This window comes from Burkholderia sp. BCC1644 (assembly GCF_902833225.1).
In the GTDB taxonomy this organism is placed as follows: domain Bacteria; phylum Pseudomonadota; class Gammaproteobacteria; order Burkholderiales; family Burkholderiaceae; genus Burkholderia.
On sequence record NZ_CADFEI010000008.1, the window covers coordinates 342,172 to 390,260 of the forward strand.

General features: G+C 65.9%; 36 protein-coding genes and 1 pseudogene (1 of these 37 running past the window's edge). 15 read left to right on the forward strand and 22 right to left on the reverse strand.

Annotated elements, in window-relative coordinates; genetic code table 11:
• Both HWX87_RS18715 and HWX87_RS18720 read right to left on the reverse strand, forming a co-directional pair.
• Positions 1-83 carry the start of a GFA family protein gene (locus HWX87_RS18715; RefSeq protein ID WP_176048499.1) on the reverse strand. The gene continues 349 nt to the left of window position 1, outside the view, so only the first 83 of its 432 coding nucleotides appear in the window; its start codon is at positions 81-83; the stop codon falls past the left edge of the window.
• 93 nt (positions 84-176) lie between these two features.
• Positions 177-1,370 (reverse strand): porin, encoded by a 1,194-nt coding sequence (locus tag HWX87_RS18720; RefSeq protein ID WP_176048500.1) that lies wholly within the window; start codon positions 1,368-1,370, stop codon positions 177-179.
• Between the two features lie 305 nt (positions 1,371-1,675).
• Here HWX87_RS18720 and HWX87_RS18725 point away from each other — a divergent pair, with 305 nt between their 5' ends.
• The 3 genes from HWX87_RS18725 (at position 1,676) to HWX87_RS18735 (ending at position 3,689) form a co-directional block, all read left to right on the forward strand.
• Positions 1,676-2,308 carry a LysE family translocator gene (locus tag HWX87_RS18725; protein ID WP_176048501.1) on the forward strand — a complete coding sequence of 211 codons (633 nt, stop codon included), beginning with the start codon at positions 1,676-1,678 and terminating at the stop codon, positions 2,306-2,308.
• A gap of 12 nt (positions 2,309-2,320) precedes the next feature.
• Positions 2,321-2,857 (forward strand): GNAT family protein, encoded by a 537-nt coding sequence (locus tag HWX87_RS18730; protein WP_176048502.1) that lies wholly within the window; start codon positions 2,321-2,323, stop codon positions 2,855-2,857.
• Positions 2,858-2,954: 97 nt separating this feature from the next.
• Positions 2,955-3,689 carry a metallophosphoesterase family protein gene (locus tag HWX87_RS18735; RefSeq protein WP_176048503.1) on the forward strand — a complete coding sequence of 245 codons (735 nt, stop codon included), beginning with the start codon at positions 2,955-2,957 and terminating at the stop codon, positions 3,687-3,689.
• A 69-nt stretch (positions 3,690-3,758) separates the two neighbouring features.
• Here the strand turns inward: HWX87_RS18735 and HWX87_RS18740 are convergent, their stop codons facing one another.
• On the reverse strand, positions 3,759-5,081 hold the full coding sequence (locus HWX87_RS18740; protein ID WP_176048504.1) for an ATP-binding protein: 1,323 nt from the start codon (positions 5,079-5,081) through the stop codon (positions 3,759-3,761).
• Positions 5,078-5,818 (reverse strand): response regulator, encoded by a 741-nt coding sequence (locus HWX87_RS18745; RefSeq protein ID WP_176048505.1) that lies wholly within the window; start codon positions 5,816-5,818, stop codon positions 5,078-5,080. Before HWX87_RS18745 ends, HWX87_RS18740 begins: the two co-directional genes overlap by 4 nt.
• A gap of 223 nt (positions 5,819-6,041) precedes the next feature.
• Between HWX87_RS18745 and HWX87_RS18750 the strand changes: the two genes are divergently transcribed.
• Positions 6,042-6,623 carry a thioredoxin family protein gene (locus tag HWX87_RS18750; protein ID WP_176048506.1) on the forward strand — a complete coding sequence of 194 codons (582 nt, stop codon included), beginning with the start codon at positions 6,042-6,044 and terminating at the stop codon, positions 6,621-6,623.
• A gap of 60 nt (positions 6,624-6,683) precedes the next feature.
• Here the strand turns inward: HWX87_RS18750 and HWX87_RS18755 are convergent, their stop codons facing one another.
• Positions 6,684-7,322, reverse strand: a complete 639-nt coding sequence (locus HWX87_RS18755; RefSeq protein WP_176048507.1) for an FMN-binding negative transcriptional regulator — start codon at positions 7,320-7,322, stop codon at positions 6,684-6,686.
• Between the two features lie 123 nt (positions 7,323-7,445).
• Here HWX87_RS18755 and HWX87_RS18760 point away from each other — a divergent pair, with 123 nt between their 5' ends.
• Positions 7,446-8,981 carry a PLP-dependent aminotransferase family protein gene (locus HWX87_RS18760; RefSeq protein ID WP_176048508.1) on the forward strand — a complete coding sequence of 512 codons (1,536 nt, stop codon included), beginning with the start codon at positions 7,446-7,448 and terminating at the stop codon, positions 8,979-8,981.
• 97 nt (positions 8,982-9,078) lie between these two features.
• Entirely contained in the window at positions 9,079-11,310 is a 2,232-nt protein-coding gene (locus HWX87_RS18765) for a transglycosylase domain-containing protein (protein ID WP_176048509.1), read from the forward strand.
• A gap of 34 nt (positions 11,311-11,344) precedes the next feature.
• On the opposite strand, the gene HWX87_RS18770 is transcribed toward HWX87_RS18765, so the two are convergent.
• Both HWX87_RS18770 and HWX87_RS38050 read right to left on the reverse strand, forming a co-directional pair.
• Positions 11,345-11,509, reverse strand: coding sequence for a hypothetical protein (locus tag HWX87_RS18770; RefSeq protein ID WP_244137702.1), 165 nt, complete (start codon positions 11,507-11,509; stop codon positions 11,345-11,347).
• Between the two features lie 193 nt (positions 11,510-11,702).
• On the reverse strand, positions 11,703-12,965 hold the full coding sequence (locus HWX87_RS38050; RefSeq protein WP_244137703.1) for a hypothetical protein: 1,263 nt from the start codon (positions 12,963-12,965) through the stop codon (positions 11,703-11,705).
• A gap of 256 nt (positions 12,966-13,221) precedes the next feature.
• On the opposite strand from HWX87_RS38050, the gene HWX87_RS18780 reads away from it, so the two are divergent.
• Positions 13,222-13,674: a nuclear transport factor 2 family protein gene (locus HWX87_RS18780; protein WP_176048510.1), complete on the forward strand. Its 453-nt coding sequence runs from the start codon at positions 13,222-13,224 to the stop codon at positions 13,672-13,674.
• A gap of 30 nt (positions 13,675-13,704) precedes the next feature.
• Here the strand turns inward: HWX87_RS18780 and add are convergent, their stop codons facing one another.
• On the reverse strand, positions 13,705-14,805 hold the full coding sequence (add, locus tag HWX87_RS18785; RefSeq protein WP_176048511.1) for an adenosine deaminase: 1,101 nt from the start codon (positions 14,803-14,805) through the stop codon (positions 13,705-13,707).
• A gap of 46 nt (positions 14,806-14,851) precedes the next feature.
• The gene (locus HWX87_RS18790) at positions 14,852-16,201 is read right to left on the reverse strand and encodes an NCS2 family permease (protein WP_176048512.1); all 1,350 of its coding nucleotides are present in this window, start codon (positions 16,199-16,201) and stop codon (positions 14,852-14,854) included.
• A gap of 93 nt (positions 16,202-16,294) precedes the next feature.
• Between HWX87_RS18790 and HWX87_RS18795 the strand changes: the two genes are divergently transcribed.
• Positions 16,295-17,206, forward strand: a complete 912-nt coding sequence (locus HWX87_RS18795; protein WP_176048513.1) for a LysR family transcriptional regulator — start codon at positions 16,295-16,297, stop codon at positions 17,204-17,206.
• 40 nt (positions 17,207-17,246) lie between these two features.
• Here HWX87_RS18795 and HWX87_RS18800 read toward each other — a convergent pair whose 3' ends face one another.
• From HWX87_RS18800 to HWX87_RS18815, 4 genes are all read right to left on the reverse strand, one after another.
• A complete protein-coding gene (locus tag HWX87_RS18800) occupies positions 17,247-18,299 on the reverse strand; it encodes a nucleoside hydrolase (protein ID WP_176048514.1) in 1,053 nt (350 codons plus the stop codon).
• Positions 18,300-18,309: 10 nt separating this feature from the next.
• A complete protein-coding gene (locus HWX87_RS18805; protein ID WP_176048515.1) occupies positions 18,310-19,422 on the reverse strand; it encodes a porin in 1,113 nt (370 codons plus the stop codon).
• A gap of 161 nt (positions 19,423-19,583) precedes the next feature.
• Positions 19,584-20,870 (reverse strand): hypothetical protein, encoded by a 1,287-nt coding sequence (locus HWX87_RS18810; protein WP_176048516.1) that lies wholly within the window; start codon positions 20,868-20,870, stop codon positions 19,584-19,586.
• 387 nt (positions 20,871-21,257) lie between these two features.
• The gene (locus HWX87_RS18815; RefSeq protein ID WP_176048517.1) at positions 21,258-22,676 is read right to left on the reverse strand and encodes an MFS transporter; all 1,419 of its coding nucleotides are present in this window, start codon (positions 22,674-22,676) and stop codon (positions 21,258-21,260) included.
• A 428-nt stretch (positions 22,677-23,104) separates the two neighbouring features.
• Between HWX87_RS18815 and HWX87_RS18820 the strand changes: the two genes are divergently transcribed.
• Entirely contained in the window at positions 23,105-25,549 is a 2,445-nt protein-coding gene (locus tag HWX87_RS18820; RefSeq protein ID WP_176048518.1) for a DUF3772 domain-containing protein, read from the forward strand.
• A 51-nt stretch (positions 25,550-25,600) separates the two neighbouring features.
• On the opposite strand, the gene HWX87_RS18825 is transcribed toward HWX87_RS18820, so the two are convergent.
• The 6 genes from HWX87_RS18825 to HWX87_RS18850 form a co-directional block, all read right to left on the reverse strand.
• The gene (locus HWX87_RS18825; RefSeq protein WP_176048519.1) at positions 25,601-27,058 is read right to left on the reverse strand and encodes a TolC family protein; all 1,458 of its coding nucleotides are present in this window, start codon (positions 27,056-27,058) and stop codon (positions 25,601-25,603) included.
• Positions 27,030-28,373 (reverse strand): HlyD family type I secretion periplasmic adaptor subunit, encoded by a 1,344-nt coding sequence (locus HWX87_RS18830; RefSeq protein WP_176048520.1) that lies wholly within the window; start codon positions 28,371-28,373, stop codon positions 27,030-27,032. Before HWX87_RS18830 ends, HWX87_RS18825 begins: the two co-directional genes overlap by 29 nt.
• On the reverse strand, positions 28,370-30,556 hold the full coding sequence (locus HWX87_RS18835; protein WP_176048521.1) for a type I secretion system permease/ATPase: 2,187 nt from the start codon (positions 30,554-30,556) through the stop codon (positions 28,370-28,372). The genes HWX87_RS18830 and HWX87_RS18835 overlap by 4 nt, the downstream gene beginning before the upstream one ends.
• Before the next feature lie 102 nt (positions 30,557-30,658).
• Positions 30,659-35,260, reverse strand: a complete 4,602-nt coding sequence (locus tag HWX87_RS18840) for a calcium-binding protein (protein WP_176048522.1) — start codon at positions 35,258-35,260, stop codon at positions 30,659-30,661.
• 4 nt (positions 35,261-35,264) lie between these two features.
• The gene (locus tag HWX87_RS18845; RefSeq protein WP_176048523.1) at positions 35,265-35,822 is read right to left on the reverse strand and encodes a hypothetical protein; all 558 of its coding nucleotides are present in this window, start codon (positions 35,820-35,822) and stop codon (positions 35,265-35,267) included.
• 309 nt (positions 35,823-36,131) lie between these two features.
• Positions 36,132-36,587, reverse strand: a complete 456-nt coding sequence (locus tag HWX87_RS18850; protein WP_176048524.1) for a hypothetical protein — start codon at positions 36,585-36,587, stop codon at positions 36,132-36,134.
• A gap of 556 nt (positions 36,588-37,143) precedes the next feature.
• Between HWX87_RS18850 and HWX87_RS18855 the strand changes: the two are divergent.
• Positions 37,144-37,648 (forward strand): annotated as a pseudogene (locus tag HWX87_RS18855) (transposase); the annotation flags it as partial.
• 148 nt (positions 37,649-37,796) lie between these two features.
• Here the strand turns inward: HWX87_RS18855 and HWX87_RS18860 are convergent.
• The gene (locus tag HWX87_RS18860) at positions 37,797-39,308 is read right to left on the reverse strand and encodes an aldehyde dehydrogenase family protein (RefSeq protein WP_176048525.1); all 1,512 of its coding nucleotides are present in this window, start codon (positions 39,306-39,308) and stop codon (positions 37,797-37,799) included.
• 729 nt (positions 39,309-40,037) lie between these two features.
• Between HWX87_RS18860 and HWX87_RS18865 the strand changes: the two genes are divergently transcribed.
• From HWX87_RS18865 to HWX87_RS18875, 3 genes are all read left to right on the forward strand, one after another.
• Positions 40,038-41,522, forward strand: a complete 1,485-nt coding sequence (locus tag HWX87_RS18865; RefSeq protein WP_347880180.1) for an amino acid permease — start codon at positions 40,038-40,040, stop codon at positions 41,520-41,522.
• Positions 41,523-41,667: 145 nt separating this feature from the next.
• Complete coding sequence (locus HWX87_RS18870) at positions 41,668-42,936, forward strand: FAD-binding oxidoreductase (RefSeq protein WP_176048527.1); 1,269 nt, start codon at positions 41,668-41,670, stop codon at positions 42,934-42,936.
• A 128-nt stretch (positions 42,937-43,064) separates the two neighbouring features.
• Positions 43,065-43,739 (forward strand): TetR family transcriptional regulator, encoded by a 675-nt coding sequence (locus HWX87_RS18875; protein ID WP_176048528.1) that lies wholly within the window; start codon positions 43,065-43,067, stop codon positions 43,737-43,739.
• Positions 43,740-43,804: 65 nt separating this feature from the next.
• Here the strand turns inward: HWX87_RS18875 and HWX87_RS18880 are convergent, their stop codons facing one another.
• Both HWX87_RS18880 and HWX87_RS18885 read right to left on the reverse strand, forming a co-directional pair.
• Positions 43,805-45,598 (reverse strand): phospholipase D-like domain-containing protein, encoded by a 1,794-nt coding sequence (locus tag HWX87_RS18880; protein ID WP_176048529.1) that lies wholly within the window; start codon positions 45,596-45,598, stop codon positions 43,805-43,807.
• A 105-nt stretch (positions 45,599-45,703) separates the two neighbouring features.
• Entirely contained in the window at positions 45,704-46,462 is a 759-nt protein-coding gene (locus HWX87_RS18885; RefSeq protein ID WP_059238924.1) for a DeoR/GlpR family DNA-binding transcription regulator, read from the reverse strand.
• Positions 46,463-46,669: 207 nt separating this feature from the next.
• On the opposite strand from HWX87_RS18885, the gene HWX87_RS18890 reads away from it, so the two are divergent.
• Both HWX87_RS18890 and HWX87_RS18895 read left to right on the forward strand, forming a co-directional pair.
• A complete protein-coding gene (locus HWX87_RS18890; RefSeq protein WP_006480515.1) occupies positions 46,670-46,855 on the forward strand; it encodes a hypothetical protein in 186 nt (61 codons plus the stop codon).
• Between the two features lie 212 nt (positions 46,856-47,067).
• The gene (locus tag HWX87_RS18895; protein WP_176048530.1) at positions 47,068-47,937 is read left to right on the forward strand and encodes a DMT family transporter; all 870 of its coding nucleotides are present in this window, start codon (positions 47,068-47,070) and stop codon (positions 47,935-47,937) included.
• The last annotated feature ends 152 nt before the right edge of the window (positions 47,938-48,089 follow it).

Consider the following 48,089-nt stretch of genomic DNA (forward strand, 5'->3'; position numbering starts at 1 on the left):
CAGTTCGCGCGCGCCGCCGGTTCGCCACGCAGCGTGACGGTCACGGCACCGCACCGGCAGCGCGCGGAAAGCGTTCGGGTCATGTCGTCTCCTCTGAAAGGGAGGCGACAGTATAGGAGCATGCATCGAGGCCCGCATCGACCGCGGGCCCCGTTGCGCGTGCAACGACCGCTGCGTCAGAACTTCTGGCGCAGCCCGAGGCTGACGATCGCCTGCGACCGCGAGTCGGACGAGTGGCCGTTCGCCTTGTCGGACACCGACGCGGTCGCGGCCACCGGACGGCCGAGCGCGTCGAGCGTCATGCCCGATGCATGCTGGTACGCGCCGAGCAGGTACACACTGGTGCGCTTCGACAGGTCGTACACGGCACCGAGCGTGACGTTGTGATACTGCGCGCGATCGTCGACACCATCGACATCGCTGCCGCGCGTGTAGCTGTAGCCCGCGAACAGTTGCGTCTGCGGCTGCACGTTCCAGCGCGTGAACACGCCTGCGACGTTGAACGTCGCGTGACCGGTGAACAACGACTGGCCGCCGCTGCGGTACTGCACGTTGCTGTAGTTCACGCCGACGACGGCCGGGCCGAAGTCGTACGTCGCGCCCGTCGCGATCACCTGCTGCGATTGCGCGCTCGCATAACCTTCGTTGATCGACGAGTTGAAGAGGCCGTCATCGGTGCTCTGCCACTTGCCGGCCGTCGGGTCGGTCGCGCCGGTCTTGCTGTTGTCCGAGCGCTCGTAGCCGACGCCGACGCGCAGCGGGCCCGCCGCGTACGCCGCGCCGACGCTCCACGTATTGCGCTGCTTCATGCTGCCCGGCTGGCTGCCGAAGCCGTACAGCGCGCCGAACGTGAAGCCCGAGTAGTTCGCGCTCGTGTACTTGATCGAGCTGTCGACACGGGCGGTCTGGTCGAGATCGTCGATGTCGCCCGGGTGTGCGCCGAAGCCGCCGATGAACGACGACGGGCCGACCGGGCTCACGAAGTCGTCGAGCGACGTGTACTGGCGGCCGAGCGTGACCGTGCCGTAGCGGTCGCTGCCGACGCCGACGAACGCCTGGCGGCCGAACTGGCGGCCGCCCTGGCCCGACGTGCCGTTCGTGATGTCGAAGCCGTTCTCGAGGACGAACAGCGCGCGCATCCCGCCGCCGAGATCCTCGGAACCCTTGATGCCCCAGCGGCTGCCCGACAGGTTGCCGGTCGTGAGCCCGACGCTCGAATGCCCGGTGTATGCGCCCGGCGAGCCGACCCGCTCGTTGCTGCGGTAGGTCACGCCCGCGTCGACGATGCCGTACAGCGTGACGGAGCTTTGCGCGGCGGCGATACCCGCGAGCGAGAGCAGCAGCGGGGCTGCGATCAGTTGCTTGTTCATGGTTTCATGTCTCCGGGCGGTGAACCCGTTGTTCTGGCGTGCTGTTGCGAGTAGCGCGCGCGGGCGCCGAGAACCGCCGGCGGTCCGAGGCCGGCAGCGTCCGCGCGCGACGACGCGGCGGGCATGCCCGCTGCGGCCGCCATGGTAGATGGAACCGGTTCCGTTCCAAAGCGGAATAATGACAACAGCTTTTTGCCAAAATCGAGATAGTCGGGGCACGACCATCGTCGACGGCTGCCGCGCCTGTACAGCACGGGCGGGCGCACCCGATAATCGAGCGCGCCCCTTCCCTCGGGAGTTCCGTCATGCATGAAACGACCTTGCTGATCTTCGCCGCCGTCGCGTTCGTCGGCATCGCGACACCCGGCCCGACCGTGCTGCTCGCGCTGACCAACGGCTCGCGCTACGGCGTGCGCCGCGCGGCCTACGGTTTCGCGGGCGCGATGCTGTCCGACTTCGTGCTGATCGTCGCGGTCGCGCTCGGCCTCGGCGCGCTGCTGATGGCGTCGGCGTTCTGGTTCTCGGTGGTGAAGTGGCTCGGCGCCGCCTACCTCGCGTACGTCGGCATCCGGCTGCTGATGTCGAAGGGTTCGCTCGATGTCGCCGCCGCGCAAAACGGCATGGCAGCCGAGCGCAATGCGTCGATCTTCGCGAAGAGCTTCCTGACCGCGGTCACGAACCCGAAGGGCTATCTGTTCTTCTCCGCGTTCCTGCCGCAGTTCCTGGATCCGTCCGCGCCGCTCGCGCCGCAGTACGTCGCGCTCGCGGTCACGTTTGCGCTGCTCGATGGCGCGGTGATGTTCGGCTACGCGCTGCTCGGCGCACGCGCGATGCGGCTGCTGAAACGCTCGGGCGCGCTGTGGCTCGAACGCACGTGTGGCGCGATGCTGCTCGCGCTCGCCGGTTCGCTGGCGCTGTACCGGCGCCATGCGGCGTAGGAGCCCGTTCCGATGAAAATCGCCGCACCGCCCCGCTCCGGCTTTCCCGGCCTGTCGCTCAGGCAACTCGACCGCGCGGACCTCGACGCGTGGTACGCGTACCTGTCGAACCCCGACGTCTTCCACCACACGAGCTGGAACCTGCGCACACCCGACGATCTGCTGCCGCTGTTCGACAATATCGAATCGGCCGATCCGGATTCGATCCGGCGTCTCGCGATCGTCGATACCGCAACGGGCATGCTCGCGGGGACGATCGGGCTGCACACGGTGTCCACCGTGAACCGCTCGGCGGAAATTGCGTACGACCTCGCGCCGTCGCACTGGGGGCGCGGCATCGCGAGCGCCGTGTGCGAAGCCGTCACCGCGTGGGCGTTCACGAACGGCGGCTTCATGCGCATGCAGGCCGTCGTGCTGACCAGCAACGCGGGTTCCGCGCGCGTGCTGCAGAAGTGCGGCTACCGCTACGAAGGGCTGTTGCGCGCCTACAAGATGGTGCGCGGCACGCCGGGCGATTTCGCGATGTACGCGCGCCTCGCGACCGACTGACGCGCAGCATGCGGCATCGCGCGCCGATGCCGTGAAGCGATTGGACGACCCGTGCCGAATTGGCGACAATCGCCGTTCCCCTCATCGACGCTCCGCCATGAAAATCGCCGCGCTTTCCGACATCCACGGCAACCTCGCCGCACTCGACGCGGTGCTCGACGACGTCCGCCGCCGCGGCGCCGACGTGATCGTCAATCTCGGCGACATCGTGTCGGGCGCGCTCCATCCGGCCGAAACGGCCGACCGCCTGATCGCGCTCGATTTGCCGACCATCAAGGGCAATCACGAGCGGCAGTTGCTTACCTGCGATCGCGAAGCGATGCGGCTGTCCGATCGCTGGGCGCACGACACGCTGCGCGACGACCAGCGCGACTGGATCGCCGCGCTGCCCGAACGCGTGACGCTCGACGACGACGTATTGATGGTGCACGGCACGCCGGCCAGCGATCTCGTCTACTTCCTCGAAACGGTCACGCCCGACGGCTGCCGCGCGGCCACGCCCGATGAAATCGCGCAGCGCGCGGGCAACGAAACAGCCTCGCTGATCCTGTGCGGCCACACGCACGTGCCGCGCACCGCGAAGCTCGACGACGGCCGGCTGATCGTCAATCCGGGCAGCGTCGGGCTGCAGGCGTACGAGGACGACCTGCCGCATCCGCACCGCATCGAGACGGGCTCGCCGCATGCGCGCTACGCGATGGTGTCGCGCACGGCGGCCGGCTGGAACGTCGAATTCCATGCGGTCGAATACGACTGGCACACGGCCGCCGTGACCGCGGCCTCGCGCGGGCGCGACGACTGGACCGTCGCGCTGCGCACCGGCCGCTGCTGACACTCGCGCGCGCCGGCTTCGACTTCACGGCACGCACCTGACACCGCGGCGCTCGCGCGCCGCGTCGCCTCACCCCGCATTCCTCAGCGTGAGCCGCGCTTCGAGCCCGCCGCCATCGGGCCGGTTGTTCAGCGTCAGCGTGCCGCCCATCGCGAGCGCGAGTTGCCGCGCGATCGCCAGGCCGAGCCCGGTGCCGCCCGTGTCGCGGTTGCGCGACGTCTCCACGCGCCGGAACGGCTCGAACACCGCGTCGAGCTGATCGGCCGGAATGCCGGGCCCGCGGTCGAGCACGGCAATCACCGCGCCGCCGTCCGGCACGGCCTGCACGTCGATCTCGGCCGCGCCCGCGAACTTCAGCGCGTTGTCGACGAGGTTGCCGACAATGCGGCGCAGCGCCTTCGGCCGCGTGACGAGCGCGAGCGGCGCGCGGCTGTGCAGCGCGACGTCCTGCCCCGCATCCGCGTAGTCGCACACGATGCTGTCGAGCAGCGCGTCGAGGTCGATGCGGCGCGCGGCTTCCTCGGTGCCGTGCAGCGTCCGTGCGTACGCGACGCCCTCCTTCACCAGATGTTCCATCTCGATCAGGTCCTGGCGCAACTTCGCACCCTGCGTGTCGTCCTCCATCATGTCGACGCGCAGCCGCATCCGCGTGATCGGCGTCTGCAGGTCGTGCGAGATCGACGCGAGGATCTGCATGCGTTCGGCCATGTACTGCGCGATGCGGTCCTGCATCGCGTTGAACGCCCGTGCGGCACGCGCGACTTCCGACGGCCCGCCTTCGTTCAGCCGCTCGCCCTTCAGGTCGGGGCCGAGCGCGTCGGCAGCCTGCGCGAGCTGCTTGAGCGGCCGCGTCGCGAGCCGCACCGCGAGCCAGCAGCACGCGGCCAGCACCGCGAGCTGCAGCGCGAGCACGACCGGCAGCCAGCCCGACAGCGGCACCGTCGACATCGGATGGATGTCGATCGTCAGCGGCGACCCGTCGGTCAGCCGCAGATGCACCTGCAGATGTTCGCGGTCGCCGGGGATCGCGTTCGCGGTCAGCGGGTAGTCGCCGCCGATGCCGTCCGAGATCGAGCGCTCGACGCGCGCCGACAGCCGTGCTTCCGGCGGCGTGCCGGTCTCGCCGGGCCCGAGGATGAACGCATAGCTGCGCCGCGCGAGACGCGGCAGCCACGCGGCGCGCTCGGCCGGCGGCAGATGGTCGAGCAGCGCGACCGAGCTCGCGACCTCGCGCTCGATGTAGCCCATCATCAGGTTGGTGGTCGCCTGGTCGCGCTCGGTCACGGTGAGCCAGAACGACAGCGTCTGCGCGAGCGCGAGGCCCACGCACAGGATCAGCGCGAGCCGCGCGAACAGCGAGCGCGGCCAGTGCCACGGCATGCGCGCGCTCATGGCGTACCGTCGACGGCGGTCACGGCCGACGAGAACACGTAGCCCTCGTTGCGCAGCGTCTTGATGTAGCGCGGTTCGCGCGCGCCGTCGCGCAGGCGCTGGCGCAGCCGGCTCACGAGCAGGTCGATCGAGCGGTCGAACGGGTCGGACTGGCGCCCCTGCGTGAGGTTGAGCAGCTGGTCGCGCGTCAGCACGCGCTGCGGGTTGTCGAGGAACACGCGCAGCAGCCGGTATTCGGCGCCGCTCAGCGCGACCAGCGTGCCTTCGGCGTCGAGCAGGTGGCGCCCGGTCGTGTCGAGCCGCCATTCGCCGAACGCGAGCATCTCGGCCGATTCGGTCACCTGCATGCCGGGCGGCAGCATGCGCGCACGGCGCAGCACCGAGCGGATCCGCGCGAGCAGCTCGCGCACCGCGAACGGCTTGGCCAGGTAGTCGTCGGCCCCCATCTCGAGGCCGATGATGCGGTCGGTTTCCTCGCCGCGTGCGGTCAGCATCAGCACGGGCACCGTGCGGAACTTGCCGGCGCGCAGGTCGCGGCACAGCGTGAGGCCGTCCTCGCCCGGCATCATCAGGTCGAGCACGATCAGGTCGGGCGCGCCGTCGTCCAGCACGTTGCGCATCTCGCGGCCGTTCGCGGCCAGCGACACGCGCATGCCGTTCTTTTCCAGGTAGTCCGCGATCAGTTCGCGAATCGCGCGATCGTCGTCGACGATCAGCACGTGGTCGATCTTGTCCATGAATCGTTGTCGGTGTCGTAGTTCGGGCAGGCGATGTCCGCTGTTATACCGCAAGGCAGGCACGCGTTTGTATCCCAATGTATCGCGCCGCCGTGACGACACACAACATTGCACACGCGCGGCTGGCCGGACACATCGCAGATACGTCGGCGCCGCCTAATGGGGCCTGTCGAAACCCGTCCGGCCGCGCCCCGAGCAGCGGCCCACCGATCAGGAGAACGCCATGCTGCCCCGACTCAAGACCGCCGCCATCGTCATCGCCCTCGCCGCCACGGCCGGGCTCGCCGCCTTTGCCGGCACCCGCGACGAAGCGGGCAGGCAGGCCGCGCAGGCCGGCACGCCGGCGCCCGATTTCACCGGCATCGACCGCTGGCACAACAGCGCGCCGCTGACGCTCGGCCAGCTGCACGGCAAGGTCGTGCTCGTCGATTTCTGGACGTACTCGTGCATCAACTGCATTCATACGATTCCGTACGTGAAGGAGTGGGACCGGAAGTATCGCGACCAGGGGCTCGTGGTGGTCGGCGTGCATACGCCCGAGTACCCGTTCGAGCGGGACGCGGGCAACGTCGCCGATGCGATCAAGCGCTTCGGCATTCGATATCCGGTCGCGCAGGACAACCGTTACGACACGTGGCGTGCGTACGGGAACCAGTACTGGCCCGCGCTGTACCTGATCGATGCGAACGGCAAGGTCGTCTATACGCGCTATGGCGAAGGCGAGTACGACAAGACCGAGGCCGCGATTCGCGGCGCGCTCGCGCAGGCGGGCACACCGGCGAAGGACGCGACGCGCACGCAGTGATCCGTGCGACGTGCGGGCGCGGCACGCGCCTGCACGCTCATCGCGCCCTTGCTCGCTTACTCACTCGCGTTTCGCGTCGGCCGCCGCGAGCATCGCCTCCCCGATCGCGAGGTTGCCCTCCGCGACCAGCGCTTCGCCCGCGCCGCGGATATCGGCCTCGGCCTTGTTCTGTCCGAGCTTGCGCTTGCCGACGAACCGCGTGATCTCGATCTGCAGCCCGACGATCGACTGCAGCATCGTGTCGATGTAGTCCTTCGGCGCGTCGCCCATCTTCCACGGCACCGGCTGCGACGCCTCGTGGGTGCGCGTCAACCGCGCGACCACGCCGCGCACGAACTTCTCGTCGTCGCGCACCGTGATGCGGCCGTGCGCATGCACGACCATGTAGTTCCACGTCGGCACCTGCCGGTGCGCGACATGCTTGCTCGGGTACCAGTTCGGCGAGATGTACGCATCGCCGGCGCGGAAGATCACGAGCACCTCGTCACCATTCGCGACGTCCTGCCAGACCGGATTCGCGCGGGCGACGTGCGCGTGCAGTTCGCCGAGCCCGCCGTCGTCGGGCAGCAGTTCGAACGGAATGTGATTCGCGTCGAGGCCGTTCCTGCCGTGCGTGATCAGGCTGCCGAACGGATGCTGCACGATCAGCTCGCGCAGCGCGTCGAGATCGGGTTCGTTGAAATCGGCGGGGACGTACATGTCGGCTCCACGGTCGTACGGGGTTGGAAATGGCGCGGGCGCGTGCCCGTCATGCGGCGATTGTGATCCCAAACTGGTTTATGCTGTAGAGCCGGTTTGAAACAATTTCAGCAGACCAGAATCATGGCAAGAACGGCCCGAATCGTCGAAATCCCGTCGCTCGGCGCGCTCGACCGTACGGCCGGCGACCTGAGCCGCCAGCTCGCGCAGGCGCTGCGCGACGCCGTGCGCCGCGGCGACGTCCGGCCGGGCGACACGCTGCCGTCCACGCGGCTGCTGGCTACGTCGCTGCAGGTTGCACGCGGCACCGTCGTCGACGCGTATGCGCAGCTCATCGCCGAAGGCTTTCTCGAGTCGCGCGGCGGCGCGGGCACGCGGGTCGCGAATGCGCTCGCCGAACCGCCGCCCGGCAACGAACCCGCCCCGCCGGCGCCACGCCAGCGCCCGGCACACGCCGGCCTGCCCGAGCCCGCAGCCACCTTCGCACGGATCGCCCGCGAATTCAGCCCGTTGCCGGCCATGCCGTTCGCGATCTCGGTGCCGATCGGCCTCACCGCGCCCGACGACATCTGGCGCCGGCTCGGCAACCGCCTGCGCGCCCGCGGCGCCGGCGCGCCGTCCGGCTATGCCGATCCGCAAGGCGCGCTGCCGCTGCGCGAAGCGATCGCCGACTACGTGCGGCGGTCGCGCTCGGTGCGCTGCGATGCCGGTCAGGTCGTGATCACGAGCGGCACGCAGCAGGGGCTGCATCTCGCGAGCCAGGTGCTGCTCGGCGACAACGACCAGGCATGGGTCGAGAATCCCGCCTATCGCGGCATCACCGCACTGCTCGAAAGCACCGGGCGGCGCGATGCGATGGTGCGCGTGCCGGTCGACGCCGACGGCCTCGACGTCGACGCCGGCATGCGGCTCGCGCCGGACGCGCGCGCCGCGTTCGTCACGCCGTCGCACCAGTACCCGCTCGGCATGCCGCTGAGCATGGCCCGGCGCAACGCGCTGCTCGCGTGGGCGCGCGCGCATCGCGCGTGGGTGGTCGAGGACGATTACGACAGCGAGCTGCGCTACGAAGGCTATCCGTTCCCGTCGCTGCAGGGGCTCGACCCCGATCGCGTGATCTACCTCGGCACGTTCAGCAAGATCCTGTTTCCGTCGCTGCGGCTCGGCTACGTGATCGCGCCCGACGATCTCGTGCCCGCGTTCTGCGGCGCGCGCGTGCTGATGGATCGCCACGTGCCGACCGCCGACCAGCACGTGCTGGCCGCGTTCATCGCGGAAGGCCATCTCGATCGCCACATCCGCCGCGTGCGCGGCGTGTATGCGGAACAGCGCGCGCTGCTGATCGACACGCTCGGCGCACGGCTGCCGCGCGAGCGCGCGTGGGTACAGCCGGGCGACCAGGGGATGCACGTCGTGCTGTGGCTCGCGGAAGGCATCGACGATCTGGATGTGGTCGCGCGCGCCGCGCAGGCCGGCGTCGCGGTGCGCGCGGTGTCGCCGATGTTCGCGCCCGGCACGGCCCGCCCGGGGCTCGTGCTGGGCTTCGGCGGGTTCGGCCGCGCGCAGATGGAGGCGGCCGCGCAGCGGCTCGCGGACGTGGTTTCGTCTGCGGAATCGCGGCCGCGCGCGCCGCAAAAGGTTGTCGGCAGGCAACAAACGTAATCGTCTGTAAATCCTGCAAGCAAACGGCCGTTTTAGCCGGCGCCGCACCTGTGTCGTTTGCTAGGATCGCGCCTCTTCCATCCGCGCTCCTGCCGCCTTGAACCGCTTCGTGCCGTTTCTCCGAGACGCGTGGCTCCGTTGCCGCGCCCGCGTCGCACCGTTCGCCGCCGCCTGTGGCGCGCGCATCCGCGCGCTGTGCGCCGGCGTGCTGCACCGCCTGCGTCATCCGACGCGCCGCGGCGTCGCGCTGACGCTCGCCGCGATTCCGGCGCTGGGCCTGCTGGTGCTGATCGCGTTCGTCCCGTTCACGCCGAGCATCGGCGACATCCGCAAGGCGCGCATCGACCGCCCCGCGCGCGTGCTGTCCGCCGACGGCCAGCTGATCGCCGAGTTCCGGCCCGTCAATCGCGAATGGGTGCCGCTCAAGCAGATCTCGCCGCACATGGTCGACGCGCTGATCGCGACCGAGGACCACCGCTTCTACTCGCATCACGGCATCGACTGGCGCCGCACGCTCGCGGCCGGGCTGCACACGTTCTCGGGCAACCGCCAGGGCGGCTCGACGATCACGCAGCAGCTCGCACGCAACCTGTATCCGGACGAAGTCGGCCGTTCGCTGACGCTCACGCGCAAGGTGAAGGAGCTGATCACCGCCTTCAAGATCGAGTCGGTGTACAGCAAGAACGAGATTCTCGAGACCTACCTGAACACCGTCCCGTTCCTGTACAACGCGTACGGCGTCGAAATGGCCGCGCGTACCTACTTCGGCAAGTCGGCCGACCAGCTCGACATCGTCGAAAGCGCGACGCTCGTCGGGATGCTGAAGGGCAACAGCTACTACAACCCGGTGCTGAATCCGGAACGCGCGGTACAACGACGCAACATCGTGCTCGACCGGATGGCGCAGATGGGCATGCTGTCGCCGCGGCAGCTCGCGCAATTGCAGCGCCGGCCGCTGCGCGTCGACTTCGAGCCGCAGACCGCGCAGCCGGGCCCGGCGCCGCACTTCGCGGTGCAGTTGCGCAAGTGGCTGATCGCCTGGGCCGACCGCAACAACTACGACCTCTACTCGGACGGCCTCGTCGTGCGCACGACGCTCGACTCGCAACTGCAGGACATGGCGACCCAAGCGCTGACGCAGCAAACCGATCGCCTGCAGGCGGTCGCCGACAGCGCGTGGCGCGGCCCGTCCGGCTGCGGGCTGCGCAACGACCTGTTCCGCGGCTTCATCCGCCAGACACCCGAATATCGCCAGGCCCGCGACACGGGGCTCGCCGATGTGCCGGCGCTGAAGCAGCTCGGTGCAAACCGCGCGTTCATGCGCGCGCTGTGCGAGCGCAAGACGCAGGTGCAGGCCGGCTTCGTCGCGATCGATCCGCGCAACGGCGCGATTCGCGCGTGGGTCGGCAGCCCCGACTTCGGCAGCGAGCCGTTCGATCACGTCGCGCAGGCGCGGCGTCAGCCGGGTTCGACGTTCAAGCCGTTCGTCTATGGCGCCGCGTTCGCGGACGGCATGCAGCCGGGCGATACGTTCGTCGATCGCCCCGTCGCGATCCCGATCGGCACGCACGCCGTGTGGCGCCCGACCGATGCCGAGCCGCCGACCGATGCGCCGATGACGCTGCGCGACGCGCTCGCGCTGTCGCGCAACCGCATCACCGCGCAGGTGATGCAGCGCGAAGGCGCGGCCAGGGTCGCGCAGCTCGCGCGCGCGATGGGCGTGCGCGAAAGCCCGCTCGAGGCGGTACCGTCGCTCGCGCTCGGCACGAGCCCCGTCACGCTGAAGGAAATGGTGTCCGCATACGGGACGATCGCGAATCGTGGCGTGTACGTCGCGCCGCAGATGATCACGCGCATCGAGGATCGCGACGGCAAGGTGCTCGCCGCATTCAACAGCGCCCCGCCCGAACGCGCGTTGCCGGTGGCCGCCGCACAGACGCTGGTCGACGTGATGCGCGGCGTCGTCGATTACGGGACCGGCGCGGACATCCGCTGGCGCTACGGGATCCGCACCGACGTCGCGGGCAAGACCGGCACGACGCAGGACAACACGGACGGCTGGTTCATCCTGATGCATCCGCAACTGGTGGCGGGCGCGTGGGTCGGCTTCGACGACGGCAGCGTGACGCTGCGCAGCGACTACTGGGGTGCGGGCGCGCACAGCGCGTTGCCGATCGTCGGGTCGTTCTACGATGCGGCGCTGCGTACGCGCGCGATCGATCCGCGTGCGCAGTTCTCGCCCGACTTCCGTCCGCGCAGCGCACCGGCGCCGGCGCCGAAGCGGCGTCCGCACCCCGGCCTGTTCGACTGGCTGAGAATGTTCCGCTGAGCGTGCGGCCGGCGGATCACGCCGGCCGCACGTGTCATCGACGCGACGTCGACGCGCGCCCGTCCGCGTACAGCCAGACGGGCACGCCGTCGTCGCGCAATACCGCAACCGGTTCGCCGCTGCTCCAGTTCCGCGCGATCGCGACGTGGCGCACGAACCACGGTATCAGCGGCATGCGCGCGGCATTGCCGTCGAACAACGCATCGTCGCCGATTCGCGTGTAATGCGCGGGGTGCCGCTCAGCGCCACAGCAGCGGAACGTGATTGTCGGATTCCGCGAACTCGATCGTGCCCGCGGCGCCACCGTCACCGGCCTGGAGACAGCGCCAGGATCGATTGCCCATCGGCAGGGTCGCCCTCGTGGTCGTTGTATGGCGTCGGCCCGGTCGCCTTCAGCGTGCCGCGGATGCCTTCAGCAGCCGCAGGATCTCAGGCGTGTCGGCGGCATCCGCCAGCACTTTCGCGGACGGCTTCACGCCGGCGTCGAGCAGGCGCTGCACGCCGTCGACGCGGCGCGCGGTCACCTCGCCGTCGAGCAACGCGTCGTCATGCAGCACGTCCGGGTTCGCGTCCTTCGCGAGCAGCGTGAAGACCGACACCGGCACGGGTGGATTCAATGCCTCCCGCAACGCGACGTCGGCGACGCGGTACGGGTTGTTGTCGTTGATTTGCCAGCGCAGCACGCCGCGCGCCTGCAACTTGCCGAGCGCGGCGAGCGCATCCGGTTCCGGCAGCTTCATGATTTCCGCGACGAGGTCGCTTGCCTGCTCCTCGCGGCCGTCACGCAACGTGTCGGGCGGCGGCAGGTTCGGCACCAGCAGATCCAGCACGAGCGCCTGCCTGCGTGCCCGGTCCGGTGACGCCTTGGCACCGTCGTCCGAATGGTTGTGGCGCAGCAACTGGCCGGCCACGCGCCAGCGATCGTCGCTGCCATGCTCGTCGCGCGGCACCTGGTGTGCGTGCAGCATCACGTCAAGCCAGCGCCACATCGCATCGACCGTCTTCGCGTCGCTCGACGACAGCCCGTCGCCGACGATTTCGTCGAGCGTCTGCCCGCACACGAACGCGCGCTGCTGCACCGCGTCGAGACCGCCGAAGTAGGTGCGCACGCGGTCCGACAGTCCGTCGAAGTCGGCCTGGCTCATGTCGGGCGCATGGTAGCCGGGGCACGGCCCCGTGCCGGCGACCTCGCGACCCCGCACCGCCTTCACCGCGGCCGGAGGCGAATCGCCGCTGCGCGCGACCGGATACAGCTCGATGCCGTCGACCTGGAAGCCCTGCATCATGCGCAGCAGGACGCCCGTGGTCGAATGTTTCGTCGTGAAGTTGCTGCCCGTGATCGACGTGACCTGATACGGCGCGCCGATCGGCATCTTGATCAGTTCCCCGCCCGGCACGTCGAGGATGCACGCGTCGGCAGGCGGCTTCACCGGGCCGTCCATATCGAGTTCCGCGACGTGCGTCGGGGCGGTTTCGACGCTCCACCGGCCCGCGTCGCGCATGCGCAGCACGATGTCGCCCCCCACTTTCTCGACGCGCATGGTCGCGGGCTTGCCGGCCGCCGGCGCGTAATCGCCGAGCAGGGCATCGCAGGCTGTGCCGGCCCGCGCGGGCAGCGACGCGAGCAACAGCAGACAGAACAAGGGGGTACGCATGGCTTAAGCCTCTCTCTTCGAATTGTTTTGGGAATGTCCGGCGCGACAGCGCACGGTGGCCGCGACACGACCGATCGCGACCGACCGCCAATATAGCGAACGCGAACGACGTGTGCCAGCCGGCGCGCGCGCCTACCGGTGACGGGCGGGGAAATGGAAAGGTGCGGAGAGGCGCCGGATTAGTCCACCCGGACGAAGCGAAGCTGCGGCGTGCCGCGCACCATCGGCGTCATCGCTCAACGACGAGGGTGCCCGCATGACCCACAGCGCAGTCGCAATCGCGAACCTGCTGTACCGCTACGCGGAATTGCTCGATGGCGGCGACCTGCCGGGCGTCGCCGAGCTGTTCCGGCACGCCCGCATCAAGACGAAGGAAGGTGCGCCGACGATCGGCGCGGATGAATTGCTCGCGCTGTTCAGCGCGAGCGTGAAGCGCTACCCGTGCGGCACACCGCGCACGAAGCATGTCGTCACGAATCCGATCATCGAGATCGACGAAACCGCGCATCGCGCGACGGTGCGCTCGTACTACACGGTGCTGCAGGCCGTCGCGGGATTCCCGCTTCAACCGGTCGCGGCAGGCCGCTATCACGACGCATTCGAGCGCGTCGACGGCGTGTGGCGTTTTTCGTTTCGCGACTACACATTATTCGATTTCGCGGGCGACCTGCGCTACCACTTGAACCCGAACGAACCGCCGGCCGGCTGAAGCACCGGCCGGCGGCCAACCCGCTCGCGCTCAGCCCGCCGCGAGCGTGGCGGCCAGCGCATCGAACTCCGGCGCCCATGCCGCGCGCCACGCGGCCTTCGTTGCGTCATCCACCCACGCGCTGTCGATCCCGTTCAGCATGAACTGCTTCAGGTCGGCCACGGTGAAGCCGAAATGGCTGAACATCAGCTCCCACGCTTCGCTCGGATTGACCTTGTGCAGCGTCGGATCGTCGGTGTTCGGATGGATCTTCAGCCCGAGGCCCGGCATCTTGCGCATCGGGTGCAGTTCCGCCCATTGCTCCGGCGGCAGCGTACGCAGGTAGTACGAATTCGTCGGCACGACGGTGAAGACGATCCCGCGCTCCGCATAGCGTGCGCACAGCTCGGGGTTGTCGACGATCGTATAGCCGTGATCGACGCGATCGACCTGCAGCAGGTCGACGGCCGTCTCGACGTTGCGCCACGGCATCCCGAACTCGCCTGCGTGTGCGGTCGTGCGGAAGCCCGCCGCGCGCGCATTGCGGTACGCCTTCCAGAACAGTTCCGGCGGCCGGTCGTTCTCGCGATAGTCGATGCCGAGGCCCGCGACTTCGTCCGCTCGATTCGCTTTCATCCATTCGACGATCGCAACCGCTTCGTCGGGATCCTGCTCGCGGTCGATGCTCGGGATCAGGCGCGCGCCGATTCCGAAATCGCGCGCGGCATCGCGGATCGCGGTCACGATCGCGGCCTGCGCATCCGCATACGCGATGCCCGATACATGAACCGTTCCGGTCGGATTCCAGAAGAATTCTGCATGCCGAACGTTGTGCGCGGCCGCATCTTCCAGATACTCGTAAGCGATTCGCCGAAGGTCGTCGGGCTGCGTGAGCAGATACTTGTCGAGCGCGCGCAGCACGTGCAACACGCCGACCGGCTTCTCGCCGCGCGCGTAGAACGCGTCGATCTCCGCGCGCTCGATCGGCGCGCCGCTGCGCTCCGCGAGTGCGATAAACGTGTCATGCCGCACCGCGCCGAGCAGGTGGCAATGCAGCTCGACCTTCGGCAGCGCGTGGAAGAAGGCCCGATGGGCCGGCGTGATCTCGATGCCCGTGCGCGCGGCCGGGACGTTGCCTGGTGTTCCCTTCATTTCAGTCTCTTTTGCGGTAGTGCCATTGCGTCGCGAAAGCCGTCTCTCAGTGCGGCTTCACGACGGTCCAGAAGTAATAGCCGAGCGGAAGCGCGAGCACGACGAGCCCCCACGACACGTCGCGCCAGCGGCCGGCCAGCAGCTTGACGAGCACGTAGCACAGCAGCCCGCCCGCGATGCCGGTACCGAAGCTGTTCGACATCAGCGTGAGCAGCACCATCGACATCACGGGCAGCGCATCGGTGAAGTCGTCGAAATGCGTGTGGCGGATCGTCGCGAACATCGACAGCCCGATCAGGATCAGCGCCGGTGCCGTCGCCTCCTTCGGGATCGCGAGCGCGACCGGCACGAACAGCAGCATCGCGGCGAACAGCACGGCCGCGGCCAGCGACGACAGCCCGCTGCGGCCGCCGGCCTCGACGCCTGCCGCCGATTCGATCAGCGCGGTCAGCGCGGGAATGCCGAACACGGGACCGATCGTCGCGGCGAGCGAGTCGACGAGGAACGGCCGGTTGATGTTCGGCAGGTTGCCCTGTTCGTCGAGCAGGTTCGCTTTCGCGCCGACCGCGAGCGCGGTGCCGAGCGTCGAGAAGAATTCCGCCGCGAAGAACGCGAACAGGTACGGCGCGGCCGCGAGGCTCAGCGCGCTGCCGATGTCGAGCTTGAACGCGATCGGCGCGATGCTGTGCGGCAGCGACACGAACGACGCGGGCAAATGCGTGACCCCGAGCGGCACGCCGGCCGCTGCCGCGACGAGGATCGCGATCAGGATCGCGCCGGGCACCTTGCGCGCCTGCAGCAGGATCGCGACTGCGAGGCCGATCAGCGCGACGAGCGCGCCCGGCCGCGAGAAATCGCCGAGCGCGAACGCGTTGGTCTTCGCGTTCGCGACGACCATCCCCGCATTGCGCAGCCCGAGCATCGTGACGAACAGGCCGATCGACGCGCCGAGTCCGAGCTTGATCTGCACCGGAATCAGCTTCATCACGACGCCGCGCGCGCCGAGGATCGTCAGCAGGAAGAACAGGATGCCCGACACGCAGGCGATGCCGAGGCCGGTCTGCCAGCCCACATGCTCCGTCGTCGCGAGCGTCACGCCGATGATCACCGAGCCGCCGATGCCGGGGCCGACGAGGAACGGCAGGTTCGCGTAGAGCCCCATCAGCGTCGTGAACAGCACGAACACGATGATCGTCGCCGTCGTCGCCGCCCCGCGCTCCATGCCGCCCGTCGCGAGCAGCGACGGGATCACGACGAGCAGGTACGCGGCCGCGAGGAACGACGTGACGCCCGCGATCGTCTCGGTGCGCACGCTCGTGCCGCGCGCGGCGAGCGCGAAGCGGCGTTCGAGCCAGTTGGCCGGCGCTCGCGCCGGGATCGTGTCAGTCGCTGACATGGTGGTTCTCCTGTGATTCCGAATATTGTCCTGTGTCGGTTCCTGCAGCGCGGTCTTATACTGCCGCGTACCGCATCCCGACCGTTATTGCCGATGTCGTCCGACCGCTCGTCGCTGCTGCCCGCGCTCACGCTGCGGCAGGTCCAGCACTTCGTCGTACTCGCCCACGCACGCAGCTTCACGCAGGCCGCGCAGGCGCTGTCGCTCACGCAGCCCGCGCTCACCGCATCGATCCGCCAGATCGAGTTCCTGCTCGGCGGGCGCCTGTTCGCACGTTCCGCGCACCGGCTCACGCTCACTACCGCGGGCGAAGCCGTGCTGCCGCTCGCCGAGCGCCTGCTCAACCAGGCGCGCGGCACCTTCGACGACATGACGCGGCTCATCGGCGAACGCATCCAGACCGTGCGCATCGCCTTCATCCCGTCGGTCGCGGGCCGCCTGCTGCCCGCGCTCAACGCACTGCGCAGCACGCACCCGACGCTGCGCTTCACGCTCACCGACCTGCCGAACAGCGCGCTCGTCGAAGCCGTGCGCGACAGCGTCGCGGATCTCGGCATCGGCGTACGCGAGCCGGACAGCGACGACGGCACGCTGCGCTACCAGCAGCTGTTCGAGGACGAGATCGTGATCGTCGTGCGGCACGACGACCCGCTCGCCCGCGCGAAGAGCGTCACGTGGGCGAAGCTCGTCGATCGCGAGCTCGCCGTGTTCGTGCGCGGCAGCGTCAGCGAATCGCTGCATCGCACCGGCGGCGCCGAGAAGCTGCGCCTGAACGTCACGTACCGGATGGAATACACCGAGCCGCTCTACGCGCTTGCGCGCAACGGCCTCGCGACCGCCGTGCTGCCGAGCCTCTACACGATGCATCTGCACGATCCCGAACTCGTCGCGCTGCGCGTCGACAAGCCGCGCGTCACGCGCGCGATCTCGCTGATCTCGCTCGCCGCCGACGATCGCGGCCCGCACGTGAGCGCGTGCCGCGAGTGGATTGCGAAGCACATCTGATTGCGTTCCCGTTCGCCGTTCGCCGCGTGACTGCCCGCCCTCAGGGCAGCTTCGCGATCCGCTCGACGAGCATCGCGTAGAAGCGGTCCGCGTCGACCTCGTTGATCCACGTCGCGTTCGCCGCGCGGCCGCTGCGCCCGTTCCAGTCGACGATCGTCTCGCCGAGCGTCCACTGCCCGGTCGTCTCGACCACCACGTTCACCTTGCGCCCGCTGAACAACGTCGGATCGACGAGATAACCGACGGCCGTCGGGTCGTACATCGGCGCGTCTTCGACGCCGCGCCGCTTCTTGTTGTAGGCGAGCTCGGCATCCATGATGTCCGCGACGATCGCGCCGCAGTGGTTGCCGAGCGCGCGCAACGGCGCGACGCGCGCCGGCGTGATCGGCGCCTTCACCGCGACGTCGCGCGGCAGCACGACGATCGGCACGCCGCTGCCGAACACGACTTCGGCGGCCTGCGGATCGACGTAGATGTTGAACTCGGCGGCCGGCGTGATGTTGCCGCGCTCGAAGAACGCACCGCCCATCAGCACGATTTCACGGAGCGCGCCGCGAATCTGCGGCGCCTCGACCAGCGCGGTCGCGATGTTCGTCAGCGGTCCGAGCGCGCACAGCGTCACGCTGCCCGGCGCCGCGCGGCTCAGCGTATCGACGAGGTACGACACTGCGTGGCCCGCGGCGACCGGCGCGCGCGGCTCGTGCAGTTCGACGCCCTCGAGCCCCGTCTTGCCATGCACGTTCGCGGCCGTCACGAGATCGCGCACGAGCGGGCGCGGGCAGCCCGCATAGACCGGCAGCGTCTTCGTACGGCCGGCCCAGTCGCGGATGATGCGCGCATTGCGTTCGGTCAGGTCGAGCGGCACGTTGCCCGCGACGGCCGTCAGCGCGCGCACGTCGAGCCGGTCCTGCGCGCCCAGCGCGAGCAGGATCGCGATGGCGTCGTCCTGCCCTGGGTCGGTATCGATGATCACCGTGCGGCGCGCGGCGTCGCCGCCGGCCGCGAACGCGCCCGCTTCGGGCAGCAGCGCGGTGCCGGCCAGCGCGGCGGACAGTTTCAGGAAGGTGCGGCGGGATGCGATCGGATGGGTCATGGTCGGACGCTCAAAATACGTGCCGGACGCCGAGCGTCGCCATCATCTGGCGCGTGCTGGTCGAGCGTGCGTACGCGAAGATCTGCGCATGGTCCGCGTCGCCGGCCGCCTGCTGCGCGATCACCGTCAGCGCGACGTCGGTGCGTTTCGACAGGAAGTAATCGGCCTGCAGGTTCACCTGGTGCCATTTCGGACGCTTGTCGATCACGTCGTACTTGCCGTTCGTGAACGCATACGCGGCGCCGAGGAAGAGCTGCGGCGTCATCGTGTAGACGACGTTCACGCCGAGGTTCTGCAGGTGCAGGTGCGTATTGTCGAGGTAATCGTAGCGTACGTCGGTGAACATCGCGGCGAACTGCGCGCGGCCGATCGTGTAGAAGCCGCCCGTGCCCGCGATCCGTTGCCGGCTTGCGTACGCGGCCGGCGTCATCGCGCTCTTGCTGAAGATCAGCAGCGGCGACGCATAGTCGTTCGCGATCGCGCCGTCCTGGTTCGTCGCGCTGTACGGATGGTTGTACTGCGCGTAGACCGCGCTCCAGCGCAGCGGGCCGTGCTCGTAGCCGAGCCCGAAGCTGTACGCGCTGTTGTTCGCGAAGCCGGTCGCATTGCTGAAGCCGTACAGCGCGGTAAATTTCAGGCCGTAGTAGACGGGGCTCACGTACTTCACCGAGTTCTGCACGCGGATGTCGTTGTAGCCGTTGTCGTTGTCGCCGATGTTCACGCCGTTGCTCGCAATGATCACGGGCCCGATGTAGTCGTGGATCGCGTCGTACTGGCGGCCGAACGTCAGCGAGCCGTAGGTGTTGTCGGCAAGGCCCACGTAGGCCATGCGCCCGAATTCGCGGCCGTTCTGCGCGGCCGTGCCGGTCATCACGTTGAAGCCGTTCTCGAGCTGGAAGATCGCGGACAGCCCCTGCCCGAGATCCTCCTTGCCCTTCAGGCCCCAGCGCGGGTTCTGGTTCGTGCCGGACAGCGCCTGCCAGGCGTTCTTGCCGCCCTGGTTGGTCGCGAACCCGACGCCGGCCGAGATGAGACCGTACAGCGTGATGCTGCTTTGCGCACAGGCATGGGTCGCGAAGGCGCCGAGCATCGCGAGCGGAGCGAGCTTGTAGAGAGTTTTCATGCGGGTCGTGTGATCGGTGGTGGTCCAGGCGCGGCAGGGTTCCGCGAAACTGGACTCGACTATACGAACCCGGCTCGGATAATAAAAGTTTGCTTTTCTTATGTATCAATAAAACGGATTTATTCTCATCCTCGCATCTCCGGCCCTCGACGGAGCGGCGGTCAGTCCGCCGTGTCGCCGCCCTTCGGCACCTTCGACCACGCCTTGTGCCCCGGCATCGGCGCCCAGGCCGGGCGGGCCTTGCGCGCGCTGTCGATCACGACCAGGTAGCGGCCCGCGACCGGCGTGATGTCGCGGTCGCGCCGCAGCACCCACAATGACTTGCCGGCCTCGACGCGCGCCTGGTAGTCGTCGTCGAGCAGGCCGTGGCGGTCGAAGAACGTGTTCAGCGAGGCGGGAATCCGCACGCAGCCCTTCGAGTGCCGGATGCCGAGCAGCGATTCGAGGCGGTCGGGATCGGTCGCATGCATCTGGAAACGCATCGGCGACACGCCGCCCTTGCCCCAGCCGCGTTCGCCGTCTACCCAGCCGAAGTCGTAGATGCGCATGTCGCGGCGGCCATAGCCGCGGATGCCGTTCTCGTTCGTCGTGCCTTCCGCGCGGAAATCCATGTTGTCGGGCGAGTGATGGAACACGCCGAGCGGCGTCAGGAAATGGTCGTACTTGCCGGGCAGCCCGGTGCCGACCGGCGATGCGCCGATCATCATCCATGCATTGGCCGGCGTTGCGCGGAAGTAGATGAAGAGTGCCTGCACGTTCGGTGCGCGGTCGACCATCGCGACGTACTCGCCGGCGAGGCCGCCGAGATCCGCATCGGCAAGTGCCTTCTGGAGCCGCTCGCCGTAGCCGCGCTGTTCGCTCGCGGGCACGTTCAGGCGGCGGGTGACTTCCTGCGTGAAGCGCTTGCGCATGTCGACCGCACGCGCCGTCGCGTTCTTCGCTTCGTCGGCCGATAGCGGCGGATGCAGGCGTGGCGGAGTCGGTGCAGGCGCTTCGGCCTCGCTGGCGGCGGATGCGGCCGACGCAGGTTCCGCGGCGGACGCAGCCGATGCGCCCGATGCTGTGCTGGCGGGTTCCGCATGATGCGCGTGCGACGCGGCGGACGCGGACTGCGCGGCCGATGCGCCTGACGACGCATGCGCGGCCGAGGCCGGATGCACATGAGAAGCCGCCGACACGGGCGACGCTGCTGATGAGGATGACGTAGCAGTTGGCGACGGCACGTCCGACGCGGCAAAGGCAGGCCGCCCGGCAAGAACCGAAATCGGCAACGCGGCAGCGAGCCACACGTACACGGCAACTGCGCGGGCAAGACGGTGCGGCTTCGCAAATGGCCGCTTCAGGCTGGAAAGCATCATACGTTCGAAGCCATCGGCCGATCCGGCCGCCGCAAGGTACTGTTGCGGGCGGCGCATCTTCCGCGTGAGCCATCGACACATCCGGCGCATCGTGCGCGCCCGGCGCCGACGCCTCTTCGCGGCGGAGCCGTTCGCAGATGCAACGCGTACGGTCCGATGGCGGCTAATGAGTCGTCAGGCCCTTCATTTTACGCGTCAGCGCAGGAATCGGCAGCGGCAAAATTCGTGGTTTTGCGTCGAATTTGCGCTTCGTCACGCCTTGTTTCAACTTGTTGCCGTTTGCGGCTTCGTTGCATGTCAGGCTTGCGGGTTGGACGGTTCGACGCGTGGACACGGGTAGCCCGTGCGTTCGATACGAACCGATGTCCCGTCGTGATTAATTCGTATGCCAAATCATTACGGCGATGTGGCCTTCCCGTCGAAACCACATCGCACGCATGCCGCATGAACGATGCGGCACGCGTGCGCGACTGCCGGCTACTTCGAAATGGTTTCGAGCGCGATGCCCTTCGTGCGCGGGCCCATGAACCCGATCGCGGCCATCACGATCACCATCGCGCCTGCGATGAACGCGAACACGCCGAACGTGCCGAAACCGCGCAGCACGGCCGCGATCACGAACGACGAGAAAATCGCGGAGAAGCGGCTCCACGAATAGACGAAGCCGACGGCCCGTGCGCGGATCGACGTCGGGAACAGCTCGGCCTGATACGCGTGGAAGCTGTACGACATGATGTTGCTCGCGAGCGTGAGGCCGATGCCGAGCACGATCAGGAATGCACCCACCGTCGTCTGGCTGAACAGCAGCCCGCAGACGACGATCGCCGCCGCCATCGCGACGATCACCGACTTGCGCTCGAAGCGGTCGGCGATCACGAGGCCGATCAGCGGGCCGATCGGCGCCGCGAGCGCGATCACGCTCGAGTACATCAGGCTCGACGTGATCGTGATGCCCTGCTTGATCAGCAGCGTCGGCACCCAGTTCGCGAAGCCGTAGAAGCCGACCGTCTGGAACACGTTGAAGATCGTCATCATGATCGTGCGGCTGCGATACGGCGGCACCCACATGTCGCGGAAGCGGCCGCGCGGCGGCACGGGTTCGGCCGGCGCGGGCGTCGGCAGCGGCCGGCCGTACTCGGCTTCGACCTTCGCCTCGAGCGCGCGCATGATGCGGTCGGCTTCATCGACGCGCCCTTGCTGCGCGAGCCAGCGCGGGCTCTCCGGCAGTTCGCGGCGGATCCACCACACGAACAGCGCGCCGTGCGCGCCGATCAGTACGACCCAGCGCCAGCCGTCGAGGCCGAGCGGCGCATGCGGCACGAGCAGGTACGCGAGGAACGCCACTACCGGCACTGCGACGAACCCGACCGCCTGCTCGCACGCGAACGCGCGGCCACGGATCTGCTTCGGCACGAGTTCGGAGATGTACGTACCGATCGTCACCATCTCGACGCCGAGGCCCAGACCGACGACGAAGCGCCAGAAGTTCAGCCCGGCCGCGGTGTCCTGGAACGCCATCACGACGTTGGCGGCCGTGTACCACAGCAGCGACCACGTGAAGATCGCGCGGCGGCCGAAGCGGTCGGCGAGGAAGCCGCACGCGATCGTGCCGATGAAGAGTCCGGAGAACAGCGCGGCGATGAAGCTCGCGACGCCCGTGGTGCCGAACAGGCCATGCGTCGTCGCCGACAGGATGCCGCTTTTCACGAGGCCGGGCGCGACGTAGCCGCTGTAGAGCAGGTCGTAGAGCTCGAAGAAGAAACCGAGGCTCAGCAGGACGACGAGTTTCCAGACGCTGCGGGTCGGCGGCAGGCGGTCGAGGCGGGCCGAGATGGAGCCGGGGTCGATGGAAGGGGATTGGGCAGGTGCCTGCGGAAGGCTGTCCGTTGAGGCCATCTTGGGCGCGTCTCCTGATCGTTTCGTGTTGTGTGTTGTTGTCCGGCGACCGTCGAGCCGCCTTCGGGCGAATCGCTGCATTGTACCGACCCACCCGTCTGGCGCACGGGGCAGGCCGGCCGTCCGGCCGCGTTGCAGGCACCGAAGCGGTTCGGACACCCCATTTTCGCGCCGGATAATGTGTAAATTGCGTAACCGTGTGTCGGGGGCGGATGGCACAGCCCGCGCGGCCGCGCGGGCAGCGCGGGCCCCGCGGTACGGGGCTGCCGTACGGTTCAGCGCAGACGCGCGCCGCTGGATTCGTCGCAAACGCGGAACGCAATCGGGACAACCACGCCTTCCGCACCCCGGTAACATGCTACCGGGCCAACTACCGGCTTCCGGCTGCCTTTCGGCACCCGGCATCGTCGGCTAATCGTAAGCATTCCATGTCCATACAACGACTATCCACGTACGCCCGCCGGATCGCGCTGATCGCGCTGCTGCAGTTCGCGGCGATCGCAACCGCGTCGGCGTTTCCGGCGCCAGCTTCCGCCCCGGGCGCGAGCGGCGTCGGCGCGCCCGTGCCGGCCATCTCGCTGAACGACGCCGTCGCGCAGCTCAAGCAGATGCAGGTCGAGCTCGACCGCATCAAGCAGCAGACCTCGACGTCGACCAACAGCAAGGAACTCGATGCGCTCGACGATTCGGCGCAGGAACTGAGCAGCGACGTCGCGAAACTGCAAAGCGATCTCACACCGCAACGCGCGCAGATCCAGGCGCAACTCGACGTGCTCGGCCCACCGCCTGCCGAGGGCGCCGCGCCGGAAACGGCGGCCGTCGCGAAGCAACGGGCCACGCTCGACGCGCGCAAGACGCAGATCGATGCGGCGTTGAAGCAGGCCGCCGACCAGAAAACCAGCCTCGCGAACCTGACCGAGCAGTTCGCGAAGCTCCATCGCGGCCTGCTGAAGAACCAGCTCGCGTTCCGTTCGGGCAGCATCTTCAGCGCGCAGTTCTGGCTGCCGCTGTTCCACCTGTCGCCGGACGACCGCCAGCGACTCGAGGATTTCAACGACGAACTGCTCGACATGCTGCGTTCGTCGTGGGTGCCCGGGCAGCGTGCGATCACGACGGTGCTGCTGATCGCCGCGTTCGCGGCGTGGCTCGGCGGCCGCCGGCTGATCGAACGCGCTCTCGCATGGATCGCGCTGAACCGGCTGCCGCACACCCGCCTGCGCCGCAGCGCGCTGGCGCTGTCGACTGCGCTGTCGACCTTCCTGGCCACGGCCATTGCGATTCAGATCCTCTATCTCGCCGTCGCGCGCCACTACGAGCTCACGCCGTCGCTGACCGATCTGTGGGACCAGTTCGCGAAGCTCGCCGCGACCTGCGCGCTGATCGCCGGGCTCGGCCGCGCGCTGCTCTGCACCAGGCATCCGTCGTGGCGCCTGCCCGCGCTCGCCGACCCCGTCGCGCTGGCGATGAAGCCGTTCCCTGCCATCCTGGCCGGGCTGCTGCTGGTGTCCGGCACGCTCGAATCGATCAACCGGATCGTCGACACCAGCCTGTCGGTCACGCTGTTCGGACGCGGCATCGTGTCGCTCGTCGTCGCGCTGACGGTCGGCGCGTCGCTGTTGCGCGCAAACCGGGCGCGCAGCGCGCTCGCGGCGGCAGGCGAGGCGCCCGAGCAGCGCTCGACGCTCGCGGGGTTGATCCATGCCGGCGTCACGCTGGCGATCGTCGCATCGCTGATCGCACTCCTGATCGGTTACATCACGGTCGCGCGCTTCATCACGTACGAGCTCGTGTGGTTCGAGATCGTGCTGTGCGCGACCTACATCCTGATCCAGTTGACGCGCGACGCGAGCGAAAGCCTGTTCTCGTCGAACCTGTCGACGGGCCAGCAGATCAAGCACCTGTTCGCGCTCGAAGACCGCCACCTCGACCAGGCGCGCACGGTCCTCTCCGGTTTCGGCACGAGCCTGCTGATGCTGATCGCGGCCATCGCACTGCTGACGGGCGGCTTCGGCACGACGCCGGGCGACCTGCTCGATAGCGCGGTCGCGATGATCGGCAGCCAGCGGCTGCAGAGCCTGAACATCATGCCCGACCGGATCCTGAACGCCGTGATCGGGTTCGCGATCGGCTTCTACCTGTTGCGCTCGCTGCGACGCTGGCTCGACAGCGAGTTCATGCCCGCGCTCGGCATGGATACGGGGATGCGCGTATCGCTGATCACGCTGTTCACCAACGTCGGCTACGTGCTGCTCGTGCTGATGACGCTCGGGCTGCTCGGCGTCCGCTGGAACAACCTCGCGTGGATCGTCAGCGCGTTGTCGGTGGGTATCGGCTTCGGCCTGCAGGAGATCGTGAAGAACTTCGTGTCGGGGCTGATCCTGCTGACCGAGCGTCCCGTGAAGGTCGGCGACATGGTCAGCATCGCGGGCGTCGAAGGCGACATCCGCCGCATCAACGTCCGCGCGACCGAGATCCAGCTCAGCGACCGCTCGACCGTGATCGTGCCGAACTCGCAGCTGATCTCGCAGAACGTGCGCAACGTGACGATGGGCAACAGCACGCAGGGCGTCGCGACGCTGGTGCTGACGTTCCCGCTGAACACCGATCCCGAGCAGGTGCGCGACCTGCTGCTCGACGCGTATCGCGAGCACCAGGCGATCCTCGAGAAGCCGGCGCCGTCGGTGACGTTCAGCCAGCTCACGCCGGACGGGATCACGCTGAGCGTGACCGGTTACGTGTCGAGCCCGCGGATCGCGAGTTCGACGAAGAGCGATCTGCTGTTCGAGATCCTGAAGCAGTTGCGCGCGGCGGGGATCACGCTGTCGAGCCCGCAGATGCTGGTCGTGCAGAACATGCCGGCGGCGGAGAAGTGAACAAAGACGGTCGGTCGCGTGCTGCTGCTCTCGCGCCGACCGTCTCCAGTACTACCGAAATGCCCATCGTCCGATGATGCCAGTGCTGGCAAACAGCCGCAGCCGTGCCGCCTCCCACTCGGCCAGCGTTCGCACCCGTTCCTGGCGGGCATCGGCAAGCGCCGCTTGTGCCGACAGCAGTTCCAGAATATCTCCTGCGCCGAACGCGTAACGATTGCGCGCCGATGTCAGCGCCACTTCCGCGGCAGCCAGCAAGCGTGCAGACGCATCCAGGTTGTCCGCTGTCGTCTCCGCGTCGGCATGGGCCTTGAGCACGTCACGCAGAATCTGCTGCTGCGTATCGAGAAACTGTGCCTGTGCCAGTTCGGCCTGAGCCTGCGCGCCGCGAATCCGATACGTGCGAGAAAAGCCGTCAAAGAACGGAATCGTCAAAGTCAGGCCGATGCTGGTTTGCGTCGCCCGCACTGACTGCAACCCCTGATTCGGATATCCGTTCCGCGACAGCGTGCCGCTTAGATCTACGGTCGGCATTCCGTCGGACCGCACGGCCGTGACCTTCGCTTGCGCAGCCTTCCATTTGGCCCGCGCCGCCCGGATCTCGGGGTGAGAACCTTCGGCCGCGCGAAGCCAGTCGCTTAGCTGGCGCTCCGCGTCCAGCGCAATCGGTACGACTGCCTCCTCGACCTCGACCCGTGTGCCGGCGGGCAGACCGGTCGCAAAGACCAGTTCGGCGCGGGCCCGAGCCACCTCCCCGCCGGCTCGTCGTGCAGCGAGCAATGCCTTGGCCAACGCTGTTTCCGCCTGCAATACGTCTGCTCGGGATGCAACACCCATGGCCAGCCGCTTGCGCGACGCACGCAGCGTCGATTCCGCCAAAGTCGCGGACTCGGTACGCGCTGCAAACGCCGCTTGAGCATTCTGAACGTCGAAATAGCTACCGATGACATCCACGACCGCCTTTTGCATCGCTGCGTCGTGGCCCGCCAGCGCCGCCGTCAGCAGTTGCTGTGCCACCGCGCGATTTGCAGCTCGCCCACCAAAGTCGAGTAGCCGCCAGTTCAGCGTCGCGTTCGACGTTCGACCGACGCCACGCGTATCCATCGATGGTGCATCGGAATACCGGTTATAAGTCGTCAATTGGCTGATCGACCCGTTGACGGTGGGGAGCCATGCCGATCTGGCTTCACCCACCGCAGCGGCCTGGATCTTGATCGATGCCCACGCCGCTCCAATACGGGGGTTGTGGCATAGCGCAAGATCAACCGCATCACCGAGCGTCAGCGGCTTCGCCGGGCCAGTCGTCGAAGCGCATACAACAGGCATGTCATCGCCCGGTAATCGCTGCCCCGCATCCAGCACCGGCGGACGGGTCAGCAACGGATCGGCCAGGCCATCCGGAATCCCGCGTGTTTCGGCATTGCATGCAATTGAAACCAACATCAGGCCGAAGATCCACGGACACACGCCATCTTTCAAGCTCCTAGCGCTCACGCAAACCTTCCCGCGCATGCTGCAGCAACGGCGACAGCACATACTCGATCACCCGCCGCGTACCGGTTCTGATCTCGGCACTACCCGACATACCTGGCGACAGTGCGATCTCGCGACCGTCTACCACCAGCGCCGAACGATCGAGCAGGATCCTGACCGAGTAGACGAGTCCCTTCTTGTCGTCGTCTATCGCATCGCGCGAGACATGACTCACTTTCGCCGACAACGTGCCGTATTTTGTGTACTCGAATGCGTCGATCTTCACGCTGGCGGCCTGCCCTTCCTCGACGAAGCCGATATCCCGGTTGTCGACGAATGCTTCCATTTCTACCGCCCCCTCTCGCGGCACGATCTGCATCAGCGGCTGTGCGGCCGGCACCGCTGTCCCAATGGTATGGATGGCAAGCTGCTGGACGGTTCCGTCGATCGGCGCGGTCAGGCGCAGCAGTTCCCCGTGTGCCTCCGCACGCCGCATGTCGCCCGACGACGCGTCCACGATACGCTGCGCATCGTTCAACGCATCCTGGGTATTCCTTCGCGTCTCTGCCACGAGAGCTGCGCGTTGGTGACGAGCATCCGCAAGCTGTCCCGCCGTATCGATGCGCTGCTGCTCGGCCTCGATCCACGCATGCTCCGCAACGTCACGGGTCTCCATCAACTTGGCGTAATCGTCCGCACGACGTGCCGCAAGCGGAGCGGCCTGACCGTACCTGTGTATTTCGCTGTCGAGACGGTCCCGTCGCGCGACGAAATCGCGCCATTGATCCAGCAAGTGCCGCTCGACCTCGCGCCGGCGCTCGGACGACACGCCCTCCACACCCGCCAGTCGAGGCTGTCGCCCCGTGTCGATTGCGTCGATCAACGCCCGCGCACGCTCGGCTTGCAGTACCGCATTCAGCCGGTCGCCGTCCGCCCGTTGACGTTCGGCGTCGATTACACGCGTATCGAGATCGATCAGTGCGTCGCCAGCCTTCACGACCTGTCCGTCGCGCACGTGCAGCGCTCGCACGCTAGCAACCTCGACCACCGCCAGCGTCTTGGTCCGGGAGGATGGAATGATCTTGCCGCCGCCGTCGACAACAATGTCGATTTTCCCGAAATACGACCAGACGATCGTCGTCATCACGAGCAGGATGAGAATGCGCGCGACCCACCGGCCTGCCGGCGAGACAGGTGCCGCCTGGACAGACAGCGCCGCCGGCAAAAATTCAGCCTCGTTCGCGTTGAATGCCGGCAGAGCCATCCGATGACGCCGCTTCCAGCAGTGACGCCAGACATCGCGGTAACGCCCGACCAGTTCGCGCCAGGCCTGTGCTTGCTGTCGCACGCTCATGCCCGATCCTCCGCTACGTCGCAACCACCCTGTTGCAGCGAATGCAGGTGCGCGTAGATGCCATCCTGTATGCGCAGCAGTGTGTCGTGCGTGCCGCTTTCCACGATCTGTCCGCGATCCATCACGAGAATCCGGTCGGCATCGCGCACCGCCGAGAGCCGATGCGCAATGATCAGCACCGTGCGCCGTGCGCAGATGTCCCGCATGTTGGCCTGTATGACGGCTTCGGATTCGTAGTCGAGCGCGCTGGTCGCCTCGTCGAAGATCAGGATGCGTGGATCGGTCATCAATGCTCGGGCAATGGCGATGCGCTGCCGCTGGCCGCCCGAGAGCCCGGTGCCATGCTCGCCGACGAGCGTGTCGTAACCCTCCGAAAGCTCGCAGATGAACTCGTGTGCGCCGGCCAGCTTCGCCGCCTCGATCACTGCGTCGATCGACGCAGTGGGTCGAGCCAGCGCGATGTTGTCCCGCACCGAACGATTGAACAGCATGTTTTCCTGCAGAACAACACCAATCTGCTGGCGCAGACTTGCCGTATCGATCACGGCGATATCGTGCCCGTCGACCAGCACACGCCCGCGATCCGGCACGTAGAGCCGCTGCGCGAGCTTGGTCAGCGTGCTTTTTCCCGACCCGGAGCGGCCCACGACTCCGATCACTTCGCCGGCCGTGATCCTGACGGAGATCTGCCGGATGACGTCGCTCGCATCCGGCCGGTAGCGAAACGATACCTGGTCGAATTCGATCGCACCGTCGAGACGAGGTACTCGCGTCTTTTTCGCTGCGGTCTCGGGCGCTGTGTTCAGGATATCTCCGAGACGCCCCATCGAAATCCCTACCTGTTGAAAGTCGTTCCACAGCTGCGCGAGACGCAGTATCGGACTGGATACCTGCCCGGCCAGCATGTTGAACGCGACGAGTTCGCCAACAGTCAACTTGCCGTCGATCACCAGTGTGGCGCCCAGCCACATGATCGCCGCGGTCACCAGCTTGCTGATCAACGTCACGCCACCGCTTGCAATCGTGGCAACGTTGGTCGCCGACAGGCCCGCACTCACATAAGCGGCCAGTTGACGGTCCCATCGGTCCGTCCAGCGCGGTTCGAGTGCCATCGCCTTGACCGTATCGATCCCGTTGATGGTTTCAACGAGGAACGACTGATTCTCGGCGCCCTTGTTGAATTTCTCGTTCAGACGCCGCCGAATGATCGGCGTAAACACGACCGACAACAGCACGTAGAGCGGAATCGAGACAACGACGATCAACGTAAGCCACGCGCTGTACCAGAGCATCACCCCGAGGAAAACGAACGAAAACGCGAGGTCCATCACCAATGTCACGGCGTTGCCGGTGAGGAACGCGCGAATGTTCTCCAGCTCGCGAATACGGGCGACGGAGTCGCCGACACGGCGCGCCTGAAACCATGCCAGCGGCAACGCCAAAAGATGACGAAAGAGCCGCGCGCCGAGCTCGACGTCAATCTTGCTGCTCGTATGCGCGAAGACCCACGTTCGTATCCCCGAAAGCGCCGCTTCGAACAGCGTCGCGCAAATCAACCCCACGGCGATCACGTTCAACGTCTTCATCGCGTGATTGACCAGCACCTTGTCCATCACCACCTGGAAGAAGAGCGGCGTGGCGAGCGCAATCAACTGCAACACCAGGGAGATCGCGAGGACTTCGCCCAGCAGCTTCCGGTACGTGACGATTGCCGGAATGAACCAGCTGAAATCGAAGCGCGCCAGGGTACCCGCAATGCTGCTCTTGCTCTTGAAATAGATGAGCTCACCCGTCCAGATTTCCAGAAGACGCTCGCGCGTCAGCACGGTAGGCGCCTCACCCGGAAACTGGACAAGCGTTCGAGGCGCGCGCGTTCCATCCCCGGCCTGATACTGCGCGACCACGAAATAGCCGCCTTCGCCCTTCATCCGTGCGACCGCGGGCAAAGGTGCCCGATCCAGTCGTTCGAGGTTCTGTTGAACGGCCCGGGCCGTCATGCCAAGTAAGCGCGCAGCTTGCAGGATTGTTTGAGTATCGAAGCGACCGAAGCCGAATTCATGTCGCAACGCGGCTTCGTCGGCTGCGATGCCGTGCAGGCTGGCCATCGTCAGAACGACGGCGAGACCGGAGTCGACATCCTGCGTCGGGGACGACGCTGGAGGCCGGAGAATGGAACTGTCCATGAAGGAAACACGAGACGAGGAAGGAAATGCGATACGGCCGGCAGCAGGCCGTCCGGTCGCACGTAGCGTGCAACCGGACGGATCGACCTTCGGGAACCAGAATTAACGCCAGTTCGTCGCCAGCGTCGGCGCAAGCGCGGCCTGACGCTCAGGGGACAGCGTGACCGCCCCCGCGGCCGGCGGCGACCATACCGCCATGGCTTGCACCAGTTTCTCGACATCGGCGTTGACGAGCGTCCGACCGTCGTCTACCCGGATCTGCTCGATCTGATACCGTGAACCCAGATACCAGTCCCGAACCGTCGCGGTATCGCTGGTGCCGAGGATACTGATCTCCAGATCGTTGCCGACCTGACGGAACCACAATTGATCCGCAGATACGCCTGCGCCGATGCTGATCGCATCGCTGTTGCCGAGCGTTTCATCATCGTCCCGGATCGTGTCGCGGCCGGACCCGCGACCGAATCGATAGGTATCGTTGCCCAGGCCGCCGATCAGGATGTCGTTGCCGGCACCGCCGTCCAGCACGTTGTTGCCCCGGTTGCCGATAATCGTATTGTCGAGTGCGTTACCCGTGCCGTTGATGTCTTCGTTCCACAGTTTCAGCGCCTCGGCCGTGTAGATCGCGTAGGCATTCGGTACGTTGGCGGCCGCCCGAAACTCCTGAAGGCTGATGTAGCGCGTCATGTCGCTGACGCGCTGGCGGCCCGAGTCGGCAATATAGAAGCCTTTGAGCGCACCGTCGGCGTCTCCATAAACTGCGCCCGTCACGGTTACGACGTGATTCACGCCGCCGCCATCGAGATAAGCGCTGTCTCCCCAAAGACGCCCGGAGTTCAGCGCCAGTATCACGCCACGGCCACTGCGGATGAGATTCGCGACCGCATGTTCGTCGTATCCGGCAAGCAGATTGTTTGCAATGCCGTAACTCTTGAGCAGTGCCCGTTGCTGAACGTAATTCGATCCGCCTCGCTGGTAGTCCGTTGCGGCAGGGCTGGTGACCGCCCATTGGTTGTCGATTGCGCGGCGGACGACGTCGCCCTCGGTCGTCGGCGTACCGGTCTGCGTCAGCAAATTCGCGATCGACGTCAGCGCACATGTTCCCTGGAACGTCGGAACCGCATCGCCTTGCATGTAATCCAGCTCGTTGGCTTTCGGGTACCCGTACACGTGAACGGCCACGCCATCGACGAGCCCTTTCTCCGGCTTGCCGAAATCCAGCAGGTTAAGGTTCTCGACGTGTTCGCCCAACGTATAGCTGATCTTGCTCTGCACCGTATCGATGCCTTCGCCAGCGAATTCGACGACGCGGTCGCCGACATTGTCGACGTAGTAGGTATCGTTGCCCTTTCCGCCGATCATCGTGTCGGCGCCGGTGACGCCATCGAGGATGTTGTCTGCGCTGTTGCCGACGATCCGGTTATCGAGCGCATTGCCCGTGCCGTTGATGTTGAAGCCCTCGACGAGTCGCAATTCTTCAATATTGGCGTTAAGAATGTAGTTTGCGCTGCTGATTACCGTGTCGTAACCCTCGTTCGCGTATTCGAGAATCACGTCGTTGACGCTGTTCACGATATAGGTGTCGTTACCCTGGCCACCTTCCATGTGATCCGCACCGGCACCGCCGTCGAGATAGTCGTCGCCCAGACCGCCGAGCAGCGTGTCATTGCCTTCTCCACCGTAGAGATAGTCATCGTCGGTCTCGCCGGGGGCCAGCGTCCTCTTCGCCTCGTTGTCACCGGTGAAGCCCACCAGCAAGTCGTCGCCTGCGCCGCCGTACAGGATGTCGTTCCCGACCTGACCGAACAGTCGGTCGTTGCCATCGCCGCCATAAAGCTTGTCGTGGCCGTCCCCGCCTTGAATTTCATCATTGCCAGCGTCGCCGTGGAGCTGATCATTGCCGAGACCGCCGAGGATCAGGTCGTTTCCGGCCCCGCCGTAGATCGTATCGTCATCGGTCTCCCACGCTGCCAGCGACTGCTTCGCGTCATTGCTGGCCGTAAAGCCGACAAGAATATCGTCGCCGTCGCCACCCCAGATCGTGTCGTTGCCCGCGCCGCCGAAAATCTTGTCGTTACCGGCTTCTCCGGAAAGCGCATCGTGACCGTTGCCGCCGTTCAGTTCGTCGTCGCCCGCGCCGCCAAAGAGCCGGTCGTCGCCATCGCCGCCGTCGAGGAAATCGTTGTCGTTGCCGCCATCGAGGTAGTCGTTGCCAAGACCTCCGTACAGCGCATCGTTACCGTTGCCGCCATACAGCGTATCGTTGTCGGATTCACCCCACGACAACGTTTGCTTGACATCGTTGCTGGCAGTGAAGCCGACCAGCACGTCATCGCCATCACCGCCCCAGAGCACATCGTCGCCGGCCTCGCCGAAGATGCGATCGTTACCGGCGTCGCCAACAAGCCGGTCGTTGCCTGCATCACCGTGCAGTTCGTCGTTCCCGGCGCCACCGAAGACCGTATCGTTGCCGTCCCCGCCACTCACGAAGTCCGCGCCGTCACCACCATCCATGTAGTCGTTGCCGACACCGCCCCACATCCGATCGTTGCCTGCGCCGCCGTACATGATGTCGTCATCCGTTTCGCCCCACGCCAGCATTTGCTTGCTGTCGTTCGATGCGGTAAAGCCCATCATGATGTCGTCGCCATCGCCACCGTTCATGATGTCGTTACCGACCTGGCCGAAGAGCTTGTCGTTGCCGATACCGCCGTCGAGCACGTCGTTGCCTGCGCCGCCATTGAGTTCGTCGTCGCCGTCCTCGCCGTACAGCCTGTCATCACCGTCATAGCCGAACAGCGTGTCGTTCCCGGTCCCGCCCCACAGATTGTCGTTGCGGCTGCTGCCGCCCATCATGTCGTTGCCGTCGCCCGCGAGGAAATTGACGAGCAGCTCGCTGTCGATCCAGTGGCCATACGCTGCGTAGTAATTCGCATCGAATACGTCGTCCCCGTCGGTACCGATGAGATAGCTCCGATTGGAAGGACAGACCTTGACCTGATTGGGGCCGAAAAAGATAAAGTCACTGCTATTGATCCAATAGAACTGCTCGTTGTCGCGCAGCCATCGATAGTTCGAGAGCGGAACGGCCGGGGCCAGATATATTCGACCGGGTTGCGATGCTTCCGAGGGTTTCCACGGCGCCCCGGCAGGTGCCGCTGCGTAGCGGTTGTTACCGCGTGTGATGACGTCATAGTCGACCGACCGAATCTCGGTGATCCCGGCTTGCGCCAGCGACCTGAATTCGCCGGCATCGCCGATACCGTCCTCGTTCGCGTCGATCCAGACTTGCAGCCCGTTCAGTTCCGCGCCGGACAATTTGCCGTCGCGGTTCGCGTCGCGCGACTGGAGCGCGCTGACGCTTACTCCCCACCGGTTCGCGTCGAGCAGGACCTGCGTCTTGTCGGCGATGGAAACGGCTTTGTCGAATGCAGCGCTTTTGGCTTCGTAGAATGCACCGATCGGGTTGTACCAGCCGGGCAGCATCGTAAAACCGTAATCGTTCCGGCCCCCGTAGGTAAGCGTTCGGGAAATGATCTGGCTAAGGTCGAGGAAACTCGTTCCGCTCAGCAGTCCTGTTGTGCGATATCGCGACAGCAGGCTGTCTGCAAAGGCGGCATCGCGGACGTTGGACAGGTCGTAGCGCTGGCCTCCGTTCACGACGAAATTGCGATCGGCAACGCCATCGCCGTTGGTGTCTTCGCGGATTACGCTGGCGCCTTCGCCGAGGCGGGTTTCTGTTTTGATGTTGTCGAAGACGCCGTCACCGTTGGTGTCGGTCCGCGTGGTGGCAATTCGGCCATCATCCGTATAGCGAGTTTCCTGAAGCTTGACGCCATTCGCTGCGTACCTCACATACTCCATCATCTGGCCGGTCGGGCCGTATAACGTTGCAGTACCCATTACCCCGCTGTTGTACTCGTTGACTTGCGTCGAGCCCGTAGAGAAAATCAGCTTCGTCGACTTGATAAAACCTGTCGCCATATCCAGCACATAACTCTCTCCGACAACCGGCGCTTGAGACAATCGCTTTTCCGACGCCCCGTAAGCTGATCCGCTTTGCTGATAGTATGTCGTATCCGGATTCGCCCCGGGATACGCCCGAGATAGGTAGTTTTCTGCCACCTCGAGCATGATCTTCTCCAGCACCTCGGAAGCTATTTTTCCAACATTGGCTTCGTAGACCCTGGTGAACGCATCCTTGATGTTAAACCCCGGGGCCGCAGCATCATCCTCACGATCTCCCAATACAGGAATCACTCTCTTATCTTTTTTCGAGATCTCTCGGGCCACCACCCAATTGTTATAGGCCGCCTCGGCCTCTCGTGTCACTCCAACCATTGCAGCCAAGTGACAGTCGTCCTTTTTTCCCGTCATGTACTCCTGTTCACGAGCCTGATCCCGACTGTGATTTATGTAATGGCCAATTTCATGACTGAGTACCCCAACAAACACTGCGGGATCGAGGTCTTTATAAGTTCCACCATTATATTTTGAAAAGACAATTCCGGAACCATCTAGTCTCCAGAATATGCCACGCCCCTCATCTGAGACGTCCATTTCCTCGACGACCCCACTAATTACATCAGCCTCATATGCAAGCAATTGCCGCACAAGAGTGTCACTTTTATTGATAAGATCGAGCACTTCAGCATTGAGGTGCAACTTGGCAAACATTTTTTCACGACCAGATATCATGACCATAGCACTATCTCCCAATTAATCCCTGACTCAACCCCACCTCAATGAGGCACCCATCGCTGCCAAATCTAAAATAAGCCTGAACGATCGCCGCCGAATCACCTCTATATACATACTCCCCGTCGAAATCGACCAAATACCTATCCTTGCCATTAAAAACATCCAGTAGATCGACATTCGTCACGCACATCACATCAGGATTCAATTTGAATCGAATTTGAATCCTCACCGGCCCACCGGCACCCCCAAAAAACATTCCGTAATAAACCGCCGAATTTTTTTCGAATTCTCTCGCCTGACGTTCGGCTCGCCGAAGCAGCCGGCGCCCGGAAACCGTTGATGCTCCAGACGCCATATAATTAGCATCCTCCGTCACTGAAAAATCGACACGCAGGCTCCTGCCGGCCGCATCAACGTCGGCCAGATTATTTGAATCAACGATATTTTTTACATCTTGAAGAAACTTCCGCGGCTCACGAATAGCCGTCTCATTCACGGGAAGGGGGGCACATGCCGATATCGCAAACGCGACCAATACTTCAAATAAAATTATAAATTTGCTCATTAAAGCCCCTCAACACCGCCCACCAACAACAAAAGCAAACCCTTCCGCCGCCTTGCTAAAAAGTTGAAATATGCGCCAACACATGACACAAAATGTTCAATAGCGCGATATTCCATCAGAATATCAGCAGGAGTAAACTATGCGATCAGCACACTGAGAATGTGTAAAGTGAAAATTTCATGACAGCAACAACAATACTTCAACAGCACTTCAAAAACTTATTTCTTGATGACGCCATCGACAGCACTTCCGCAATCAACCAGATGCGTATTCACAAACACTTGCGCGTCGCCCACCATCGCTCACACATCATGCATTCTTTCGATTTTTGTAAATACCAACTCGGGAGACACACCCTTTACTTGAAATATGAAAAGTGATCCTCGTTTTTGCACCGCCATTGTCACGCACGTACATCAACGTATTTACATCAAAAATCGGATACCCCCCAACATCATCAAATACATCAATAAAATCGTATGGCGCAATACAGATCACCTCAAAATCCACCGGAAACGATATCGAAACCCCGAAAAAATCCCCTCCTTTAGGCTGGAATATGTCATATGTAAATTCCCGGCCTCGATAATATTCTTTAGAGAATGCGTAGCGTGTCACATTGACAGAATATCCCTTGACAGAACGCCCATCCTCTCCGATGACGGAAACCTTTGAATTTCGCTGATAGTCAACCCTCATCAACTTAGAAACAAACCCTACGTCCTCCAGATCACCCGAATCTGCAACAGCTTTGACATCACTCAAGAACTGGTACGGCGAACGAATTGGCAGTTCACTTGTCGGCTTAATCGCGCACGCCGAGGTAATCCAAACAATTAAAATTAGGAACCCTATGTTTTTCGTACTAATCTCATCTCTACTCACATCACCTCACTGTTCATATCAGTTCTCTGCCCACCTTCCCAATCTCACTGCCCAACCTCTATCGGCCCCTCAAAAGATATAGAAAGAATTGAAAGAAAACAAGGAAAGTTATTATTTTCATACACATACTAAAAACGAAAATAATTTCGTAAATATCCGATTACTCACTGCCCCAACCTCATCAGCAAATCGACACGTTGAAAGCACCACCAAGCCAGTTCGCAGCCCCTATAAGCCATCGGCTTATACACAATGCTGCCCGTCGCTAAAGCGTTCGGAGTGAGTCGTTTGAGGTCAATGCGATAGGCACCGGCTTGTAAACTTTCGGCGCGTCGCGTTTACTTTCACTTTTTGCGTGAACGCCTTGGCCCTGGAAGCACCGTGCTGGACGGAAACTGAATTTGTCGACCTTGACCTTGGCGACGCGCGCTTGAACAACGAATACGTGTGTCCGCAGGGCCTGGCATTGCCTTACAGCACGACCAATCGGGTCGGCTACCGGGAATACAAATCCAACGCGCAGATCTGCCGACGCTGCCCGGTACGGGCGCAGTGCACGAACAGTGCGAACGCGGTGAAGGTGGTGACACGCCATGTCTGGGAGCGCGCCAAGGAGCGGGGGGCGCCAGGCAGCTAACCGAGTGGCGTCAACGCATTTACGCGCGGCGCGATGAGACGGTGGAGCGCAGCTTCGCCGATGCCAAGCAACTGCATGGGCACCCTTATGCCCGCATGCTGGGCTCCGCAAGGTGGCCGGGCAGTGCTTGTTGGCCACGGCGGCACCGAACATCAAGAAGATTGCGATGCAGCTGGCACGGCAGCGGAAAAAGGGGCCAGCGGGTCCCGATTGGCCATTCGTACACGGCCTGCTGCGCCTGGTAAGCCGTTTGTACAGCCGATCGGCCTACTCGCTTCCCGCATTCCTCCAAGCCGGCTCCTAGAAAAACAAAACCCCACGCTTCAAAAAACGTGGGGTTCGTCAGAAGTCTGAGCCGGCCCATGGCCGGCTTTCCCGCTGGAAAGGATTACGACGCTATATCAGTCGCCCGATGAAATCAGCGCCAACAACACGCCAATCCCACCTCCGCCTCACACATCAAACTTCACCCCCTGCGCCAGCGGCAGCTGCCGGCTGTAGTTGATCGTATTCGTCGCGCGGCGCATATACGCCTTCCACGCATCCGAACCCGACTCGCGGCCGCCGCCCGTTTCCTTCTCGCCGCCGAACGCGCCGCCGATTTCCGCGCCGCTCGTGCCGATGTTCACGTTGACGATCCCGCAGTCGCTGCCCGCTGCCGACATGAACTGCTCGGCCTCGCGCATGTCGTTCGTGAAGATCGCCGACGACAGGCCTTGCGGCACCGCGTTGTGCAGTTCGATCGCGTCGTCGAAGTTGTCGTAGACCATCACGTACAAGATCGGAGCGAACGTCTCGCGCTCGACCACGGCCGATTGCTTCGGCATCCGCACAATGGCCGGACGGACGTAGTATGCATCCGCGTGACCGATGTCGACGCGCTCGCCGCCCTTCACCTCGCCGCCCTGCTCGCGTGCATCGCCCAGCGCCTTCTGCATCGCATCGAACGACGCGCGATCGACCAGCGGGCCGACCAGCGTGCCTTCTTCAAGCGGGTTGCCGACCTTCACCGACACGTAGGCCTTCTCGATGCGCGGCAGCAGTTGTTCGACCAGGCTGCGATGCACGATCAGGCGGCGCAGCGTCGTGCAGCGCTGGCCGGCCGTGCCGACCGCCGCGAACGTGACCGCGCGCACGACGAGGTCGAGATCCGCGCTCGGCGCGACGATCATCCCGTTGTTGCCGCCGAGTTCGAGGATGCCGCGCGCGAGACGCTGGCTCAGCACCTTCGCGACTTCCTGGCCCATCCGCACGCTGCCCGTCGCGCTGACGACCGGCACCTTCTTCGACGCCGTCAGCACCTCGCCGACATCGCGCATGCCGAGCACCAGCTGGCTCAGCTCCGCCGGCGCGACGCCCGGATGCGTCTTGTCGAACTCGCGGATCGCCTTCTGGAGCAGCACGTGACACGCGATCGCCGTGAGCGGCGTCTTCTCGGACGGCTTCCACACGACCGAATCGCCGCACACGAACGCCAGCGCCGCGTTCCACGCCCACACCGCGACCGGGAAGTTGAACGCCGAAATCACGCCGCACACGCCGATCGGGTGCCACGTTTCCATCATCCGGTGGCCCGGGCGCTCGGACGCGATCGTCAGGCCGTAAAGCTGGCGCGACAGACCGACCGCGAAATCGCAGATGTCGATCATTTCCTGCACTTCGCCGAGGCCTTCCGACGTGATCTTGCCGGCCTCGAGCGTGACGAGGCGGCCAAGCTCGGCCTTGTGCTCGCGCAGGACGTTGCCGAACACGCGCACGAGTTCGCCGCGCACCGGCGCCGGCACCGTGCGCCACTTGAGGAATGCGTCGTGCGCAGCGTCGATCTTGCGTTCCGCGTCGGCCGGCGTGTCGACAGCCAGCGTCGCGAGCGTCGCGCCGTCGAGCGGCGAACGCGCGGTCAGCGCATTGCCTTTCCACTGGGCGAGATCGATATCGAGCGCGGCAAGAATGTCGTTGAATTGCATCACTTCCTCTTCAGGGACAGATTGATCGGTGCGGCGGCAGCGCCGCCCGCGTGATTCGATTGGAGCGCGTTCGCGCGCCCTGTGCAAGCGGATGCGCCGCGCGGCAGGCCCGGTGCGCCGTATGGCGCATCGCGCTGCGCCAAGGCCGGAAGCCCGGCCGGACGGCGCACACCCGCCTCGCAAGGCACGATCCATGAAACACATTGTCGGTGGCCACAAGTCGGGCCGCTATTGATATTAACTCACGACTTCATTCTCAAAACGCAACAACTCGGCAGACCAGCCCGCATGATCCCGTCCCGATATGGGACGTATCCAAAGCCCGTAGCCATGCTGTCAGACACATCGTGGCGCGACTCAAGTTGATGACAAACCTGCATCACCCTGTTCGAAAATGTCGTTTGCCGGCCGTGCATCTGGCACACACAATCGGGGCGACGTCGAGGTGCAGCGCACCCGGCGCGCCGCCGGCCGCCACTACGGCAGCCGACGCCAGACGAACGCGACACGCCTCGCGGCCCGGCTCGTCGAGCCCGCTTGCGCACCGCATCACCGCTGCCCGGCCCGCGGCCGGCAACGCGTCGCGCTTCGTCGCCGAAAAAACAATCCCGGAGACAGCGCCCAGCGCCCGCCATGCATTCAGATGCCCGCCCCGATTCGCCCCGTCCGTCCGGCTCGCCGCCCGCGAAGCCGACCCTCCACCGTGCGCTGCAGGCCCGCCATCTGCGGATGATCGCGATCGGCGGCTCGATCGGCACGGGCCTGTTCGTCGCGTCCGGCGCGTCGATCTCGCAGGCCGGCCCCGGCGGCGCGATGCTCGCGTACATGGTGATCGGCCTGATGGTGTACTTCCTGATGACGAGCCTCGGCGAGATGGCCGCGTTCATGCCCGTGTCGGGTTCGTTCGCGACCTACGGCGCGAAGTTCGTCGACGAAGGCTTCGGTTTCGCGCTCGGCTGGAACTACTGGTACAGCTGGGCCGTGACGCTGGCGGTGGAGCTCGTCGCCGGGCAGCTCGTGATGAATTACTGGTTCCCGCATGTGCCGGGCGTCTGGTGGAGCGCGCTGTTCCTCACGTTGATCTTCGCGCTCAACGCGCTGTCGGTGCGCGGCTTCGGTGAAGCCGAATACTGGTTCGCGCTGATCAAGGTGCTGACGGTGCTCGCGTTCGTCGGCGTCGGCCTGCTGATGATCTTCGGCATCATGCGGGGCGGCCCGAGCGCCGGCTGGAGCAACTTCACGATCGGCGATGCGCCGTTCGCGGGCGGCTGGGCGACGATGCTCGGCGTCGCGATGATCGCCGGCTTCTCGTTCCAGGGTACCGAAATGATCGGCGTCGCGGCCGGCGAATCGGAAAATCCGCGCACGACGATCCCGCGCGCCGTGAGCCAGATCTTCTGGCGGATCCTGCTGTTCTACGTGCTCGCGATCTTCGTGATCGGCGTGCTGATTCCCTACACCGACCCGAGCCTGCTGAAGAGCGACGTGACCGACATCGGCGTGAGCCCGTTCACGCTCGTATTCCGCCACGCGGGCCTCGCGTTCGCGGCCGGCGTGATGAACGCCGTGATCCTGACGGCCGTGCTGTCGGCCGGCAACTCGGGCATGTACGCGTCGACGCGGATGCTCTACAACCTCGCGGTCGAAGGCCGGGCGCCGAAGATCTTCGCGAAGCTGTCGCGGGGCGGCGTGCCGCGCAACGCGCTGTATGCGACGACGGCTGTCGGCGCACTGTGTTTCCTCACGTCGCTGTACGGCAACAAGACCGTGTACCTGTGGCTGCTGAACACGTCGGGCATGGCCGGCTTCATCACGTGGCTCGGCATCGCGGTGAGCCACTACCGCTTCCGCAAGGGTTTCCTGAAGCAGGGCTACCGGCTCGACCAGCTGCCGTACCGGGCGAAGTGGTTCCCGTTCGGCCCGCTGTTCGCGTTCGCGCTGTGCGCGGTCGTCGCGCTCGGCCAGGATTACCAGGCGTTCCTCTCCGACAGGATCGACTGGGTCGGCGTCGCCGCGACCTACATCGGCCTGCCGTTCTTCCTCGCGATCTGGCTCGGCTACGCGCTGGTGCGCAAGTGCCGCCTCGTGCGCTACGAGGACATGGAGATCGCGCCGTGGATCGAACGCAATACGACGCCCGAAGCCGCGCCGCAGGCCGACACCGGCTACGCTGGCTACGTCGCGCGTCCGGCCAACCCGACGCCGGGCGCCTGACCGCCCGGATCGACCCGCATCGCACCGGCCGCCGCCCTCGCACGGCAGCCGGCGCCCGGACAACCCCATTCGACGCGGCGCGCGCGTTCAGGCAAGATCGACGCGCGCCGTCCGTTTTTCCGCCGTTACGAATCATCGAAATCGCATGCAGAACTTCTACGAAGCCACCGTTACCCGCCAGCCCTACCCGCAACTGACCGGCACGATCGACACGCAGGTCTGCATCGTCGGCGGCGGCCTCGCCGGCCTGTGCACGGCGCTCGGCCTCGTCGAGCGCGGCGTGCACGATGTCGTCGTGCTCGACAGCGAACGGGTCGGATTCGGCGCGTCGGGCCGCAACGGCGGGTTCGTGTTCGGCGGCTACAGCCTCGACAATGCCGACCTGCTGCGCACGCTCGGCCGCGAAGAAGGGCGCCGGCTGTACCGGCTCACCGTCGATGCGGTCGACCTGATCCGCGCGCGCATTGCCCGCTACGGGATCGACTGCGACATCGTCGACCAGGGCGTGATGCTCGCGAACTGGTTCGACGATCCGTCGCGGCTCGACAGCGTGCGCACGCTGATGAAGAACGAACTCGGCGTCGACTGGGAACCCGTCCCGACCGGCGCGCTGCGCGAGCGGCTGAAGACGCAGCGCTATTACGGCGGCCTGTTCGAGCCGAACGCGTTCCACTTTCATCCGCTCAAGTACGTGCTCGGCGTCGCGGCGGCCGCATCGCGCGGCGGCGCACGCGTGTATGAACGCTCGGCGGCACTCGGCATCGCGCGCGAAGGCGCCGGGTACGTCGTGCGCACGGCGCAGGGCGCGGTGCGCGCAAAGGACGTCGTGTTCGCCGGCGGCGGTTACGCACGCGGCGTGTCGCCGCGCATCGAGCGCGCAGTGCTGCCGATCGCGACCTACGTGATCGCGACCGAACCGCTCGGCGCACGCCTGCCGGACGCGATCGACGCACCGTACGCGATCTACGACACACGTTTCGCGTTCGACTACTACCGCCCGCTGAAGGACACGCGCATCCTGTGGGGCGGCCGGATCTCGGTGCTCGACCGCGGCCCCGACGCGATCGCGCGCCTGCTGCGGCGCGACCTGCTGCGCGTGTATCCGCAACTGGAAGGCGTGAAGGTCGACTACGCGTGGGGCGGGCTGATGAGCTACGCGCGGCACAAGATGCCGCAGATCGGCCGCGACGCGGACGGCGTGTGGCACGCGATCGCGTTCGGCGGCCACGGGATGGCGCCGACCACGGTGGCCGGCGAAGCGCTCGCCGCCGCGCTGGCCGAAGGCCGGCCGGTGCCGGAAGGCTTCAACGCGTTCGGGGTCACACGCACGTTCGGGCTGGCCGGCCTCGCCGCCGCGCAGCTCACGTACACCGCGTACCAGGCCCGCGACGCGATCGCATCCTGCCGCCGCTGAGCGGCCGCGGGGGCTGAAACGGCCGGGCCGGACGGCCTGGCCGATTAGAGCGGAAGGTCGGCCGGGCGGGGGTTTCCAGCATGCTAGAATGCCTTTTCCAAGCCGCCGCGAACCCACAATAAAGTCACATGAAAGCAGGAAGCAAGGCCGCCACGTCCGACACCCGCGCGCTTGCGTCCGAAGCGCGGCGTAAATACGATCCCGAGCAAACCAAACGCAACATCCTCGATGTCGCCACGCAGGAATTCTCTGCGATGGGCCTCGCCGGTGCGCGCGTCGACGCGATCGCCGAGCGCACGAACACGACGAAGCGCATGCTCTACTACTACTTCGAAAGCAAGGAAGGCCTGTACGAGGCCGTGCTGGAGAAGGTGTACGGCGACATCCGCGCGCTCGAGCAGGAACTGCACGTCGGCGACATGGAGCCGCGCGAAGGCATGCGCCGCCTCGTCGAATTCACGTTCGACTATCACGACAAGCATCGCGATTTCGTCCGCCTCGTGTCGATCGAGAACATCCACGGCGCAAAGTATCTCGAACAGCTGAAGTCGTTCAAGAACCGCAACGTCAGCATCATCAAGACGCTCGAGGAACTGGTCGAGCGCGGCGCGGCCAGCGGCGCATTCCGCCAGGACATCGACGCATTCGACCTCCACCTGCTGATCAGCTCGTTCTGCTTCCACCGCGTGTCGAACCGCTACACGTTCGGCGCCGCGTTCGGCCGCGACCCGTCGGCGCCGCGCCTGCGCGCACGGCATCGCGACACGATCGCCGACGCCGTGCTGCGCTACGTCGCCGCGTAAGCGGCGGCAGCCGCCGGCCGGGGCGCGCATCCTCCGCGCCCTTCACACTTCAGCACTTCCGCGCGTCAGTCCGTCGGCGCGGTCGACGCCAGCGCGATCCGCGCCTTCTCTTCGGGGCTTCCCGCCACGTAATACTTCTTCGCCCAGCTCGAATCGGGTGCGAGCGCGAGCCGCGCATGCGCGCCCGTCCCCGCGTCCGTGCCGTGCTGCTTCGCATTGATCGCCAAAGCCCGTGCGCGATAGTGCTCGTAGAGCCGCAGGAATTCCGCGAGATAGATCGCCGCGATCCGCTTGTCGCGGATCTCGAGCAGGTTCTCGTCGTTGTATTGCTCGGAGTTGCGGCTCATGTTCGCCGAGCCCGTATAGACGACCGGATTCGCGCCTTCCGCATCGATCACGATGAACTTGTGATGGATCACGACGGGTGGAAAGGCCGGCGCCGGCTCGCCGGGAAAGAGCCGCAGTTCCGGCGTGAAGCCCTGCGGCACGGTGGCCGGCGAGAAATACGCGGCATCGATCACGTCGTGGTTGTCGCGGCTGCGGTGGTACAGCTCGAGGTTCGCGAGCGTCGCCGCATCGAGCGTCTGGCCGGCCTGCTGCGCGGTATCGGCCTTCGTCGCACTGCCGACGTTGATCTTGTTCACCAGCCCGAACATCATCAGCCCGCGATCGCCGGCCGCGAAACAGGCGTCGCGCAGCGCCGCGTCGGTCGGCATGAACAGGCAGAACGACACCGAATGCTTCGCGGCCGCGATCGCAGCGACGATCGTGTCGATCTCGGTGCGCTGCCCCGCCGGCTCCGGGGAAAACGCGACGCGCACCTGCGCGCTGCCGATCGTCATCGGCGCCGACCAGCCCGACGTCAGCTTCGCCGTCTCCGCGATCGACGGATTCCCGGCCAGCGCATGGGCGCGCTCGTTGTACAGCGCGGCCAGCACGGTCGAGTCGAACGCGTGCAGCACGTTGGCCTGCTCGGTCAGCCCCTCGGTCGTGAAGTTCGCGGAACCGGTCAGCACGCGCGCGGGCGCCGGGTTCGACGGCGCATCGGTCACGACGAACTTGTCGTGCATGATGTGCGTCTTGTCGCGCGGCGCGAGCGTCGCGAGACCCTGCAGCGCGTCGACGGCCGGCTGGTTCGGCGACGGCAGCGGCGGCTTGCCCTTGCGCGCCGTCGTGTGCGCATCGTAGACGATCGCGAGCGACGCTTCGCCGTGCTTGCGCCCGAATGCTTCGAATGCGGGCAACGCCCACAGCGTATCGGTCAGGTGATAGACGGCCGACGCCGCGCGCGACGCCGGGTCGAGCATCTCCGCGAACACCTGCTCCATGTCGTTCGCGAGCCACGTGCGCAGCTTCAGCGCCTGCACGTCGCTCGGCGCCTCGTTCGGCGCGAGGCCCAGCGCCGCGACCTGCTTCGCGAACGCCTGCGAGCTGACCACCGCGCGGTTGAACCACGTACCGATGCCGTCCTCGATGTGCGCGGGCAGCACGACGTCGCACACACCGGCTTGCGCGTCGAGCACCTGCAGGTTCGCCGGCGTGCCGACGACCGGATAGACGTCATAGCGGAACGATGCATCGCGGTCCTGAGGATCGATGCGTGCATCCCACCACATGAATTTCTGGATCGGCGCCTGGTCGGTCGGTGCGTCGCCCTGCGTGTCGGCGGCCGGACCGTCGAACGTCAGGCGGTTCGGCAACCAGCTGTCCGGCGCACGCGTCTTGCCGTCGGCCGACCAGAAGCCCGGCGTGCGCCGGATCGCGAAGCCGAGGAAGTCGGACCGCGACGCCGCATCGGGCCAGTCGAAGGCCAGCAGGACCAAGGTGGGGGAAAGATAGCTGCGCACGCTGACGGTCATTCGTTGCTCCCTGGCCTGGCGGCCGGTCGAGGTGAATGGGTCAGTGTTGACGGCGGTTCTTCCCGCGGGATGACGGTTCGGTGAACCTTGTATGTCGGACGCGCGTCAGTCGCACACGAGCAGTTCGATCCCGCGCGCGGTCAGCGCACGGCGCACGGCCTTGTCGGGTGCGCGCTCGGTCACGAGATAGCGGGCGGCGGCCGTGCCGTTGATCCGCACCGGCGTCACGCGGCCGAATTTCGAATGGTCGGCGACGATGATCGCCGTGCCGGCCGCCGCGATCATCCGGCTGCGCACTTCGGCCGCGAGCCGCGAGTAGTCGGTGCATTCGCCGTCGGGCGTGATGCCGCCGGCGCCGACGAACGCGAAATCGACGTGGTATTGCGCAAGCTGGTGGATCGTGTCGAGCCCGAAGGTTGCGTCCTCGTCGTCGGACAGCTCGCCGCCGAGCAACGTCACGCGGTTGCCGTTGCGCCGTGCGAGCACGAACGCGGTACGCCAGTCGTTCGTGTAGATCGACAGCCGGTGCCGGTCGGCGAGCGCCAGCGCAACCGCATGCGGCGTGCTGCCCGAATCGATCAGCACCGATGCATCGTCGGGAACGAATTCGGCCGCGCGCCGCCCGATTGTGCGCTTCGCTTCGGCGTTCGCGGCTTCGCGCTCGGACAGGCTCGGCTCGCGGCGATCCGCGGCCAGCGCACCGCCGTGCGTCATCACGAGCAGGCCGCGCGCAGCCAGCGCGTTCAGGTCGCGCCTGACCGTTTCGCGCGACACGTCGAGCGAACGGACGAGTTCCGCGACCGACAGCGCGCCCGACCGACCGAGCTCCGACAGGATGTATTGATGACGTTGTTCCGCCAGCATCGCGTGTGCGCCCGAGGCGACTGTAATGGGTAAGCCGGCCATTGTATTACGGCCGTTTGACCGGCATTTGACGGCGGCGCGAAACGGGGCCGGCCGCGTTTCCCGAAAGCGAAATTCTGTATTGCCTCACGCGCGCGAATCGGCGCGATGCCGGTTGCTACACTTTGCGTTTCGCCGAACGACAGATCAAGCAAAGGGGCTCGCGCCATGTATCGCAAAGGCAGTGTGATCGAAATCCAGTTTCCGCCCGAACGCCTCAACGACGCGGCCGGTGATCCGTACTGGATCGACCTGACGCTCGACGAGGCGCGCCGGCTCTACGAACAGCTCGCCGCGCGTTTCGCGACCGACGCGCGCGCAAACCAGCCGCTCGACACGTTCTCGATCGACTGATCCGGCCGACCGCCGCGGCTTCGCACCCGCCCGCGCCGCATCGTGCGGCGCGGCACCCCACCCTTGCGCGTTGCAAACCCCACGCACCATGACGACCGGCACGGCCACGCATCGTCCGGCATGAGTGCAGGATTCGACAAGACGCCGGCGCCGCTTCCCCCGATACTGGCCGGCTTTCCGGTTCCGTCCAGCCGCCTCGCGGCCCGTCACGCATGCTTACCTCGATCGTCGCCGCCGCGTTCGTCGCGCTGTGGTCCACCGGCTTCATCGTTGCGCGGGCAATCAAGCCCTACGCCGATCCCAACCTGTTCCTGCTCGCGCGTTTCGCGGGCACGGCCGCGCTGTTCGGCGTGGTCGCGCTCGTCGCGCGCGCACCGTGGCCGGCCCGCCGCGAATGGCCGCGCCACCTGATCGCGGGCGCACTGCTGCAAGGCGTCTATCTCGGCGCGAGCTACTGGGCCGTCGCTCAAGGGCTGAACGCGGGCGTCATGGCGCTGCTCGGCGCGCTGCAGCCGCTCGCCACCGCCGTGCTTGCCGTCCCGCTGTTCGACGAGCGCCTGCCCAGGCGCGGCTGGTTCGGGATGGCGCTCGGGCTCGCCGGCGTCGCGCTCGTGCTCGCGCCGAAAGTCACGGGCGGCGTCGCGCCGCCGCCGGGCGCGGCGCCCGCCTGGCTCGTCGTCGCCGTGTCGGTGCTGGCGGTCGGATCGATCACGGCCGGCTCGCTGTACCAGAAAGGCAAGCTCGCGCAGAGCGACCTGCGCACGGCGGTTGCCGTTCAGAACTTCGGCGCGGCGATCGTCGCGGCCGTCTTCGTCGCGCTGCTTCATGAAACGCGCTGGATCGGCGCGCCGGCGCTGTGGGTGTCGCTCGTGTGGGGCGTCGTGTTCCTGTCCGGCGGCGCGGTCACGATGCTGATGTGGATGCTGCGCCGCGGCAATGCAGCGCGCGCGACGTCGCTGCTGTTCCTCGCGCCGCCGCTGGCCGCGTTGCAGGGCTACTGGCTGTTCGGCGAAACGCTCGCGGCGATCCAGCTCGCCGGCTTCGCGCTCGCGCTGGTGGGCGTCGTGCTCGCGCGGCGCTGACGCCGGCCATCGGGCCCTCGCTCGCATCGCCCCGTTACTATCTTCACGCCCCGATAATCGGGGCTATGGCCAGCCAGGCCCGGCATGATTCCCGCCCCCAGTCGCAGTCATGATCCGGGGGGTGTTGTCACCGGGCCTGGTGGGTGGCTGGT

Coding starts and splice junctions, on each gene's coding strand:
- HWX87_RS18720 (WP_176048500.1), bottom strand. CDS start 1,370: ATGAACAAGCAACTGATCGCAGCCCCGCTGCTGCTCTCGCTCGCGGGT.
- HWX87_RS18725 (WP_176048501.1), top strand. CDS start 1,676: ATGCATGAAACGACCTTGCTGATCTTCGCCGCCGTCGCGTTCGTCGGC.
- HWX87_RS18730 (WP_176048502.1), top strand. CDS start 2,321: ATGAAAATCGCCGCACCGCCCCGCTCCGGCTTTCCCGGCCTGTCGCTC.
- HWX87_RS18735 (WP_176048503.1), top strand. CDS start 2,955: ATGAAAATCGCCGCGCTTTCCGACATCCACGGCAACCTCGCCGCACTC.
- HWX87_RS18740 (WP_176048504.1), bottom strand. CDS start 5,081: ATGAGCGCGCGCATGCCGTGGCACTGGCCGCGCTCGCTGTTCGCGCGG.
- HWX87_RS18745 (WP_176048505.1), bottom strand. CDS start 5,818: ATGGACAAGATCGACCACGTGCTGATCGTCGACGACGATCGCGCGATT.
- HWX87_RS18750 (WP_176048506.1), top strand. CDS start 6,042: ATGCTGCCCCGACTCAAGACCGCCGCCATCGTCATCGCCCTCGCCGCC.
- HWX87_RS18755 (WP_176048507.1), bottom strand. CDS start 7,322: ATGTACGTCCCCGCCGATTTCAACGAACCCGATCTCGACGCGCTGCGC.
- HWX87_RS18760 (WP_176048508.1), top strand. CDS start 7,446: ATGGCAAGAACGGCCCGAATCGTCGAAATCCCGTCGCTCGGCGCGCTC.
- HWX87_RS38050 (WP_244137703.1), bottom strand. CDS start 12,965: ATGCGTACCCCCTTGTTCTGTCTGCTGTTGCTCGCGTCGCTGCCCGCG.
- HWX87_RS18780 (WP_176048510.1), top strand. CDS start 13,222: ATGACCCACAGCGCAGTCGCAATCGCGAACCTGCTGTACCGCTACGCG.
- add (WP_176048511.1), bottom strand. CDS start 14,805: ATGAAGGGAACACCAGGCAACGTCCCGGCCGCGCGCACGGGCATCGAG.
- HWX87_RS18790 (WP_176048512.1), bottom strand. CDS start 16,201: ATGTCAGCGACTGACACGATCCCGGCGCGAGCGCCGGCCAACTGGCTC.
- HWX87_RS18795 (WP_176048513.1), top strand. CDS start 16,295: ATGTCGTCCGACCGCTCGTCGCTGCTGCCCGCGCTCACGCTGCGGCAG.
- HWX87_RS18800 (WP_176048514.1), bottom strand. CDS start 18,299: ATGACCCATCCGATCGCATCCCGCCGCACCTTCCTGAAACTGTCCGCC.
- HWX87_RS18805 (WP_176048515.1), bottom strand. CDS start 19,422: ATGAAAACTCTCTACAAGCTCGCTCCGCTCGCGATGCTCGGCGCCTTC.
- HWX87_RS18810 (WP_176048516.1), bottom strand. CDS start 20,870: ATGCGCCGGATGTGTCGATGGCTCACGCGGAAGATGCGCCGCCCGCAA.
- HWX87_RS18815 (WP_176048517.1), bottom strand. CDS start 22,676: ATGGCCTCAACGGACAGCCTTCCGCAGGCACCTGCCCAATCCCCTTCC.
- HWX87_RS18820 (WP_176048518.1), top strand. CDS start 23,105: ATGTCCATACAACGACTATCCACGTACGCCCGCCGGATCGCGCTGATC.
- HWX87_RS18825 (WP_176048519.1), bottom strand. CDS start 27,058: ATGCGCGGGAAGGTTTGCGTGAGCGCTAGGAGCTTGAAAGATGGCGTG.
- HWX87_RS18830 (WP_176048520.1), bottom strand. CDS start 28,373: ATGAGCGTGCGACAGCAAGCACAGGCCTGGCGCGAACTGGTCGGGCGT.
- HWX87_RS18835 (WP_176048521.1), bottom strand. CDS start 30,556: ATGGACAGTTCCATTCTCCGGCCTCCAGCGTCGTCCCCGACGCAGGAT.
- HWX87_RS18840 (WP_176048522.1), bottom strand. CDS start 35,260: ATGGTCATGATATCTGGTCGTGAAAAAATGTTTGCCAAGTTGCACCTC.
- HWX87_RS18845 (WP_176048523.1), bottom strand. CDS start 35,822: ATGAGCAAATTTATAATTTTATTTGAAGTATTGGTCGCGTTTGCGATA.
- HWX87_RS18860 (WP_176048525.1), bottom strand. CDS start 39,308: ATGCAATTCAACGACATTCTTGCCGCGCTCGATATCGATCTCGCCCAG.
- HWX87_RS18865 (WP_347880180.1), top strand. CDS start 40,038: ATGATCGCGATCGGCGGCTCGATCGGCACGGGCCTGTTCGTCGCGTCC.
- HWX87_RS18870 (WP_176048527.1), top strand. CDS start 41,668: ATGCAGAACTTCTACGAAGCCACCGTTACCCGCCAGCCCTACCCGCAA.
- HWX87_RS18875 (WP_176048528.1), top strand. CDS start 43,065: ATGAAAGCAGGAAGCAAGGCCGCCACGTCCGACACCCGCGCGCTTGCG.
- HWX87_RS18880 (WP_176048529.1), bottom strand. CDS start 45,598: ATGACCGTCAGCGTGCGCAGCTATCTTTCCCCCACCTTGGTCCTGCTG.
- HWX87_RS18885 (WP_059238924.1), bottom strand. CDS start 46,462: ATGCTGGCGGAACAACGTCATCAATACATCCTGTCGGAGCTCGGTCGG.
- HWX87_RS18890 (WP_006480515.1), top strand. CDS start 46,670: ATGTATCGCAAAGGCAGTGTGATCGAAATCCAGTTTCCGCCCGAACGC.
- HWX87_RS18895 (WP_176048530.1), top strand. CDS start 47,068: ATGCTTACCTCGATCGTCGCCGCCGCGTTCGTCGCGCTGTGGTCCACC.